The sequence below is a fragment of the Streptomyces sp. Tek67B01 genome (assembly GCF_055231995.1).
In genome coordinates, this window is sequence record NZ_JBUYUY010000001.1 from 5,348,011 (window position 1) to 5,404,774 (window position 56,764).

Annotated in this window: 52 protein-coding genes (2 of these 52 running past the window's edge); 34 read left to right on the forward strand and 18 right to left on the reverse strand. The window is 71.6% G+C overall.

All coding sequences use genetic code 11. The annotated features are described in order from the left end of the window. Positions 1-25, reverse strand: the start of a protein-coding gene (locus tag ACV7NM_RS24025) for a carbohydrate kinase family protein (RefSeq protein ID WP_463412213.1). The gene continues 851 nt to the left of window position 1, outside the view; the window shows 25 of its 876 coding nt (coding positions 1-25); it begins with the start codon at positions 23-25; its stop codon lies off the left edge, out of view. A gap of 82 nt (positions 26-107) precedes the next feature. On the opposite strand from ACV7NM_RS24025, the gene ACV7NM_RS24030 reads away from it, so the two are divergent. Next, entirely contained in the window at positions 108-539 is a 432-nt protein-coding gene (locus tag ACV7NM_RS24030; RefSeq protein WP_463412214.1) for a Rieske (2Fe-2S) protein, read from the forward strand. Between the two features lie 23 nt (positions 540-562). Here ACV7NM_RS24030 and ACV7NM_RS24035 read toward each other — a convergent pair whose 3' ends face one another. Further along, on the reverse strand, positions 563-1,501 hold the full coding sequence (locus ACV7NM_RS24035; protein WP_463412215.1) for a hypothetical protein: 939 nt from the start codon (positions 1,499-1,501) through the stop codon (positions 563-565). A gap of 232 nt (positions 1,502-1,733) precedes the next feature. On the opposite strand from ACV7NM_RS24035, the gene ACV7NM_RS24040 reads away from it, so the two are divergent. From ACV7NM_RS24040 to pgi, 13 genes are all read left to right on the forward strand, one after another. Continuing rightward, on the forward strand, positions 1,734-2,390 hold the full coding sequence (locus ACV7NM_RS24040) for a papain-like cysteine protease family protein (protein WP_463412216.1): 657 nt from the start codon (positions 1,734-1,736) through the stop codon (positions 2,388-2,390). 4 nt (positions 2,391-2,394) lie between these two features. Next, positions 2,395-3,198: a hypothetical protein gene (locus ACV7NM_RS24045; protein ID WP_463412217.1), complete on the forward strand. Its 804-nt coding sequence runs from the start codon at positions 2,395-2,397 to the stop codon at positions 3,196-3,198. Positions 3,199-4,306: 1,108 nt separating this feature from the next. Next, positions 4,307-6,319 carry an excinuclease ABC subunit UvrC gene (gene uvrC / locus ACV7NM_RS24050; protein WP_463412218.1) on the forward strand — a complete coding sequence of 671 codons (2,013 nt, stop codon included), beginning with the start codon at positions 4,307-4,309 and terminating at the stop codon, positions 6,317-6,319. Further along, the gene (rapZ, locus tag ACV7NM_RS24055) at positions 6,316-7,323 is read left to right on the forward strand and encodes an RNase adapter RapZ (RefSeq protein ID WP_463412219.1); all 1,008 of its coding nucleotides are present in this window, start codon (positions 6,316-6,318) and stop codon (positions 7,321-7,323) included. Before uvrC ends, rapZ begins: the two co-directional genes overlap by 4 nt. Continuing rightward, positions 7,320-8,384, forward strand: coding sequence for a gluconeogenesis factor YvcK family protein (locus ACV7NM_RS24060; protein WP_463412220.1), 1,065 nt, complete (start codon positions 7,320-7,322; stop codon positions 8,382-8,384). The genes rapZ and ACV7NM_RS24060 overlap by 4 nt, the downstream gene beginning before the upstream one ends. After that, a complete protein-coding gene (gene whiA, locus ACV7NM_RS24065) occupies positions 8,375-9,370 on the forward strand; it encodes a DNA-binding protein WhiA (RefSeq protein WP_136216875.1) in 996 nt (331 codons plus the stop codon). Before ACV7NM_RS24060 ends, whiA begins: the two co-directional genes overlap by 10 nt. Before the next feature lie 166 nt (positions 9,371-9,536). Next, positions 9,537-12,497 (forward strand): M14 family metallopeptidase, encoded by a 2,961-nt coding sequence (locus ACV7NM_RS24070; protein WP_463412221.1) that lies wholly within the window; start codon positions 9,537-9,539, stop codon positions 12,495-12,497. Between the two features lie 232 nt (positions 12,498-12,729). Further along, a complete protein-coding gene (gene gap, locus ACV7NM_RS24075; protein ID WP_463412222.1) occupies positions 12,730-13,737 on the forward strand; it encodes a type I glyceraldehyde-3-phosphate dehydrogenase in 1,008 nt (335 codons plus the stop codon). Between the two features lie 140 nt (positions 13,738-13,877). Then, complete coding sequence (locus ACV7NM_RS24080; RefSeq protein ID WP_463412223.1) at positions 13,878-15,089, forward strand: phosphoglycerate kinase; 1,212 nt, start codon at positions 13,878-13,880, stop codon at positions 15,087-15,089. A 6-nt stretch (positions 15,090-15,095) separates the two neighbouring features. Continuing rightward, positions 15,096-15,872 (forward strand): triose-phosphate isomerase, encoded by a 777-nt coding sequence (tpiA, locus tag ACV7NM_RS24085; RefSeq protein WP_463412224.1) that lies wholly within the window; start codon positions 15,096-15,098, stop codon positions 15,870-15,872. A gap of 153 nt (positions 15,873-16,025) precedes the next feature. Beyond that, positions 16,026-16,247 carry a preprotein translocase subunit SecG gene (secG, locus tag ACV7NM_RS24090; RefSeq protein WP_190182709.1) on the forward strand — a complete coding sequence of 74 codons (222 nt, stop codon included), beginning with the start codon at positions 16,026-16,028 and terminating at the stop codon, positions 16,245-16,247. Positions 16,248-16,428: 181 nt separating this feature from the next. Then, positions 16,429-16,764, forward strand: coding sequence for an RNA polymerase-binding protein RbpA (locus ACV7NM_RS24095; protein WP_007263454.1), 336 nt, complete (start codon positions 16,429-16,431; stop codon positions 16,762-16,764). 163 nt (positions 16,765-16,927) lie between these two features. Further along, a complete protein-coding gene (gene pgi / locus ACV7NM_RS24100) occupies positions 16,928-18,586 on the forward strand; it encodes a glucose-6-phosphate isomerase (protein WP_463414047.1) in 1,659 nt (552 codons plus the stop codon). A gap of 61 nt (positions 18,587-18,647) precedes the next feature. Here the strand turns inward: pgi and pgl are convergent, their stop codons facing one another. The 5 genes from pgl to tkt form a co-directional block, all read right to left on the reverse strand. Then, positions 18,648-19,430, reverse strand: coding sequence for a 6-phosphogluconolactonase (pgl, locus tag ACV7NM_RS24105; RefSeq protein ID WP_463414048.1), 783 nt, complete (start codon positions 19,428-19,430; stop codon positions 18,648-18,650). 127 nt (positions 19,431-19,557) lie between these two features. Beyond that, positions 19,558-20,595, reverse strand: coding sequence for a glucose-6-phosphate dehydrogenase assembly protein OpcA (gene opcA / locus ACV7NM_RS24110; RefSeq protein ID WP_463412225.1), 1,038 nt, complete (start codon positions 20,593-20,595; stop codon positions 19,558-19,560). Next, complete coding sequence (zwf, locus tag ACV7NM_RS24115) at positions 20,592-22,121, reverse strand: glucose-6-phosphate dehydrogenase (protein WP_463414049.1); 1,530 nt, start codon at positions 22,119-22,121, stop codon at positions 20,592-20,594. Before zwf ends, opcA begins: the two co-directional genes overlap by 4 nt. 2 nt (positions 22,122-22,123) lie before the next feature. Further along, positions 22,124-23,242, reverse strand: a complete 1,119-nt coding sequence (gene tal / locus ACV7NM_RS24120; RefSeq protein WP_463412226.1) for a transaldolase — start codon at positions 23,240-23,242, stop codon at positions 22,124-22,126. 34 nt (positions 23,243-23,276) lie between these two features. Continuing rightward, complete coding sequence (tkt, locus tag ACV7NM_RS24125; protein ID WP_463412227.1) at positions 23,277-25,379, reverse strand: transketolase; 2,103 nt, start codon at positions 25,377-25,379, stop codon at positions 23,277-23,279. A 272-nt stretch (positions 25,380-25,651) separates the two neighbouring features. Here tkt and ACV7NM_RS24130 point away from each other — a divergent pair, with 272 nt between their 5' ends. From ACV7NM_RS24130 to ACV7NM_RS24140, 3 genes are all read left to right on the forward strand, one after another. Continuing rightward, on the forward strand, positions 25,652-26,599 hold the full coding sequence (locus tag ACV7NM_RS24130) for a heme o synthase (protein ID WP_463412228.1): 948 nt from the start codon (positions 25,652-25,654) through the stop codon (positions 26,597-26,599). 39 nt (positions 26,600-26,638) lie between these two features. Continuing rightward, positions 26,639-26,953, forward strand: coding sequence for a hypothetical protein (locus ACV7NM_RS24135; RefSeq protein WP_463412229.1), 315 nt, complete (start codon positions 26,639-26,641; stop codon positions 26,951-26,953). A 127-nt stretch (positions 26,954-27,080) separates the two neighbouring features. After that, on the forward strand, positions 27,081-28,202 hold the full coding sequence (locus tag ACV7NM_RS24140) for an amidohydrolase family protein (protein ID WP_463412230.1): 1,122 nt from the start codon (positions 27,081-27,083) through the stop codon (positions 28,200-28,202). A gap of 32 nt (positions 28,203-28,234) precedes the next feature. Here ACV7NM_RS24140 and ACV7NM_RS24145 read toward each other — a convergent pair whose 3' ends face one another. The 4 genes from ACV7NM_RS24145 to ACV7NM_RS24160 all read right to left on the reverse strand — a co-directional run bounded on the left by ACV7NM_RS24145 (position 28,235) and on the right by ACV7NM_RS24160 (position 32,138). Continuing rightward, a complete protein-coding gene (locus tag ACV7NM_RS24145; RefSeq protein WP_463412231.1) occupies positions 28,235-29,224 on the reverse strand; it encodes a COX15/CtaA family protein in 990 nt (329 codons plus the stop codon). A gap of 4 nt (positions 29,225-29,228) precedes the next feature. Next, entirely contained in the window at positions 29,229-30,365 is a 1,137-nt protein-coding gene (locus ACV7NM_RS24150) for a hypothetical protein (protein WP_463412232.1), read from the reverse strand. A gap of 82 nt (positions 30,366-30,447) precedes the next feature. After that, positions 30,448-31,215, reverse strand: coding sequence for an ABC transporter permease (locus tag ACV7NM_RS24155; RefSeq protein WP_463412233.1), 768 nt, complete (start codon positions 31,213-31,215; stop codon positions 30,448-30,450). Continuing rightward, positions 31,212-32,138 carry an ABC transporter ATP-binding protein gene (locus ACV7NM_RS24160; RefSeq protein WP_463412234.1) on the reverse strand — a complete coding sequence of 309 codons (927 nt, stop codon included), beginning with the start codon at positions 32,136-32,138 and terminating at the stop codon, positions 31,212-31,214. The genes ACV7NM_RS24155 and ACV7NM_RS24160 overlap by 4 nt, the downstream gene beginning before the upstream one ends. A 204-nt stretch (positions 32,139-32,342) precedes the next feature. On the opposite strand from ACV7NM_RS24160, the gene ACV7NM_RS24165 reads away from it, so the two are divergent. The 11 genes from ACV7NM_RS24165 to ACV7NM_RS24215 all read left to right on the forward strand — a co-directional run bounded on the left by ACV7NM_RS24165 (position 32,343) and on the right by ACV7NM_RS24215 (position 41,436). Then, positions 32,343-33,101 (forward strand): helix-turn-helix transcriptional regulator, encoded by a 759-nt coding sequence (locus ACV7NM_RS24165; protein ID WP_463412235.1) that lies wholly within the window; start codon positions 32,343-32,345, stop codon positions 33,099-33,101. Then, positions 33,098-34,513: a Fe-S cluster assembly protein SufB gene (sufB, locus tag ACV7NM_RS24170; RefSeq protein WP_463412236.1), complete on the forward strand. Its 1,416-nt coding sequence runs from the start codon at positions 33,098-33,100 to the stop codon at positions 34,511-34,513. The genes ACV7NM_RS24165 and sufB overlap by 4 nt, the downstream gene beginning before the upstream one ends. A gap of 75 nt (positions 34,514-34,588) precedes the next feature. Continuing rightward, positions 34,589-35,767, forward strand: a complete 1,179-nt coding sequence (gene sufD / locus ACV7NM_RS24175; protein WP_463412237.1) for a Fe-S cluster assembly protein SufD — start codon at positions 34,589-34,591, stop codon at positions 35,765-35,767. Next, positions 35,767-36,084 carry a bifunctional 3-phenylpropionate/cinnamic acid dioxygenase ferredoxin subunit gene (locus tag ACV7NM_RS24180; protein WP_215024077.1) on the forward strand — a complete coding sequence of 106 codons (318 nt, stop codon included), beginning with the start codon at positions 35,767-35,769 and terminating at the stop codon, positions 36,082-36,084. The genes sufD and ACV7NM_RS24180 overlap by 1 nt, the downstream gene beginning before the upstream one ends. 7 nt (positions 36,085-36,091) lie before the next feature. Beyond that, the gene (gene sufC / locus ACV7NM_RS24185) at positions 36,092-36,856 is read left to right on the forward strand and encodes a Fe-S cluster assembly ATPase SufC (RefSeq protein WP_463412238.1); all 765 of its coding nucleotides are present in this window, start codon (positions 36,092-36,094) and stop codon (positions 36,854-36,856) included. Further along, positions 36,853-38,121 carry a cysteine desulfurase gene (locus ACV7NM_RS24190; RefSeq protein WP_463412239.1) on the forward strand — a complete coding sequence of 423 codons (1,269 nt, stop codon included), beginning with the start codon at positions 36,853-36,855 and terminating at the stop codon, positions 38,119-38,121. Before sufC ends, ACV7NM_RS24190 begins: the two co-directional genes overlap by 4 nt. 37 nt (positions 38,122-38,158) lie before the next feature. After that, a complete protein-coding gene (gene sufU, locus ACV7NM_RS24195; RefSeq protein ID WP_030027090.1) occupies positions 38,159-38,620 on the forward strand; it encodes a Fe-S cluster assembly sulfur transfer protein SufU in 462 nt (153 codons plus the stop codon). Next, entirely contained in the window at positions 38,617-38,961 is a 345-nt protein-coding gene (locus tag ACV7NM_RS24200; RefSeq protein WP_463412240.1) for a metal-sulfur cluster assembly factor, read from the forward strand. The genes sufU and ACV7NM_RS24200 overlap by 4 nt, the downstream gene beginning before the upstream one ends. 209 nt (positions 38,962-39,170) lie before the next feature. Continuing rightward, a complete protein-coding gene (locus ACV7NM_RS24205; RefSeq protein WP_463412241.1) occupies positions 39,171-40,535 on the forward strand; it encodes a hypothetical protein in 1,365 nt (454 codons plus the stop codon). Between the two features lie 50 nt (positions 40,536-40,585). After that, entirely contained in the window at positions 40,586-40,909 is a 324-nt protein-coding gene (locus tag ACV7NM_RS24210) for a DMT family transporter (protein WP_463412242.1), read from the forward strand. Then, a complete protein-coding gene (locus ACV7NM_RS24215; RefSeq protein ID WP_463412243.1) occupies positions 40,909-41,436 on the forward strand; it encodes a TetR/AcrR family transcriptional regulator in 528 nt (175 codons plus the stop codon). Before ACV7NM_RS24210 ends, ACV7NM_RS24215 begins: the two co-directional genes overlap by 1 nt. Positions 41,437-41,476: 40 nt before the next feature. Here the strand turns inward: ACV7NM_RS24215 and ACV7NM_RS24220 are convergent, their stop codons facing one another. Next, entirely contained in the window at positions 41,477-42,364 is an 888-nt protein-coding gene (locus tag ACV7NM_RS24220) for a winged helix-turn-helix transcriptional regulator (RefSeq protein WP_463412244.1), read from the reverse strand. Between the two features lie 80 nt (positions 42,365-42,444). Here ACV7NM_RS24220 and ACV7NM_RS24225 point away from each other — a divergent pair, with 80 nt between their 5' ends. Both ACV7NM_RS24225 and dapD read left to right on the forward strand, forming a co-directional pair. Further along, entirely contained in the window at positions 42,445-43,758 is a 1,314-nt protein-coding gene (locus ACV7NM_RS24225; RefSeq protein WP_463412245.1) for an MFS transporter, read from the forward strand. A gap of 9 nt (positions 43,759-43,767) precedes the next feature. Then, a complete protein-coding gene (gene dapD, locus ACV7NM_RS24230) occupies positions 43,768-44,748 on the forward strand; it encodes a 2,3,4,5-tetrahydropyridine-2,6-dicarboxylate N-succinyltransferase (RefSeq protein ID WP_463412246.1) in 981 nt (326 codons plus the stop codon). Between the two features lie 94 nt (positions 44,749-44,842). Here the strand turns inward: dapD and ACV7NM_RS24235 are convergent, their stop codons facing one another. Continuing rightward, the gene (locus ACV7NM_RS24235) at positions 44,843-45,100 is read right to left on the reverse strand and encodes a hypothetical protein (RefSeq protein ID WP_463412247.1); all 258 of its coding nucleotides are present in this window, start codon (positions 45,098-45,100) and stop codon (positions 44,843-44,845) included. A 323-nt stretch (positions 45,101-45,423) separates the two neighbouring features. Then, positions 45,424-47,265: an endonuclease/exonuclease/phosphatase family protein gene (locus ACV7NM_RS24240; RefSeq protein WP_463412248.1), complete on the reverse strand. Its 1,842-nt coding sequence runs from the start codon at positions 47,263-47,265 to the stop codon at positions 45,424-45,426. A 269-nt stretch (positions 47,266-47,534) separates the two neighbouring features. Here ACV7NM_RS24240 and ACV7NM_RS24245 point away from each other — a divergent pair, with 269 nt between their 5' ends. Then, positions 47,535-49,007 carry a hypothetical protein gene (locus ACV7NM_RS24245; RefSeq protein ID WP_463412249.1) on the forward strand — a complete coding sequence of 491 codons (1,473 nt, stop codon included), beginning with the start codon at positions 47,535-47,537 and terminating at the stop codon, positions 49,005-49,007. A 760-nt stretch (positions 49,008-49,767) separates the two neighbouring features. Next, positions 49,768-51,207, forward strand: a complete 1,440-nt coding sequence (locus ACV7NM_RS24250) for an alkaline phosphatase PhoX (protein ID WP_463414050.1) — start codon at positions 49,768-49,770, stop codon at positions 51,205-51,207. 65 nt (positions 51,208-51,272) lie between these two features. Here the strand turns inward: ACV7NM_RS24250 and ACV7NM_RS24255 are convergent, their stop codons facing one another. The 4 genes from ACV7NM_RS24255 to ACV7NM_RS24270 form a co-directional block, all read right to left on the reverse strand. Then, positions 51,273-51,449 (reverse strand): hypothetical protein, encoded by a 177-nt coding sequence (locus ACV7NM_RS24255; protein WP_361313450.1) that lies wholly within the window; start codon positions 51,447-51,449, stop codon positions 51,273-51,275. Positions 51,450-51,552: 103 nt separating this feature from the next. Beyond that, positions 51,553-52,773, reverse strand: a complete 1,221-nt coding sequence (locus ACV7NM_RS24260; protein ID WP_463412250.1) for a TerD family protein — start codon at positions 52,771-52,773, stop codon at positions 51,553-51,555. Between the two features lie 53 nt (positions 52,774-52,826). Beyond that, positions 52,827-53,045: a hypothetical protein gene (locus ACV7NM_RS24265; RefSeq protein WP_463412251.1), complete on the reverse strand. Its 219-nt coding sequence runs from the start codon at positions 53,043-53,045 to the stop codon at positions 52,827-52,829. A gap of 177 nt (positions 53,046-53,222) precedes the next feature. Further along, positions 53,223-54,749 carry an aldehyde dehydrogenase (NADP(+)) gene (locus ACV7NM_RS24270; protein WP_463412252.1) on the reverse strand — a complete coding sequence of 509 codons (1,527 nt, stop codon included), beginning with the start codon at positions 54,747-54,749 and terminating at the stop codon, positions 53,223-53,225. Between the two features lie 154 nt (positions 54,750-54,903). Between ACV7NM_RS24270 and ACV7NM_RS24275 the strand changes: the two genes are divergently transcribed. Then, on the forward strand, positions 54,904-55,716 hold the full coding sequence (locus ACV7NM_RS24275; RefSeq protein ID WP_463412253.1) for an IclR family transcriptional regulator: 813 nt from the start codon (positions 54,904-54,906) through the stop codon (positions 55,714-55,716). Positions 55,717-55,882: 166 nt separating this feature from the next. Beyond that, positions 55,883-56,764 carry the 5' portion of a hypothetical protein gene (locus tag ACV7NM_RS24280; RefSeq protein ID WP_463412254.1) on the forward strand. Its footprint extends 123 nt past the window's final position, so only the first 882 of its 1,005 coding nucleotides appear in the window; the start codon lies at positions 55,883-55,885; its stop codon lies beyond the right edge, outside the window.

The following is a 56,764-nucleotide window of genomic DNA, read 5'->3' on the forward strand; positions in this document are numbered from 1 at the left end:
GGGCTTCTCCGCCGACGACGATCACGCGGGGGAAAGTACCGCATCGCGCGGCGGTATCGTCGGGCGGGCCCGGCCGGCCGCCGGCCCCACGACATCAGGAGCACCGCATGTCCGCGTCACAGTCAGCCGCCCGCCGTACCGTCCTCAAGGGCGCGGCCGCCCTCGCCGGGGTCGCCGGAGCCGGGCTGACCCTCGCGGCCTGCTCCACCAAGGCGGGCGGGGCGGAGGGCTCCCCGGCCGTGCCGGGCGCGCCGGTCGAGCTCGGCGCGGCGACCGACGTCCCGGTCGGGGGCGCGAAACTGTACCGGGAGCAGAAGCTCGTCGTCAGCTGCCCGGCGCAGGGCCAGTACAAGGCGTTCAGCGCCCAGTGCACGCACGCGGGCTGCATCCTGGACAAGATCGTGGAAGGGCAGGGCAACTGCCCCTGCCACGGCAGCCGCTTCGACGTGGCCACCGGCAAGGTGCTGCGGGGCCCGGCCGCCGACCCGCTGGCCCCCGTCCCCGTCAAGGCGGAGGGCGGCAAGCTCATCGCCGGCTGAGCGAGCCGATCGTGAGGGGCGGCTCAGTCCCAGTCCCAGGCGATGCCGAGGATGCCGCGCCGCACCGTCTCCTCCACCAGGTGCACGGCCCGGTGTCGTCCACTGGGGGTCAGATCGCTCAGGCCGGTGCGCGGCGCGCCGGGGCCGCTGCGGGCGAAGCGCCGGCAGCGCACGGGCAGCGCCGCCTCGTCGAAGCGGACCTGGAGCACGTACTGGCCGCCGGAGTAGGTGAACCCGCGTACGTACTCGGTGCAGCGCCCCCCCGTGCCGTCCTCGAAGCCGTAGCCGAAGAGGTAGGTGTCGCCGGCGCGCAGTCGGGCGTCGAAGAGCAGCTCGGCGACCATCACCCCGGCCTCGCGGTGCCACCGTACGCGTCCGGTCCGGCAGTTCTCTCCCGCGCGGACGCGGATGCGCTCCGGGTCGCAGCCCGGGTCGCCGTGGTGGACGGCGAGGTAGCGGTCGACGCCGTCGCGATGGGCCCGTACGACGTGCTGCGAGGCGCGGTCCAGCAGCTCGCCGCCCGCGCCGACGCGCACCCGCTCGTGGTGGCCGACCGTGTGGAGGCCGCCGTCGACGGGCAGTTCCAGGCCGGCCAGCAGCGCGTCGACCGCCGCGCCGGCGTCGACCAGCGCCCGGTACGGACGGGCGGGTGGGCGGTTGGCCTCGGGCCCGGCGGTCCCGGGGGCGGACAGCAGCCGCAGTAACGTTCCTTCGGGCAGCTCAAGGATCTGTTCCAGGGCCCCCACGGCCTTCAGCGACTCCGGGCGCTGTGGGCGGCGGGCCCCCTGCTGCCAGTAGCTGAGGCTGGTCACGCCGACCTTGATGCCCCGGACCGCGAGCCGGTGCTGCACCCGGTGCAGGGGCAGGCCGCGGGCCGTCAGCGCGGCGCGCAGCGCGAGGTGGAAGGGGCCGGCGTGCAACAGTCGCTGCAGGTCCGGGTCGCTGTCGGCGTTCGGCCGCACGGCGCCACTCCTTCCTGTGAACGTTCACGGGTGGCGGGGCGGGGGACCGCGCCGGTGACCTCTGTGGTCCAGGTGACGGGACGGTCGCCGTTCACACCGGCGTCCCGACGTTCACACCGCGATGTCACGTCGCATTCAAGCCTGTTGACCTGCTCGCGACAACGCCCTGATGCTCCTCCTCAGCGTCCGGACGCGCTCCTCCAATCCCCACTCCCCCCACGGGAGGAACGCGATGCGCAACCCCCACCGGCGGCTTTCCCTGGCCGCCGCCTTCCTCACGGCCCTGCTGTTCGCACTGCCCGCCACCGCCACCGCCACCGCCACCGCCACCGCCACCGCCACCGCCACCGCCACCGCCGCCGCCGCCGATGCCACCGCCGCCGCCGATGCCGGCGCGCAGTCCACCCAGTCCTACAACCGTCTGAACATCACGATGCAGGCGCAGCAGAAGACCAACTGGTGCTGGGCCGCCTCCGGCAACACCATCGCCGGCTGGTTCGGCCGCGACTACAGCCAGAACCAGTTCTGCAACGCCGCCTTCAACCGCCAACAGGGCACCGAATGCCCCAACAACCAGGCCAGCTTGGGCAACGTCCAGACGGCCCTGCGCTGGGCGGGCATCAACTCCGGCTCCTACGTGACCGGCTGGCTCCAGTACTCGACCGTCCAGACCGAGATCAACGCCAACCGCCCGGTGGAGACCCGCATCCAGTGGTCCAACGGCGGCGGGCACATGCACGTCCTCTACGGCTACGACACCGCCAACAGCTGGGTGTACTGGGGCGACCCCTGGCCCTCCAACAACCGCTACAACTGGGCCTCCCACGCCTGGTACGTCGACAACGACACCTTCTCCTGGACCCACTCGCTCTACCGGATCGGAGCGTGACCGCGTGAACGCCGACCAGCTGCGCGCCGCCGCCGTCGCGGTCCTCGCCACCGCCGCCTGCCTGGCGCTGTCCCCACAGGCCCAGGCCGCCCCCGTACCCCAGCCGCAGTCCGCGACCGCCGAGGTGAGGGCGGCGGCCGGGCAGGCGGCCGCCGCGCCCGAGTCGCTGGCCACCCTGTCCCGGTTCTTCGCGCGGGAGGGCAAGGTCGCCGTGACCGCCGCGCAGCCGCGGGTGGACGGCGAGGCGATCCCGGTGAACTACCTCTCGCCGGACTTCGTGGCGGGCAAGGCCGGCGCGCCGGTCGCCCGGCTGGAGTTCCTCGCCAGCAAGGCGGTCGCCTCGGACGGCCAACAGGCCTCGCTGTGGACGGCCCGGACGGAGGCCGGGTGGCAGGTGGTGAACATAGCCACCGGCGACGACGAGTTCCGCTACGCGCGGCTCGGCGAGCAGAAGCTGCCGGGCGGGACGGTGTTCCGGGAGCCGCAGATCGACGCGTGGTACGTGGCTCGGGGCGCGAGGGTGCTGCCGCTGGACGAGGACGCGGAGCGGGCCGTGGGCGCCGGGGGCACGAGCCTGGCGGCGTACCGGGCGCGGGTCGCACGGGCGTACGGGGACAAGCTTCCGGGGTCGGCGTACGCGAAGGCCGGCAAGGCCGGGGGGTACGCGGAGGGCTCCGCCACCGGCCCGGCCGGTGGCTCCGGAGGCGGCTCGGCGGGCGGCTCCGCCGGGGTCGTCGGGACCGCCGGGGCGCTGGCGTTGGGCGGGGCGGGGGTGCTGCTGCTCCGCCGCCGCACACACCGGCCGTAACCCGCCCCACCGGGCCCGCCGCCCCACCGGGCCCGCCGTCCCGCCGGGACGGCGGGCCCTTGCGGCCCGGGCTCGGCACGCGGGACGCCCCTCGCCACCCGCGCCGAGGCGGTCACCCCGCCCGCGGGCGCTCGGGCCCCCCGGGGGGTGCCGGTGACGAAGTGCGACGGCCGGCCCTTGTCCCCCTGGGCCCGTTGCCATGCGGGCTGCTTCCCCCGGGGTGACGGGTCCCTGCCCCCTCCCCGGCCGCCCCCGTCTTCCGGGCGCGCCTGACGGGGTCGTCCTCGGGCCCTCACCCTGCCTGGGGGACGGCTCCCTGCGGGGCTCCACCTCGCCCGGCGTGCAGGATGGTTGATCCTCGGGCCCGGGCCCGGGTCGGGGGCGCGGTCGTCATGCGGGCTGCTCCCCCCCGCGCCGGGGTGGCGGGTCGGCGGGTCCTGGGGCGCGGCCCGGGTCTGGCGCGTGCGCGGGACCCCGTCCGGGGGACGGGTCCCGCAGGGCTCCATCCCGGCCCCGGCCGCCCCCGTCTTCCGGGGCGGCGTGCCGCGGGCTGCTCCTCCCGCCCGAGGTCGCGGGGTCGTTGGGTCCTGGGGCGCGGCCCGGGTCTGGCGCGTGCGCGGGACCCCGTCCGGGGGACGGGTCCCGCAGGGCTCCATCCCGGCCCGGCCGCCCCCGTCTTCCGGGGCGGCGTGCCGCGGGCTGCTCCCCCCCGCGCCGGGGTGGCGGGTCGTCGGGTCCTGGGGCCCGGCCCGGGGTTCGGCGCGTGCGCAGGCCCTGGCCTGAGGGTGGGTGCCTGCGGGGCACCGCTCCGACCGCCGGCGCGGCCCTCGGCTTCGGGTCGGCTTGCGGGGGGCCGGCCGCAGCGGGCCCGGGTTTCGGGACGGCACCGTGGGCGGCCCGTACCCGTCGCGTGGCCCGTGGCGCGGTCGGGCCCACTCGGGCCCGTACCCGTCGCGCCCCGCCCCGGGGCCGGGCGCCCTCGACCCCTCGCGCGGCGTGCCGCCTCGGGCCCCGGCGGCCCGGGGCCGGACGCGTCCGCGCCCACGTACCCCCGGCCAGGGGAGAGGCGTGGGGTGGGTTGTCGTTGGGCGACAGTAGGGTGGTTGGCATGGCCGACCCTTCCAGTTACCGCCCCCAGCCGGGGCAGATCCCCGACACCCCGGGCGTCTACAAGTTCCGCGACGAGCACCGCCGGGTGATCTACGTCGGGAAGGCCAAGAGCCTGCGCCAACGCCTGGCCAGCTACTTCCAGGACGTAGCGAACCTGCACCCCCGTACCGCCACGATGGTGACGACCGCCGCGTCCGTCGAATGGACCGTCGTCTCCACCGAGGTCGAGGCGCTCCAGCTCGAATACTCCTGGATCAAGGAGTTCGACCCCCGGTTCAACGTCAAGTACCGGGACGACAAGAGCTACCCCTCCCTCGCCGTCACCATGAACGAGGAGTACCCCCGGGTCCAGGTCATGCGCGGCCCCAAGAAGAAGGGCGTGCGCTACTTCGGCCCCTACGGCCACGCCTGGGCGATCCGCGAGACCGTCGACCTGATGCTCCGGGTGTTCCCGGTACGGACCTGCTCCGCGGGCGTGTTCAAGCGCTCCGCGCAGATCGGCCGCCCCTGCCTGCTCGGCTACATCGGCAAGTGCTCCGCGCCCTGCGTCGGCCGCGTCACCCCGGACGAGCACCGCGAACTCGCCGAGGACTTCTGCGACTTCATGGCCGGACGCACCGGCACCTACCTGTCCCGGCTCGAACGGCAGATGCACGAGGCCGCCGAGGACATGGAGTACGAGAAGGCCGCCCGGCTGCGCGACGACCTGGGGGCGCTGCGCCGGGCCATGGAGAAGAACGCCGTCGTGCTCGCCGACGCCACCGACGCCGACCTCATCGCCGTCGCCGAGGACGAGCTGGAAGCCGCCGTGCAGATCTTCCACGTACGCGGCGGCCGGGTCCGCGGCCAACGCGGTTGGGTCACCGACAAGGTGGAGGCCGTCGACACCGCCGGGCTCGTCGAGCACGCGCTCCAGCAGCTGTACGGCGAGGAGAAGGGCGAGGCCGTCCCCAAGGAGGTGCTGGTCCCCGCCCTGCCCGAGGACACGCCGGTGCTGAGCCAGTGGCTCGCCGAGCGGCGCGGCGCCCAGGTCAGCCTGCGCATCCCGCAGCGCGGCGACAAGAAGGCGCTCATGGAGACCGTCCACCGCAACGCGCAGCAGTCCCTCGCCCTGCACAAGACCAAGCGGGCCGCCGACCTCACCACCCGCTCCCGCGCCCTGGAGGAGATCGCCGAGGCCCTGGAGCTGGACGGCGCGCCGCTGCGCATCGAGTGCTTCGACATCTCCCACCTCCAGGGTGACGACGTGGTGGCCTCCATGGTCGTCTTCGAGGACGGACTGGCCCGCAAGAGCGAGTACCGGCGCTTCCAGATCAAGTCGTTCGAGGGACAGGACGACGTCCGGTCCATGCACGAGGTGGTCTCCCGGCGCTTCCGGCGCTACCTCCAGGAGAAGCTCAAGACCGGGGAGTGGTCCCCCGAGGACGGCGGGTCGGACGGGCCCGAAGAGGACGACGGGCGCCCCAAGCGCTTCGCGTACCCCCCGCAGCTCGTCGTGGTCGACGGCGGCCGGCCGCAGGTCACGGCCGCCAAGCGGGCCCTGGAGGAGCTGGGGATCGACGACGTGGCGGTGTGCGGACTCGCGAAGCGGCTGGAGGAGGTGTGGCTGCCGGGCGAGGACGACCCGGTGGTGCTTCCCCGCACCAGCGAGGGCCTCTACCTGCTCCAGCGGGTGCGTGACGAAGCCCACCGCTTCGCCATCCAGTACCAGCGCAACAAGCGCGGCAAGCGGTTCAAGGCCGGCCCGCTGGACGAGGTGCCGGGCCTCGGCGAGAGCCGCAAGCAGGCCCTGATCAAGCACTTCGGTTCGGTGAAGAAGCTGAGACAGGCGACAATCGACCAGATCTGCGAGGTTCCGGGCATAGGTCGCAAGACGGCCGAGACCGTGGCCGCCGCGCTCGCCCAGGCCGTCCCCGCCCGTCCTGCCGTCAACATGGCGACAGGAGAGATCATTGAGGATGAGACTCCCGCGTCTGCGGGAACGTCGTCCGAACGGGGGATCACGCCATGACCGAGCGCCCAGCGAACGAACACACCGCCGACGAGAATGCCGCGGAGCGGCACGCAGTGGATCAGAGCGAGACCGAGCACGACCGAGACGGAGCACAGGTGAGTACGGGCACGACAGTGGAGCCCGGCGATACCGCCGAGGCGGCCATCCCCGAGCTGGTGATCATCTCCGGGATGTCCGGGGCCGGCCGCAGTACCGCGGCCAAGTGCCTGGAGGACCTCGGCTGGTTCGTCGTGGACAACCTCCCGCCGGCGCTGATCCCCACCATGGTGGAACTCGGCGCCCGCTCACAGGGCAACGTGGCGCGCATCGCGGTCGTCGTCGACGTCCGCGGTCGCCAGTTCTTCGACGCCCTGCGCGAGTCCCTCGCCGACCTGGAGGCCCGCGGCGTCACCCGCCGCATCGTCTTCCTGGAGTCCTCCGACGACGCGTTGGTCCGCCGGTTCGAGTCGGTCCGCCGCCCCCACCCCCTCCAGGGTGACGGGCGCATCGTCGACGGCATCGCCGCCGAGCGCGACCTGCTGCGCGAGCTGCGCGGTGACGCCGACCTCGTCATCGACACCTCCAGCCTGAACGTGCACGAGCTGCGCGCCAAGATGGACGCCCAGTTCGCGGGCGACGAGGAGCCCGAGCTGCGGGCCACCGTCATGTCCTTCGGCTACAAGTACGGCCTGCCCGTCGACGCCGACCTCGTCGTCGACTGCCGTTTCATCCCCAACCCGCACTGGGTGCCGGAGCTGCGCCCCTTCACCGGGCTCAACGCGGAGGTGTCGGGGTACGTATTCAGCCAGCCCGGCGCCAAGGAGTTCCTCGACCGGTACACCGAGCTGCTCCAGCTGATCGCCAACGGCTACCGCCGCGAGGGCAAGCGGTACGTGACCATCGCGGTCGGCTGTACGGGCGGCAAGCACCGCAGCGTGGCCATGTCCGAGAAGCTCGCGGCCCGCCTCGCCTCCGAGGGAGTAGAGACCGTCGTCGTCCACCGGGACATGGGGCGCGAGTGACCGGACGCTCCCTGCGCCTGCGCCGCCTGCGCCGGCTCGCCCCCGGCCGGGGCGAGGACGGCGCGGGCCGCGCAGGACGGCGCGCCGCCGCCAAGGTGGTCGCCCCCAAGGTCGTCGCGCTCGGCGGGGGCATGGGCCTGTCGGCCTCCCTCGCCGCGTTGCGCCGGATCACCGACGAGCTGACGGCCGTGGTCACCGTCGCCGACGACGGCGGCTCCAGCGGCCGGCTCCGGGAGGAGCTCGGCGTGCTGCCCCCCGGTGACCTGCGCAAGGCGCTCGCCGCGCTGTGCGGGGACGACGAGTGGGGCCAGACCTGGGCCCGCGTCATCCAGCACCGGTTCCAGTCCGCCGGTGACCTCCACGAGCACGCGGTCGGCAATCTGCTGATCGTCGCCCTGTGGGAGCAGCTCGGAGACCCCGTGCAGGCGCTCGACCTGGTCGGCAAGCTGCTCGGCGCGCAGGGCCGGGTGCTGCCGATGTCCGCGGTCCCCCTGGAGCTCCAGGCGCTGGTCAAGGGCCACGACCCGGCGCGTCCGGAGGACGTGGACACCGTACGGGGGCAGGCCACGGTGGCCCTGACCCCCGGCGAGGTGTTGTCCGTGCAGGTCGTCCCCGGCGATCCGCCGGCCGTGCCGGAGGCGGTCGCCGCCGTGCTCGACGCCGACTGGGTGGTGCTCGGCCCGGGGTCCTGGTTCTCGTCGGTGATCCCGCACCTGCTGGTGCCGGAATTGCTCGACGCGCTCATCGCGACGAAGGCCCGCAGGGTGCTCTCGCTGAACCTCGCGCCGCAGCCCGGCGAAACAGAGGGCTTCTCTCCGCAGCGTCATTTGGAGGTTTTGGCCCGACACGCCCCTAAACTCGCCCTGGACGTGGTGCTGGCCGACGAGGCCGCCGTGCCCGATCGCGAATCCCTGGCCGATGCCGCCAAACGGTTCGGTGCCGCGGTCGAGCTGGCGCCCGTGGCCAGGCAGGACGGTACTCCGAAGCACGATCCGGAGCTGCTGGCCGCCGCGTACGACCGTATTTTTCGGATGCATGGAAGGATCGGCCCATGGCGATGACGCCCGCGGTGAAGGATGAGATCTCCCGCCTCCCCGTCACCCGGACCTGCTGCAGGAAGGCGGAGGTCTCGGCGATCCTTCGGTTCGCGGGCGGGCTGCACCTGGTGAGCGGCCGCATCGTCATCGAGGCGGAGCTGGACACGGGTATCGCCGCCAGACGTCTGCGCAAGGACATCCTGGAGATCTTCGGGCACTCCTCGGACCTGGTGGTGATGGCCCCGGGCGGGCTGCGCCGCGGCAGCCGGTTCGTCGTCCGCGTCGTGGCCGGAGGGGACCAGCTGGCCCGCCAGACCGGTCTCGTGGACGGCCGTGGTCGCCCCATCCGGGGTCTGCCGCCGCAGGTCGTCTCCGGGGCCACCTGTGACGCCGAGGCGGCCTGGCGCGGCGCCTTCCTGGCCCACGGCTCGCTCACCGAGCCGGGCCGGTCCTCCTCGCTGGAGGTCACCTGCCCCGGCCCGGAGGCCGCCCTGGCCCTGGTGGGCGCCGCCCGCAGGCTCTCGATCGCCGCCAAGGCGCGCGAGGTGCGCGGGGTGGACCGGGTCGTGGTCCGAGACGGCGACGCGATCGGCGCGCTGCTGACCCGGCTGGGAGCCCACGAGTCGGTGCTGGCGTGGGAGGAGCGGCGGATGCGGCGCGAGGTGCGCGCCACCGCCAACCGCCTCGCCAACTTCGACGACGCCAACCTGCGCCGCTCGGCGCGGGCCGCGGTGGCCGCAGGTGCCCGCGTGCAGCGCGCCCTGGAGATCCTGGGCGAGGAGGTCCCCGAGCACCTCGCCGCGGCCGGCCGGCTGCGCATGGAGCACAAGCAGGCCTCCCTGGAGGAGCTGGGCGCGCTCGCCGACCCGCCGCTGACCAAGGACGCGGTCGCGGGCCGCATCCGCCGGTTGCTGGCGATGGCCGACAAGCGGGCGCAGGACCTCGGCATCCCGGGCACCGAGTCGAACCTCGACCTCAGCGAGGAGCTCGCCGACAACATGGTGGGCTGACCCCGCCCCGGGCGCGGGTGCGCCGACCTCGGCACGGAGCACGGCGAACAGGGGCCCGCACGGGTGATCGTGCGGGCCCCTCTCCGTACGCCCCATTGACATGGGCATGGGCGATCGTGAGCCTGGCTGCCAACGCTTTCGTGGCAGACGACGCCCAGGGGGGCACATGAGGCACCGCGCGAGATCGATCCTCGCCGCAAGCGCACTCGTCATCGGAACCACACTGGCCGCCTTACCCGCAGCGGCACAGGCCCGACCCACGGCGGACAGCGGAGCCGCGGCGGCCTCCGACGAGGTCCGGGTCTACGACGCCGCCATCACCAAGGAACAGATCCCGCTCGTCCTCGCCGCCGGCCAGGACGCCCACGAACTGGCCGAGCGCCCGCCCGAGACCGGGACGGCGAAGGTCGAACTGTTCCTCACCGCGGGACAGGCCAGGGGCCTCGCCGCACAGGGCGTCAAGATCACCGAGCGCAAGATCGCCCCGTCCGCCCGCGCGCAGGCCCCCGGGGACGGGGTGTTCCGCCCGTACAGCGGCAAGGGCGGCCTCCAGGAGGAGATCCTCGCCACCGCGCGGGCCAACCCGTCCCTCACCAAGGTCGTCTCCATCGGCAAGACCGTCCTGGGCAAGGACATCCTCGCCCTGAAGGTCACCAAGGACGCCAAGAAGACCAAGGACGGCGCCAAGCCCTCGGTGCTCTACATGTCCAACCAGCACGCCCGCGAGTGGATCACCCCGGAGATGACCCGGCGGCTGATGCACCAGACGCTCGACGGCTACGGCAAGGACCAGCGCGTCACCAAGCTGGTGGACTCGACCGAGATGTGGTTCCTGCTCTCCGCCAACCCCGACGGCTACGACTACACGCACGCCCCCGACGGGCAGCGGCTGTGGCGCAAGAACCTGCGCGACAACGACGGCGATGGCAAGATCACCGCCGTCGACGGGGTCGACCCGAACCGGAACTTCGCCTACCGGTGGGGGTACGACAACGAGGGCTCCTCCGAGAGCCCGTCGAGCGAGACCTACCGCGGCCCGAAGGCGAACTCCGAGCCCGAGACCGTCGCCCTCGACGCGTTCGAGAAGCGCGTCGGCTTCCGGTACGCGATCAACTACCACTCGGCCGCCGAGCTGCTGCTCTACGGAGTGGGCTGGCAGGTCGCCACCCCCACCCCCGACGACGTGGCCTACAAGGCGCTCGCCGGCACTCCCGAGCACTCGGCCGTCCCGGGCTACTACCCGCAGGTGTCCTCCGAGCTCTACACCACCAACGGCGAGGCCGACGGCCACGCGGCCAACGTCAACGGCGTCATGATGTTCACGCCGGAGATGAGCACCTGCCAGACGGCCTCCGCCGTCGATCCGAACGACCGGTGGAAGCCCGAGGACTGCCCGTCCGTCTTCAACTTCCCGGACGACGAGAAGCTCATCCAGGCCGAGTTCGCCAAGAACGTCCCCTTCGCGCTGTCCGTCGCCGAGAGCGCCGCGCACCCGGACCGACCGGTGTCCTCCGTCGGTCTGAGCGCCGCCGACTTCACCGTGGACCCCTTCACCACCTCCTACGTGCAGCGCGGCGAGGACCAGACCGTCTCCGTCACCGCCCGCAAGGCGCTGGGGGACAAGCAGCTCAAGTTCCGGGTCAACGGCGGCCGTACGCACGACGACGGGCTGAAGGCCTGGAAGGGCGGCGACGTCTACGGCGGCGACGACGACAACTGGTTCGACGAGTACCGGGCCAAGGTGGACGGCACCAAGCCGGGCGACAAGGTCGAGGTCTGGTTCACCGGCCGCGACCGGGGCAGGGAAGTCTCCAGTGAGCACTTCACCTACACGGTGGCCGAGCGGCCCCGCGACGCCGATGTCCTCGTGATCGCCGAGGAGGGCGCCAAGGCCACCCACGCCCGGGAATACGTCGACGCCCTGCGTGCCAACGGCAAGAAGGCCGCCGTCTGGGACGTCGCCACCCAGGGAGTGCCGCACCACCTCGGGGTGCTCTCCCACTTCCGCACCGTCGTCCACTACACCGGGGCCAAGGCCCCCGGCGGCGAAACCCAACTCGCGGTGCGCGACTTCCTCAACGAGGGCGGCAAGCTGATCGAGGCCGGTGAGCTCGCGGGCGGCAACGCCCGGGTCGGCCGCGCCGTCACCGACGACTTCAGCCAGTACTACCTCGGCGCCTACGGCCGGGCCGGCGTCAGCAGGCCCACCGCCTTCACCGGCGCGGGTGCCCTCGCCGGCGCCAAGGGCGGCCTCGGGGACGCGGCGGACAACCCGCTCGACGCCCCCGGCGCCTTCTCGGTGACATCCGAGACCCTGCCACCGGCGCGGTTCCCGCAGTTCAAGAGCGCGCAGGCGGGCCAGTACGCCGGGGTCGTGAACCCGTACGCCCCCTACGCGGGCACCGGGATGGCCTCGGCCACCCACGAGGACAACGAATGGAAGCGGCTGACCCGCACCATCGACCTCACCAAGGTGTCCGCGGCCGACGCGCCGAAGCTCAAGATGGCGCTCAACTGGAACACCGAGCAGGGCTACGACCACGCCGTCCTGGAGGCGCACACCACCGGGGCGGAGGACTGGACCACGCTGCCCGAGGCCGGCGGGCTCAGCAGCACCGCCGTCCCCGCCGAGTGCGAGGCCGGGTTCTTCGTCAACGGACACCCCTTCCTGCGCCACTACCTCGACCTGACCGCCGGCGGCTGCGCGCCGCACGGCAGCAGCGGGGCGTGGAACAGCTTCACCGGCTCCTCGGGGGGCTGGAAGCAGGTCTCCTTCGACCTGAGCGCCTACGCGGGCAAGTCCGTCGAGGTCTCGTTGTCGTACATCACCGACGGCGGGGCGGGCGGCCGGGGCGTCTTCGCGGACGAGGCACGGCTCGCCGTCGGCGGGACGGACCAGACCGTCGAGGGCTTCGAGGCCTCGCTGGGAGCCTGGACGGCACAGGGCGCACCGCCCGGAAGTCCCGTCGTCCCGGGGGATTGGTACAGGTCCGGGGAGCTCTTCAAGTCCTATGCCGCTGTCACTACGCGTGACACCGTCCTCCTGGGTTTCGGCCTGGAACACGTCCCGACGGCGGCGGACCGAGCCGTACTCGTCGGTAAGGCACTCCGTTCGCTGAACCACTGATCCGAGGCTTAGCCGGCCCTCACTCCGGGTAACGGGGACAAGGTCCCAGAGGTCCCGTACCGGCACGTCCGGTACGGGACCTCGCGGTGTCATTCCTGGGAAGCAGGGGAGTGTCAGCCGTCGGCCGATGTCACTCAGAAGCTCACGGAGAGGTAGGGTCGTAAGCGGTCGGGGACATCCCATACAGCTCGCCGGGGGACTTTTACCGGCGCACCAACGAGGAGATCGGTTCGTGACGATCCGCGTAGGCATCAATGGTTTTGGTCGTATTGGCCGCAACTACTTCCGGGCGCTCCTTGAGCAGGGAGCGGACATCGAGATCGTCGGTGTCAACGACCTGACTGACAACGCCACTCTGGTGCACCTGCTCAAGTACGACACGATCCTCGGCCGCCTCAAGGCCGAGGTCTCGCACACCGACGACACCATCACCGTCGACGGCAACACCTTCAAGACGTTCGCCGAGCGCGACCCCGCCAACCTGCCCTGGGGCGAGCTGGGCGCCGACATCGTCATCGAGTCGACCGGCATCTTCACGAAGAAGGCCGACGCCGCCAAGCACATCGCGGCCGGCGCGAAGAAGGTCCTCATCTCGGCTCCGGCCAAGGACGAGGACATCACGATCGTGATGGGCGTCAACCAGGACAAGTACGACGCGGCCAACCACCACGTCATCTCCAACGCCTCCTGCACCACCAACTGCGTTGCGCCGATGGCCAAGGTCCTCGACGAGAACTTCGGCATCGTCAAGGGCATGATGACGACGGTCCACGCCTACACCAACGACCAGCGCATCCTCGACTTCCCGCACTCGGACCTGCGTCGCGCCCGCGCCGCCGCCGAGAACATCATCCCGACCTCGACCGGTGCCGCCAAGGCCACCGCGTTGGTCCTCCCGCAGCTCAAGGGCAAGCTGGACGGCATGGCCATGCGCGTCCCTGTCCCGACCGGATCGGTCACCGACCTCGTCCTGGAGCTCTCCCGCGAGACCACCAAGGAAGAGATCAACGCGGCGTTCCAGAAGGCCGCCGAGGGCCAGCTCAAGGGCATCCTCGACTACACCGAGGACGCGATCGTCTCCTCCGACATCGTCAACTGGCCCGCCTCCTGCACCTTCGACGCGTCCCTGACGATGGTTCAGGACGGTACGCAGGTCAAGGTCATCGGCTGGTACGACAACGAGTGGGGCTACTCCAACCGCCTCGTCGACCTGACCGTGTTCGTCGGCGGTCAGCTCTGATCGTCACGGCAGGCAGCACGATGTGAGGCACAGGGTCCGGGTGGCGCGACGATGCGCCGCACGGGCCCTGTGGCTTGTCTCGTACCCTCTCACCCAGGTCGGGACGGAAACCCCGCGTGGGGATAAGGAGTAAGAAACACATGAAGACGATCGACGAACTTCTCGCCGAGGGCGTCTCCGGCAAGCGGGTGTTCGTCCGCGCGGACCTCAACGTGCCGCTCGCCGGCACCGAGATCACCGACGACGGACGCATCCGTGCCGTCCAGCCGACCATCGCGAAGCTCGCCGAAGCCGGCGCCCGCGTGATCGTCGCCTCGCACCTGGGCCGCCCCAAGGGCGCCCCGGACCCGGCCTTCTCGCTGGCCCCGGCCGCCAAGCGGCTCGGGGAGCTGCTCGCCGCCGAGGTCGCGTTCGCCACCGACACCGTCGGCTCCTCCGCCAAGGAGACCGTCGCGGCCCTCACCGACGGCCGGGTGGCCGTCATCGAGAACCTGCGCTTCAACGCGGGCGAGACCTCGAAGGACGACGCCGAGCGCGGCGCCTTCGCGGACGAGCTCGCAGAGCTCGCCGACCTCTACGTGGGCGACGGCTTCGGCGCCGTCCACCGCAAGCACGCCTCGGTCTTCGACCTCCCGGCGCGCCTGCCCCACGCGGCGGGCTACCTCATCGCCACCGAGGTCGGCGTCCTGAAGAAGCTGACCGCCGAGGTGAAGCGCCCGTACGTGGTCGTGCTCGGCGGCGCCAAGGTCTCCGACAAGCTCGCCGTCATCGACCAGCTGCTCGGCAAGGCCGACCGCATCCTCATCGGCGGCGGCATGGCGTACACCTTCCTGTACGCCAAGGGCTACGAGGTCGGCATCTCCCTGCTCCAGAAGGACCAGGTGGACGTCGTCACGGAGTACATGGCCCGGGCCGAGGAGAACGGTGTCGAGCTGGTCCTGCCGGTCGACATCCTCGCCTCGACGGACTTCCCCGACCTCAAGGGCAAGACCCCGGCCGACTTCATCACCGTCGACGCGGACAAGATCCCCGCCGACAAGGAGGGTCTGGACATCGGTCCCAAGACCCGTGAGCTGTACGCGTCGAAGATCGCCGACGCGGAGACCGTCTTCTGGAACGGTCCCGTGGGCGTCTTCGAGCACCCCGACTACGCCGGAGGCACCCGCGCGATCGCGCAGGCCCTCGTAGACAGCGACGCGTTCACCGTCGTCGGCGGCGGGGACTCCGCCGCCGCCGTGCGCACGCTCGGCTTCGACGAGAACGCTTTCGGCCACATCTCGACCGGTGGCGGCGCCTCCCTCGAATACCTCGAGGGCAAGACGCTCCCCGGCCTCGCCGCACTGGAGGTCTGACCCTCAATGACCACGCGCACCCCGCTGATGGCGGGCAACTGGAAGATGAACCTCAACCACATCGAGGCCATCGCCCACGTCCAGAAGCTCGCCTTCTCGCTCGCCGACAAGGACTTCGACGCCGTCGAGGTCGCGGTCCTGCCGCCCTTCGTCGACCTGCGCTCCGTCCAGACCCTGGTCGACGCCGACAAGCTGAAGATCAAGTACGGCGCCCAGGACATCTCGGCGCACGACTCCGGCGCCTACACCGGTGAGGTCTCCGGCCCGATGCTGGCCAAGTTGACCTGCACGTTCGTGGCCGTGGGCCACAGCGAGCGCCGCCAGTACCACGGCGAGAGCGACGAACTCTGCAACGCCAAGGTCAAGGCCGCCTACCGCCACGGGATCACCCCGATCCTGTGCGTCGGGGAGGGCCTCGACGTCCGCAAGGCCGGCCGACAGGTCGAGCACACGCTCGCCCAGGTCGACGGCGGCCTCAAGGACCTCCCGGCCGAGCAGGCCGAGTCCATCGTGATCGCCTACGAGCCCGTCTGGGCCATCGGGACCGGCGAGGTCGCCACCCCCGAGGACGCCCAGGAGGTCTGCGGGGCGATCCGCGGCCGCCTGGCCGAGCTGTACTCGCAGGAGCTGGCCGACAAGGTCCGCATCCAGTACGGCGGCTCCGTCAAGGCCGGGAACATCGCCGCGATCATGGCCCAGCCCGATGTCGACGGCGCCTTGATCGGTGGCGCGGCGCTGGACGTGGACGAGTTCGTCAAGATCGTCCGCTTCCGGGACCAGTAGGCCCCGGCCGTCCCCGCAGCGAGTATGCGGCAGGACGGATCCGTCGTACCCTTGCGGGGGCCAGGAGGCTGCACCACCAGCCACTGGCCCCCGCGCACCTCCCAGCAGAGCCGGAAAGCCAGAAAAGCCAGAAAGTAGGAATCAGCCGTGATTTTGGGGTTCTCGATCGCCCTGATCGTCTTCAGCGCCCTGCTGATGCTGCTCGTGCTGATGCACAAGGGCAAGGGCGGTGGCCTTTCCGACATGTTCGGCGGCGGCATGCAGTCGTCGGTCGGCGGCTCCTCGGTCGCCGAGCGCAACCTGGACCGCATCACCGTCGTGATCGGTCTGCTGTGGTTCGCCTGCATCGTGGCTCTGGGCCTGCTGAGGAAGTAACCCGGAACTCGACCGTTCCGGCCATTGTGCCGGTCCGGTACGCCCCCTCCCGCCTATCATGGGCTTCTGCGGGGGCGCCCCCTCCAGTTGCTGGACGGCCGCCCGGCCTTACGTAGACTTGGGCGCCCGCAGCGGAATACCCCTCACGCTCCGCGGCACCATCAGGCAGGGAGTTACGACCGTGGCAAGTGGCAACGCGATCCGTGGAAGTCGGGTCGGAGCGGGGCCGATGGGCGAGGCCGAGCGCGGCGAATCCGCGCCCCGCCTGCGCATCTCCTTCTGGTGCTCGAACGGGCACGAGACGCAGCCGAGCTTCGCCAGTGACGCGCAGGTCCCGGACACTTGGGACTGCCCGCGCTGTGGGTTCCCCGCCGGCCAGGACCGGGACAACCCGCCGGCGCCGCCGCGCACCGAACCGTACAAGACCCACCTGGCGTACGTGCGGGAGCGGCGTACCGACGCGGACGGCGAGGCGATCCTCGCCGAGGCGCTGGCCAAACTCCGGGGCGAGATCTGAGAGTCGGCCCTCGCCGTCGCACTTGAGAGTGGATCGGGGTCCGGCCCGCGGGAGAGACAATCCCGCGGGCCGGGCCCCTTTGTGCGCGTTGTCCCCCTTCACATCCCTTAAGTTGGGGCGTGGCGGGGCACAACAGGACGGAAGAAGTGGGTTGATGTCCGAGATGAACGCAGACAGCCGCAGGACGAGGCTCAACCGGACGCCCGAGTGGTCGGCACTCGGCAAGCACCGGGAAGCGCTGGGTCAGACGCATCTGCGGGAGCTGTTCGAGACGAATCCGGACCGGGGCACCGGTTACACCCTGCGGGTCGGGGACCTGCACATCGACTACTCGAAGCACCTCGTCACCGACGAGACACTGGCGCTCCTGCGCGAACTGGCGTCCGCCACGGGCGTGACCGAGCTGCGCGACGCGATGTTCCGCGGCGAGAAGATCAACACGACGGAGGACCGGGCGGTCCTGCACACCGCCCTGCGGGCGCCCCGGGACGCGGTGGTCGAGGTGGACGGCGAGAACGTCGTGCCCGCCGTCCACGCCGTCCTCGACAAGATGGCCGCCTTCTCCGAGCAGGTCAGCTCGGGGGAGTGGACCGGCTTCACCGGCAAGCGCATCAAGAACGTCGTCAACATCGGCATCGGCGGCTCCGACCTCGGTCCGGCGATGGCCTACGAGGCGCTGCGCGCCTTCACCGACCGCGGGCTGACCCTGCGGTTCGTTTCCAACGTGGACGGCGCGGACCTGCACGAGGCGGTCCGGGAACTGGACCCCGCCGAGACGCTGTTCATCATCGCCTCGAAGACGTTCACGACGATCGAGACCATCACGAACGCCACCTCGGCGCGCACCTGGCTGCTGGCCGGACTGGGCGGCGAAGACGCGGCCGTGGCACGGCACTTCGTGGCGCTGTCGACCAACGCCGAGAAGGTCGAGGAGTTCGGCATCGACCCGGCCAACATGTTCGGGTTCTGGGACTGGGTCGGCGGTCGTTATTCCTTCGACTCCGCCATCGGCCTCTCGCTGATGATCGCGATCGGCCCGGACGCCTTCCGGGAGATGCTGGGCGGCTTCCACACCGTGGACGAGCACTTCCGTACGGCGCCGCCGGAGCGCAACGCGCCGCTGCTGATGGGCATGCTCGGCATCTGGTACGGGGGTTTCTTCGACGCGCAGTCGCACGCGGTGCTCCCCTACAGCCACTACCTCTCACGCTTCACGGCGTACCTGCAACAGCTGGACATGGAGTCCAACGGCAAGTCCGTGGACCGGGACGGACAGCCGGTGGACTGGGACACCGGCCCGGTGGTCTGGGGCACGCCCGGCACCAACGGGCAGCACGCGTACTACCAGTTGATCCACCAGGGCACCCGGATGATCCCCGCGGACTTCATCGGCTTCGCCCGTCCGGTGGCGGAACTGGAGCCGGAACTGAAGGCCCAGCACGACCTGTTGATGGCGAACTTCTTCGCGCAGACCCAGGCGCTGGCCTTCGGCAAGACGGAAGAGGAAGTGCGGGCCGAGGGCGTCCCCGAGGCGCTGGTCCCGCACAAGACGTTCCGGGGCAACCACCCGACGACGACGATCCTGGCGGACGAGCTGACGCCGGCGGTACTGGGTCAGCTGATCGCCCTCTACGAGCACAAGGTGTTCGTCCAGGGCGCGGTGTGGAACATCGACTCCTTCGACCAGTGGGGCGTGGAACTGGGGAAGGTGCTGGCCAAGCGGATCGAGCCGGCCCTGGTCGACGGCTCCCACACGGAGGACCTCGACCCGTCCACCCGGGCGCTGGTGATCACCTACCGGGAGCTGCGCGGCCGGGCCTGATCCGCCGGAGGGAGCGGGGGCGGGGGCCGCAGTGGCCCCGGCCCCCGCCGCGGGTCGTCGGTCAAGCCGAAGCCGGCGGGTAGAGGCCCGGGGGCAGCTTGGCCGCCGCCGCGCGGTCCAGCAACCACAGGGTGCGGCTGCGCCCGTAGGCCGCCGCTGCCGGGGCCTGGACCTCGCCCGCGCCGCCGAGCGCGATGGCCACCGCCCCCGCCTTGTCCTCGCCCGCCGCCAGGAGCCAGACCTCGCGGGCGGCCCGGATCGCCGGCAGGGTCAGCGAGACCCGGGTCGGCGGCGGCTTGGGGGCGCCGTGGACCCCGACCACCGTGCGGTCGCTCTCGCGCGCCGCCGGGTGTTCCGGGAACAGGGACGCCACGTGCGTGTCCGGGCCCACGCCCAGCATCAGCACGTCGAAGCGGGGGACGGGACCGTGGTCCTCGGGCCCCGCGGCCTTGCGGAGCTCCTCGGCGTAGGCCGCCGCCGCCGCGTCCACGTCCGCCCCGTACGGGCCGTCCGAGGCCGGCATGGCGTGGACGCGCGCCGGATCGACCGGGACGGCGTCCAAGAGCGCCTCCCGGGCCTGTACGTGATTGCGCTCGGGGTCGTCGGCGGGGACGTAGCGCTCGTCGCCCCACCACAGGTCCAGCCGGGACCAGTCGATCGCGTCCCGGGCCGGGGCCGCGGCGAGCGCGGCGAGCAGCCCGTTTCCGTTGCGGCCGCCGGTCAGCACCACCGAGGCGCTGCCGCGGGCCGCCTGCGCGTCCACGACCTTGGTGATGAGCCGGGCCGCGGCGGCCTGTGCCATCAGTTCCTTGTCCCGGTGGACGACGACCTGGGGAGTCGTCATACCCATGTGAGTGCCGCCTTCTCGCTCGTGCCGGACGTACCCGGCGCCGTGTCGACGGCGCCGGACGGAAATGGATCGGCCGCCGGCCGGACCCCCGCGAGGGGGTCCGGCCGGCGGCCGTGGAACGTCACTGCTTGGCCGTGGCCTTCTTCGCCGCGGCCTTGCCGGCGGGCTTGGCCGCCGGGGCATCCGCCGGGGCGGCGTCCGCCGCGGCCGGGGCCTCGGCGGACGCGGCCGGGGCCGCCTCCAGCCGCCCCACGCCGAACTTCAGCGAGGCCTCGTAGGTGTTGTCCGGGTCCAGCCGGCGCAACTCCTCCGCCAGCAGCTCGGCCGTCTCGCGACGCTTGAGCGCCACCGCACGGTCGGGCTGGCCCGGCATGCACAGCGTCGCCAGGGCGCCGTCCGCGCGGTCCAGGACGACTTGGCCGTCCTTGGTCTCCATGCGCACGGCGGTCAGGCCCGGACCCTGGGACAGCGCGCGGGTCACCGGCACGCCCAGGCGGTCCGCCATCCACATGGCCAGCAGTTCGCAGCTCGGGTTCTCGTCCTCGCCCTCGACGGTGGCGGACACCACCGACACCGCCTGCTGGTCCAGGGCCGCGGCCAGCATCGAGCGCCAGGGCGTGATCCGGGTCCAGGACAGGTCCGTGTCGCCCGGCGCGTACGCCTGCGCCCGGGCGCCGAGGGCGCCTATGGGGTTCTCGGAGGAGTAGGTGTCCGCGATCCGACGCTGGCCGAGCGCACCCAACGGGTCGCCCGCGAGGTCCGTCGGAGCCCCCTCCGGCCACCAGACCACCACGGGGGCGTCGGGCAGGAGGAGCGGGAGAACCACCGACTGGGCGTGGTGGACCAGTTCACCGTGCAGGCGCAGCACCACCGTCTCGCCGGTGCCCGCGTCCGTCCCGACGCGGATCTCCGCGTCGAGGCGGGCGTCACGACGGCTGCGGGGGGAGCGGCTGACCCGCCTGACCACGACGATGATCCGCGAAGGGTGTTCGTGGGACGCGTCGTTCGCCGATTTGAGCGCGTCGTACGCGTTCTCCTCGTCGGTCACGATCACCAGCGTGAGGACCATGCCGATGGCAGGCGTGCCGATGTCCCGGCGCGCCTGCACCAACGCGGCGTTGATCTTGCTGGAGGTGGTCTCCGTGAGGTCGATCTTCATGGCCGGCGCCAGCTCCGTCCGTCTCGTGCGAGCATCTCGTCCGCCTCGACCGGCCCCCAGGTACCCGCCGGGTACTGCGCGGGCTTCCCGTGCTTGTCCCAGTACTCCTCGATCGGGTCGAGGATGTTCCAGGACAGTTCGACCTCCTGGTGGCGCGGGAAGAGGTTCGCGTCACCCAGCAGGACGTCGAGGATCAGCCGCTCGTACGCCTCGGGGCTGGACTCCGTGAAGGACTCGCCGTAGGCGAAGTCCATCGTCACGTCGCGGACCTCCATGGAGGTGCCCGGAACCTTCGAACCGAAACGCACCGTCACGCCCTCGTCCGGCTGGACCCGGATGACCAGGGCGTTCTGCCCCAGCTCCTCGGTCGCGCCCGACTCGAACGGCAGGTACGGGGCCCGCTTGAAGACGACCGCGATCTCGGTCACCCGACGGCCCAGGCGCTTGCCGGTCCGCAGGTAGAACGGGACGCCCGCCCAGCGGCGGTTGTTGATCTCCAGCCGGATGGCCGCGTAGGTGTCGGTCTTCGACTTGGGGTCGATGCCGTCCTCTTCGAGGTACCCGACGACCTTCTCGCCGCCCTGCCACGCCGCCGAGTACTGGCCGCGCACGGTGTGCTTGCCCAGGTCCTCCGGCAGCTCCACGGCGGTCAGCACCTTGAGCTTCTCGGCCACCAGTGCCTTGGGGTGGAAGGAGCCGGGCTCCTCCATCGCCGTCAGCGCCAGCAGCTGGAGCAGGTGGTTCTGGATGACGTCACGGGCCGCGCCGATGCCGTCGTAGTACCCGGCCCGGCCGCCGATGCCGATGTCCTCGGCCATCGTGATCTGCACGTGGTCGACGTACGACCGGTTCCAGATCGGCTCGAACATGGTGTTGGCGAAGCGGAGCGCCAGGATGTTCTGGACGGTCTCCTTGCCGAGGTAGTGGTCGATCCGGAAGACCTCGTCACGGGGGAAGACCTCGTGGACGACCTTGTTGAGTTCCTCGGCGCTCTTGAGGTCGTGGCCGAAGGGCTTCTCGATGACGGCACGCCGCCAGGAGCCCTCCTTCTGCGCCAGACCGTGGTCCTTGAGCTGCTGGACCACCTTGGGGAAGAACTTGGGCGGGACCGACAGGTAGAAGGCGAAGTTGCCGCCCGTGCCCTGCGCCTTGTCGAGTTCCTCGATCGTGGCCTTGAGGGTCTCGAAGGCCGCGTCGTCGTCGAACTCGCCCTGGACGAACCGGCAGCCCTGGACCAGTTGCTGCCAGACCTCCTCGCGGAAGGGGGTGCGCGAGTGCTGTTTGACGGCCTCGTACACCTCCTGGGCGAAGTCCTCGTCCTGCCACTCGCGCCGGGCGAACCCGATCAGCGAGAAGCCCGGCGGCAGCAGGCCGCGGTTGGCGAGGTCGTAGACGGCGGGCATCAGCTTCTTGCGCGACAGGTCACCCGTAACGCCGAAAATGACCAGGCCGGACGGCCCCGCGATGCGCGGGAGCCGCCGGTCCTGTGCGTCACGAAGCGGGTTCGCTCCGTTCACCGTCAAAATACTCAGTCCTCCGCGGGGGCGAGGCGCTCAAGCTCCGCCTGGGTCGACTTCAGCAGGTCGTTCCACGACGCCTCGAACTTCTCGACGCCTTCGTCCTCAAGCAGCTGGACCACATCGTCGTACGAGATGCCCAGCTTCGCGATCGCGTCGAGCTCGCCGCGCGCCTGCTCGTAGGTGCCGCGAATGGTGTCGCCGCTGACCTCGCCGTGGTCGGCGGTGGCCTCCAAAGTGGCTTCCGGCATGGTGTTGACCGTGCCGGGCGCGACCAGGTCCACCACGTACAGGGTGTCCTTGTACGCCGGGTCCTTCACGCCGGTCGAGGCCCACAGCGGACGCTGCTTGTTCGCGTGCGCCTTGTCCAGGGCGGCCCAGCGCTCGGAGGAGAAGACCTCCTCGTACGCCTCGTAGGCCAGACGGGCGTTGGCCAGCGCCGCCTTGCCCTTGAGGGCCTTCGCCTCGTCGGTGCCGATGCCGTCCAGGCGCTTGTCGATCTCGGTGTCCACGCGGGACACGAAGAAGGAGGCCACCGAGTGGATCTGGGAGAGGTCCAGGCCCGCGGCCTTGGCCTTCTCCAGGCCCGCCAGGTACGCGTCCATGACCTGGCGGTAGCGCTCCAGCGAGAAGATCAACGTCACGTTGACGCTGATGCCCCGGCCGATGACCTCGGTGATCGCCGGCAGACCGCCCATGGTCGCCGGGATCTTGATCAGGGTGTTCGGGCGGTCCACCAGCCAGGCGAGCTGCTTGGCCTCGGCGACGGTCGCCTTCGTGTTGTGGGCGAGGCGCGGGTCGACCTCGATCGAGACCCGGCCGTCCTGGCCCTCGGTCGCGTCGAAGACCGGCCGCAGGATGTCGGCGGCGTCGCGGACGTCCGCCGTGGTGATCATGCGGATGGCTTCCTCGACGGTCACCTTGCGGGCGGCGAGGTCCGAGAGCTGCTGGTCGTAACCGTCGCCCTGGCTGATGGCCTTCTGGAAGATCGACGGGTTGGTGGTGACACCGACCACGTGCTGCTGGTCGATCAGCTCGGCCAGGTTGCCGGACGTGATGCGCTTGCGGGACAGGTCGTCCAGCCAGATCGCCACGCCCTCGTCGGAGAGGCGCTTGAGTGCGTCTGTCATTGGAATTGCATCTCCTACTGGTCGGGTACGGGCGTCAGCGCGCGGCGGCGGCGATCGATTCGCGGGCGGCGGCGGCGACGACCTCGGGAGTGAAGCCGAACTCACGGAACAGCACCTTCGCGTCGGCCGAGGCACCGAAGTGCTCCAGCGACACGATGCGGCCCGCGTCACCGACGTAGCGGTGCCAGGTCAGGCCGATGCCCGCCTCGACCGCGACGCGGGCACGGACGGAGGGCGGCAGCACGCTGTCCTTGTACGCCTGGTCCTGCTCCTCGAACCACTCGACGGACGGCATGGAGACCACGCGCGTCGGGATGCCCTCGGCCTGCAGGGCCTCGCGGGCGCCGACGGCGAGCTGGACTTCGGAGCCCGTGCCGATGAGGACGACCTCGGGCGCGGTGTCCCCACCCTCGGGCCCGGTCGCCTCGAAGAGCACGTACCCGCCCTTGGCGGCGTCGTCGTTCAGCTCGTACGTCGGCACGCCCTGACGGGTCAGCGCCAGGCCGTGCGGGGCGCCCTTGCCGAAGACCTTGGTGTGGCGGCGCAGGATCTCGCGCCAGGCGACGACGGTCTCGTTCGCGTCGGCCGGACGGACCAGGTTCAGGCCCGGGATGGCGCGCAGCGAGGCGAGGTGCTCGACCGGCTGGTGGGTCGGGCCGTCCTCGCCGAGGCCGATCGAGTCGTGCGTCCACACGTAGGTGACCGGCACGTGCATCAGCGCCGACAGGCGCACGGCGTTGCGCATGTAGTCGGAGAACACCAGGAAGGTGCCGCCGTAGACGCGCGTGTGACCGTGCAGCGCGATGCCGTTCATGGACGCGGCCATGGCGTGCTCGCGGATGCCGAAGTGGATGGTCCGGCCGTACGGGTCGGCCTCCGGCAGCGGGTTGCCCTCCGGCAGGAACGAGGAGTTCTTGTCGATGGTGGTGTTGTTGGAGCCGGCCAGGTCGGCCGAGCCGCCCCACAGCTCCGGGATGACCGGGCCGAGCGCCTGGAGCACCTTGCCGGAGGCCGCGCGGGTGGCGACGCCCTTGCCGGGCTCGAAGACGGGGAGCTTGTCCTCCCAGCCCGCGGGCAGCTCGTTGGCCTCGATGCGGTCGAACTCGGCGGCGCGCTCGGGGTTGGCGGTGCGCCAGGCGGAGAAGTCCTTCTCCCAGGCGGCCTTGGCCTCGCGGCCGCGGTCCAGCGCCTGGCGGGTGTGCGCGATGACCTCGTCGGAGACGTCGAAGGTCTTCTCCGGGTCGAAGCCGAGGACGCGCTTGGTGGCGGCGACCTCGTCGTCACCGAGGGCCGAGCCGTGCGCGGCCTCGGTGCCCTGGGCGTCCGGGGCCGGCCAGGCGATGATCGAGCGCATGGCGATGAAGGACGGACGCCGGGTCTCGGCCTTCGCCGCCTTGAGGGCCTCGAAGAGCGCCTTCGGGTCGAGGTCGCCGTTCTCCTTCGGGGCGACGCGCTGGACGTGCCAGCCGTACGCCTCGTAGCGCTTGAGGGTGTCCTCGGAGACTGCCGTCTCCGTGTCGCCCTCGATGGAGATGTGGTTGTCGTCCCACAGCAGCACCAGGTTGCCGAGCTTCTGGTGGCCGGCCAGGGCGGACGCCTCGTGGGAGATGCCCTCCTGGAGGCAACCGTCACCGGCGATCGCGTAGACCATGTGGTCGAACGGGGAGGTGCCCGGGGCGGCGTCCGGGTCGAACAGACCGCGCTCGTAGCGGGCGGCCATGGCCATGCCCACCGCGTTGGCGACGCCCTGGCCGAGCGGGCCGGTCGTCGTCTCGACGCCGGCCGTGTGGCCGTACTCGGGGTGACCGGGCGTCTTGGAGCCCCACGTGCGGAAGGCCTTGAGGTCGTCCAGCTCCAGGCCGAAGCCGCCGAAGTAGAGCTGGGTGTAAAGGGTGAGGGACGTGTGCCCCGCGGAGAGCACGAAACGGTCGCGGCCGACCCACTGGGGGTCCGCCGGATCGTGGCGCATGACCTTCTGGAACAGGGTGTACGCCGCGGGGGCCAGGCTCATCGCCGTTCCGGGGTGGCCGTTCCCGACCTTCTGGACCGCGTCCGCGGCCAGGATGCGGGCGGTGTCGACGGCCCGCTGGTCCAGTTCGGTCCACTCGAGCTCTGTGGTGGTCGGCTTGGTGCTCACCGTGAGTCAGGGCTCCTCTCCACATGTTGTTTCCCGGTGACGAACGGTGCACCGGCGCGATTCCGAGCCTACCCCCGAGACGGCCTGCCACTATTCGAGTGCCGATAGTGCGTCGCCTGGTCGGCGACTGCTGTTCACCTGGGCTCGGGCCGATCGGCTCAACACGAGGCGACCCCGGGGCCGGGCGGGGTGAGGGCAACGTCTAGAGTGGCGTGGTACGTGCGAGCCTTGCCGGGCCCCTTGCCCGCGGCTCGCTGAATTCTCTGTCAGGGGTGTGCGTGACGGCCGTCGAATCCCGTCCAGCGGGGGTGCTTGGGAGCCCTCCCGGTCACCGGCCGTTCGGGGCCAGGGTCATGGCTTTCGTGGCTTTGACCAAGCCGCGGATCATCGAACTTCTGCTGATCACCACAGTGCCGGTGATGTTCCTGGCCGAACAGGGCGTGCCGCCCTTGTGGCTGGTCCTCGCGACCTGCTTCGGCGGTTACCTCTCGGCCGGCGGCGCCAACGCGCTCAACATGTACATCGACCGCGACATCGACGCGTTGATGGACCGGACGTCGCAGCGCCCGCTGGTCACCGGCATGGTGAGTCCGCGCGAGTGCCTGGTCTTCGGCATCACCCTCGGCGTCCTGTCGACCCTGTTCTTCGGGCTGCTGATCAACTGGCTGTCCGCCGCGCTCTCGCTCGGCGCCCTCCTCTTCTACGTCGTCGTCTACACGATGCTGTTGAAGCGGCGCACCGCCCAGAACATCGTCTGGGGCGGCATCGCGGGCTGCATGCCGGTGCTCATCGGCTGGTCGGCGGTGAAGAACGAGGTCTCCTGGGCCGCGGTCATCCTCTTCCTCGTCATCTTCTTCTGGACGCCGCCGCACTACTGGCCGCTGTCGATGAAGGTCAAGGACGACTACGCGCGGGTCGGCGTGCCGATGCTGCCGGTCGTCGCGGGCAACAAGGTCGTGGCCCGTCAGATCGTCCTCTACAGCTGGGTGATGGTGGCCGTCTCCCTGCTGCTGACGCCGCTGGGCTACACCGGCTGGTTCTACACGTCGGTCGCGCTGCTGGCGGGCGGCTGGTGGCTGTGGGAGGCGCACGGGCTGAACGCGCGGGCCAAGGCCGGCGTGACGGGCGCCAAGCTCAAGGAGATGCGGCTGTTCCACTGGTCGATCACCTATGTGTCGCTCCTCTTCGTCGCCGTGGCCGTCGATCCCTTCCTCCGCTGACGCTTCCTCCGCCCATTACCCGCCGGTAGCATGCCGTCCATGGCAGACACCACCGCAGACAGCAAGAAGCAGGATCGCAAGGCCGCGAAGCTGGCGAAGCAGATCGGCGCGTTCGCCGCGCGGCACGGCGGCGCCGAGGGGCAGCTCGCGCACATCGGCCAGGCCGGCACCCGGATCGTGCTCGTCGGCACGGACGGCGGCTGGGGCGACCTGGTGGCCCCGACCTACGCGGTGGCCGAGCAGGCCGCCGAGAAGGCCGGGCTGACCCTCCACGAGGAGTTCGACGGCGAGTTCGCCGCCCGGGTCAAGACCGGCCCCTACGAGTGGTCGCGCATGGCCGGCATCCAGCTCTGATCGGAGGGTTCCCCCCGCGGACGGCGAGGGGGGCGGCTCGGTCAAGAGCGCGAGCAACACCTGGCGCGCCGCTCACCCGTTAGGACGTGTGGAAGCCGCTTCCTCACGTCCGCAACGGGATGCCCGGATGATCGAAACGCCGCCCCTGGTGGACCAGTACTGCCAGGGAGTGCTCCGCACGGAGTTGGGCCTCGGTACCTTCGAGGCTCAACTGGTCCGCTCGGCCGGACCGGCCGCCGCGGGCACCACCTTCTTCGACACTCAGACCGGCTTCGCCGTGCGCCGCTGGTGCCCGCCGCTGCTCGGGCTCGAACCCCACTGCGCGCCCGCCCGCTACCTCGCCCGTCGGCGCGAGCTCGGCGTCGTCGAGGTGGGGCGTTTGCTGCTGCGGGGCGCCGGAATCGGGGCCCACCTCGTCGACACCGGGGTGCCCGGCGACCTCACCACCCCCAAGGAGCTGGCCCGCGCCGGTGACGCGGAGGCCTTCGAGCTCGTCCGGCTGGAGCCGTTGGCCGAGCAGGTCGCCGACACCTCCGGGACCGTCGCCGCCTTCCTCGCCAACCTCGCCGGGGCCGTCCACCACGCCGCCGCCGGGGCCGTCGCCTTCACCTGCGGGGCCGACGCCCGCTACCCCGCCGCCCTGGCCCACGCGCCCGAGCCGCCCGACCCGGGTGAGGTGCGCGGGGCCGCCGGACGGTGGCTGGCCGGCCGCGCCAAGGGCGGGGCCGTACGGGACCCCGTCCTCCTGCGGCACCTGCTGTGGAGCGCCGTGGCGACCGGACTGCCGATCCAGCTGCACACCGGCGCGGGGGAGCCGGGTCAGCGGCCCGAGCACGCCGACCCCGCGTTGTTGACCGGCTTCGTACGGGCCACCGCGGGCCTGGGCGCGCCGCTGGTGCTGCTCGGCGGCTATCCGCACCACCGCGCCGCCGCCCGGCTGGCCGAGGCGTTCCCGCACGTGCACGCCGACCTGGGGCCGCTCCTCGCGCGGACCGGCGCGGGGGCGGCCGCGGTCCTCGCCGAGCTGCTGGAGCTCGCGCCGTTCGGCAAGCTGCTGTTCTCCAGCGGGGGCCGGCAGTTGCCCGAGCTGCACGCGGTGGGCGCCCTGGTGTTCCGCGAGGCGCTGGGCCGGGTGTTGAGCGGCTGGGTCGGCGACGGGGCCTGGTCCTGGCGGGACGCGGACCGCGTCGCGGCGATGATCGCGGCCGGCAACGCCCGCCGGGTCTACCGGCTGGACGAGCGGCCCTGAGCCGCTCGCGGCCCCGCCGGGCCTCGGCGCTCTCAGACGGCGGAGAGCTGGCTGTCGCCCTGGGCGGGGATGTCCGCCCGCTCCACCGATCGCTCGCGCAGGCTGAGCGCCACGCGCAGCACCGAGATCCACACCAGGCACGAGCCGAGCATGTGCACGGCGACAAGTACCTCGGGCACGTGGGTGAAGTACTGGACGTAGCCCACGGCGCCCTGCGCCAGCAGCACGACCAGCAGGTCGCGGGCACGGGCCCGGGTGTCGACCGGGGCGTCCGCCACGCGCAGCACCAGCCACATGGCCAGCGCGAGGGCGCACACCACCCAGGCGGAGACGGCGTGGACGTGCGCTGTGGCCGCCCAGTCGAACGGCATCCGCCTGATCTCGCTGCTGTCACCCGCGTGCGGGCCGGAACCGGTGACCACCGTGCCCGCCGCGATCAGGACCAGGGTCGCCGCGACCAGTGCCCAGGAGAGCCTGCGCAGCGGGGCGGGAACGCGGGGCCGGGGGGCGGCGTCGCCTTCGGCGGTGCGCTGCCAGGTGACCGTCGTGACCGTGAGCAGGGAGGTGGCGAGCAGGAAGTGCCCGGCCACGCTGTACGGGTTCAGTCCGGTCAGGACGGTGATGCCGCCGAGGACCGCGTTGCCCATCACGAGGGCGAACTGGAGCCAGCCGAGCCTGGTGAGCGAACGGCGCCACGGCTCGGCGCAGCGGGCGGCGAGGATGCACCAGCCGACGGCAGCGCAGAGCACATAGGTCAGCATGCGGTTGCCGAACTCGACCGCACCGTGGAATCCCTGTTCCTGGGTGACGATCAGGCTGTCGCCGGTGCACTTGGGCCAGGTGTCGCAGCCGAGACCGGACCCGGTCAGCCGCACCGCGCCACCGGTGACGACGATGACCACGCTCATGAGGAGCGCGGCGGACGCGGCCCGCCGGACGATCCGGGGTGACGGAGTCCAGCGGCCGGCGAGGAAGGCGAAGGGGTTCAACACGGCCCCTATCGTAGGCCGCGCCTTGTGCAAAGTTTCACGAGGGGGTGCCCATGGGTGCGTCGGGGCCGATGACCAGGCGGAACTTCGCGGCCGCCGGATCGCCCTCCTCCTGCCACCACACGCGGACGCGCCAATAGCCGGCGTCGCCCGGGTAGTGCGCCGACGCCCGGAACCCGCGGACCAACCCGGCCGCGACCTCCTCGGCCGTGCGGCCGCGCACCTCGGACGCGCCGTGCCAGGGGTGGTCCTGTACGGACCACAGCCCGTCGGCGCCGCGCACCTCGACCCGCCACACCGCCAGCCAGGGCGTGACCTCCAGCATCGTGGCGACCTGCTCGACCTCCAGGCCCAGCCGGGCCGCGATCTCCGGCTCCCGGGCACCCTGGATCCGGGCCGCCACCACGGCCCGGGGCAACAGTCGCTCGGGCAGCAGGCCCCCGGCGCGCAGCCGGGCGAGGGAGTCGAAGGACAGGTGGCGCAGCCGCAGCTCCAACTGGCGGCCGATGTGGTCCAGGGCCGCCTCCGCCTCCTCCGCCTCCTCCGGGCCCGGCGAGGAGAGCAGGATGCGGCGGAAGCCCGCCTCCGCGTCCACCGCCCAGGCCACCGCGTCCTCGGCGAAGCCCAGCTCGACGAGCCGGTCCCCGAGGAACACCTTGGACTGCGCCAGCCCGCGCCGATTGACGGGATCGTGCCCGTCGAGGCCGGCCCAGACCTCGACGGCGGCCCGGGTCACGTCACGGGCGCGCTCACCGGCCGCCCGCTCCATGGGGCTCGGGCCGTTCTCCGCGGCCGCGCCCAGCGGGTACCGGGGCAGCCGATCCCCGTCGCTCAGCGGCCAGGCCAGCCAGACACCCTGGTTGACGAGCGCCCGGGCGTACCAGCGGGCGTACTCGGGGTCGTGCCCGGCCGCGTCCCCGGCGTGCCGGAGCGCCTCCTCGACGGCGGACAGCGCCCCCGCCCGGTCGCCGGCGGCGAACCGGCGGGCCGCGAGGTCACCCAGGCGCAGGCCCAGCCGCGCGGCGCACTCGGCATCGGTACGGGCGGGCTCGCGCAGCGCGCCGATCAGCTCGGCGAGCAGTCGGTCCGCCTCGCCGGGCTCGGCGTACGCGGCCCCCGAGCGGATGTTCGCCCACTGTTGGTCCAGTCGCAGAACGGCTTCCCGCTGTCCCATGCCCCGCCCCCCGTCCTGGTGTGCGTCGCTGCCGTGTGGCGGCGCCCATCCTGTCGCCCGGACAACGCGCGGGGGAAGGGATTCACTCCCAGCGGAAGAAGCGGGCGGCGGCGCCGAGGCCCAGCACCGCCCAGCAGGCCAGTACGACCGCGTCGCCCCAGGGCATCGCGGCCCCGTTCCGGAGCACCTCGCGCAGGCCGTCCGACAGCGCCGAGATCGGCAGCAGTTCCAGCACGGAGCGCACCGCGTCCGGGAACTTGTCCAGCGGCACGATGACCCCGCCGCCGACCAGCAGTAGCAGGAACACCAGGTTCGCGGCGGCCAGGGTGGCCTCGGCCTTCAGGGTGCCCGCCATCAACAGCCCGAGCCCGGAGAAGGCGGCGGTGCCCAGCAGGAGCAGCGCGGCGACCGCGAGCGGGTTCCCGTGCGGCGACCAGCCCAGCGCCAGGGCGATCACCGTGAGCAGGGCGACCTGGAGCACCTCGGTGACGAGCACCGAAAGGGTCTTGGCGGCCATCAGCGCCCGGCGCGGCAGTGGCGAGGCCCCGAGTCGCTTGAGCACCCCGTAGCGCCGGTCGAAACCGGTGGCGATGGCCTGGCCGGTGAAGGCGGTGGACAGCACGGCGAGCGCGAGGACCCCGGGCGCGAGGAAGTCGACGGACCTGCCGGCGCCCGTGTCGACGATGTCGACGGCCGAGAACAGCACCAGCAGCAGAGCCGGGATGATCACGGTCAGCAGCAGTTGCTCGCCGTTGCGCAGGAGCATCCGCGTTTCCAGCAGGGTTTGCGCCCGGATCATCCGGGAGAGGGGCGCGGCCGCGGGCCGGGGGGTGAACGTACCGGCGCTCATGCGCGCAGCTCCTTGCCCGTGAGTTCCAGGAAGACGTCTTCGAGGGTGTGCCGCTCCACCGTGAGGCTGTCCGGCATCACCCCGTGCTGCGCGCACCAGGACGCGACGGTCGCCAGCAACTGCGGGTCGACCTCTCCGGTGACCCGGTAGACGCCCGCGCCGAGCTCGGCGGCCTGCGTGCCGTCGGGCAGCGCCTTCAGCAGCGAGCCCAGGTCCAGGGAAGGGCGGCCGGTGAAGCGCAGGGTGTTCTCGGCGCCGCCCCGGCAGAGCACTTCGGGACTGCCGTGGGCGATGACCTTGCCCGCGTCCACGATGGCGACCTCGTCGGCGAGCTGTTCGGCCTCGTCCATGTGGTGGGTGGTGAGTACGACGCTGACGCCGTCGGCGCGCAGCTCCCGTACGAGGTCCCAGGTCGCGCGGCGGGCCTGCGGGTCGAGGCCGGCGGTCGGCTCGTCAAGGAAGACCAGCTCGGGGCGGCCGACGACCGCCATGGCCAGGGCCAGGCGCTGCTGCTGGCCGCCGGACAGCCGACGGTAGGGGGTGCGTCCGCAGCCGCCGAGGCCGAGGCGCTCCACCAGGCCGGCGACGTCGAGCGGGTCGGCGTAGAGGCTCGCCATGTGGCTCAGCATCTCCAAGGCGCGGGCGCCGGAGTAGACGCCGCCGGACTGGAGCATCACGCCGATCCGGGGGCGCAGGGCCGGGGCATCGGCGATCGGGTCCAGGCCGAGGACGCGCACGGCGCCGGCGTCGGGGCGCAGATAGCCCTCGCAGGTCTCCACGGTGGTGGTCTTGCCCGCGCCGTTGGGGCCGAGGACGGCGGTGACCGAGGCCCTGCGGACGGTGAGATCGAGGCCGTCCACCGCGGTTTTCGGACCGTACCGCTTCACCAGTCCGCGGATCTCCACTGCGGGGTCGTTACTCATGCGGGTGAGTCTACGGAGGGCCGGACGGCGGTCCGGGCCGAGGGGCGAAGGGGGCCGGAACTCGCTCTCACGTGCGGCTTTCGGTGATTTTTTAAGTAAATAAGGTAACCCTTAGTGATGGAGGACACCAGGAGTGGCGTCCGTCACGGCTTGTCTGGCCTCAGCTAATTACGCAACAATGGCGTTGTGAAATACGGCGAACGGATGATCGAGACCCCTCAGGGGGAGCTCGCAACCGGGGAGCGGTCAACCCGCGACCGGGTCGCGCGCTCCATCCTGGACCACGGTCCGTCCACCGTCGCCGACCTCGCGCAGCGCCTCGGCCTCACCCAGGCCGCCGTGCGCCGTCACCTCGACGCACTCGTCGCGGACGACGTGGTCGCACCCCGCGCGCAGCGCGTCTACGGGGCGCGCACCCGAGGTCGGCCCGCCAAGGTCTTCGCGCTCACCGACTGCGGTCGCGACGCCTTCGACCAGTCCTACGACTCGCTCGCCGTGGACGCCATGCGCTGGATCGCGCAGGCCGCCGGCGGGGGCGAGACGGGCGAGGCGGCCGTCGCCGCCTTCGCCAGGGCGCGCATGGCCGCACAGGCGGAGACCTACCGGGAATCCGTCGAGGCGGCCGGTCCCGAGGACCGCGCCGAGGCCCTGGCCAAGGCGTTGACCGCGGACGGGTACGCTGCTACGGCGAAGAGCGCTCCGGGTCCGCACAGCGGTGAACAGCTCTGCCAGCACCACTGCCCGGTGGCCCACGTAGCCGAGCAGTTCCCGCAGCTCTGCGAGGCGGAGACCGAGGTCTTCTCCCGCCTGCTCGGGACACATGTGCAGCGACTCGCCACGATCGCCCACGGCGACGGGGTGTGCACGACGTTCATTCCGCGAAGCGGAAGCGCCGGCGCCGCGGGCGCCGCACAGACCGACACACCAGTATCTGCAAGCACGGCCGGGAGGAACCCCGCATGACCACGGAGACTGCTCACCCTGAGCTCGATGGCCTGGGCACCTACGAATACGGCTGGGCCGACTCCGACGCGGCCGGTGCCGCCGCCAAGCGGGGTCTGTCCGAAGAGGTCGTCCGCGACATCTCCGGCAAGAAGTCCGAGCCGGAGTGGATGCTGAACCTCCGCCTCAAGGGCCTCAAGCTGTTCGACAAGAAGCCCATGCCGAACTGGGGCTCCGACCTCTCCGGCATCGACTTCGACAACATCAAGTATTTCGTGCGCTCCACCGAGAAGCAGGCCGCTTCCTGGGAGGACCTGCCGCAGGACATCAAGAACACGTACGACAAGCTCGGCATCCCCGAGGCGGAGAAGCAGCGCCTCGTCGCCGGTGTCGCGGCCCAGTACGAGTCCGAGGTCGTCTACCACCAGATCCGCGAGGACCTGGAGGAGCAGGGCGTCATCTTCCTCGACACGGACACCGCGCTCAAGGAGCACCCGGAGCTCTTCCAGGAGTACTTCGGCACGGTCATCCCGGTCGGCGACAACAAGTTCGCGTCGCTGAACACCGCCGTGTGGTCGGGCGGCTCGTTCATCTACGTGCCCAAGGGCGTCAAGGTCGACATCCCGCTCCAGGCCTACTTCCGCATCAACACGGAGAACATGGGCCAGTTCGAGCGGACGCTGATCATCGTCGACGAGGACGCGTACGTCCACTACGTCGAGGGCTGCACCGCCCCGATCTACTCCTCGGACTCGCTGCACAGCGCCGTGGTCGAGATCATCGTGAAGAAGGGCGGCCGCTGCCGCTACACGACGATCCAGAACTGGTCGAACAACGTCTACAACCTGGTCACCAAGCGCGCCGTGGCGTACGAGGGCGCGACCATGGAGTGGATCGACGGCAACATCGGTTCCAAGGTCACCATGAAGTACCCGGCCGTCTACCTGATGGGCGAGCACGCCAAGGGCGAGACCCTGTCCATCGCCTTCGCGGGCGAGGGCCAGCACCAGGACGCCGGCTCCAAGATGGTCCACATGGCGCCGCACACCTCCTCCAACATCGTCTCCAAGTCGGTGGCGCGTGGCGGCGGCCGGACCTCCTACCGCGGCCTGGTCGAGATCGGCGAGGGCGCGTACGGCTCCAAGTCCAACGTGCTGTGCGACGCGCTGCTGGTCGACACGATCTCCCGCTCGGACACGTACCCCTACGTGGACGTCCGAGAGGACGACGTCTCCATGGGCCACGAGGCCACCGTCTCCAAGGTCTCCGACGACCAGCTCTTCTACCTGATGAGCCGCGGTCTGACGGAGTTCGAGGCCATGGCCATGATCGTGCGGGGCTTCGTCGAGCCCATCGCGCGTGAGCTGCCCATGGAGTACGCGCTGGAGCTGAACCGGCTGATCGAACTGCAGATGGAGGGTTCGGTCGGTTAATTCCGCCCGCCCCCCATCCGCGGCAATCCTTCGACGCAGGCAGCGCTTTACAAGAGAGTGAGCAACACGACAGCCATGGCTGAGGCTCAGAACATCCCGGCGGGCTCGACCACCGCCGGCGCGATCGCGGTGGCCGCAGAGTCCACCGTCGCCACCCGGATGAGTGCACCCCCGTCCTTCGACGTGGCGGACTTCCCCGTCCCCCACGGCCGCGAGGAGGAGTGGCGCTTCACCCCCCTGGCGCGCCTGCGTGGTCTCCACGACGGCACCGCGGTCGCCAACGGCACCATGAAGGCCCAGATCGACGCCCCCGACGTCGTCACGATCGAGTCGGTCGAGCGCGGTGACGCCCGCATCGGCAGGGCCGGAGCCCCCGTCGACCGCGTCGCCGCCCAGGCGTTCTCCTCCTTCGCGAAGGCCACGGTCGTCACCGTGCCCAAGGAGACCGTCCTGGACGAGCCCGTGCGCGTCTCGCTGCACGGCGAGGGCGGCACCACCTTCGGTCACACCGTCTTCGAGGTGCAGGCCTTCGCCGAGGCCGTCATCGTCATCGACCACACCGGTGACGGCGTGCGCGCCGCGAACGTCGAGTTCATCGTCGGCGACGGCGCCAAGCTCACCGTCGTGTCGGTGCAGGACTGGGACGACACCGCCGTGCACTGCTCCCAGCACAACACGCTGGTCGGGCGGGACGCGAGCTACAAGTCGATCGTCGTCACCTTCGGCGGCGACGTCGTACGCCTGCACCCGCGGATCAGCTACGCGGGCCCCGGCGGCGAGGCCGAGCTGCTCGGCCTGTACTTCACGGACGCCGGCCAGCACCAGGAGCACCGCCTCCTGGTCGCCCACGACGCCCCGCACTGCAAGTCGCACGTGGTGTACAAGGGTGCGCTCCAGGGTCAGGACGCCCACGCCGTCTGGATCGGTGACGTGCTGATCCAGAAGAGCGCCGAGGGCACCGACACCTACGAGATGAACCGCAACCTCGTCCTCACCGACGGCGCCCGGGTCGACTCGGTGCCGAACCTGGAGATCGAGACCGGCGAGATCGTCGGCGCCGGCCACGCCTCCGCGACCGGCCGGTTCGACGACGAGCAGCTCTTCTACCTCCAGGCCCGGGGCATCCCGGCCGACGAGGCACGGCGCCTGGTCGTGCGCGGCTTCTTCGCCGAGCTCGTCCAGCAGATCGGTGTCCCCGACATCGAGGAGCGCCTGCTCGCCAAGATCGAGGCCGAGCTCCAGGGTTCCGTGTGATGAATTACGTCAAGGCCTGCGCGCTGAGCGAGCTGGAGGAGAACACCCCGAAGCGGGTGGAGCTCGACGGCACGCCGGTGTCCATCGTCCGCGCCGAAGGGGAGGTGTTCGCGATCAACGACATCTGCTCGCACGCGAACGTGTCCCTCTCGGAGGGCGAGGTCGAGGACTGCATGATCGAGTGCTGGCTGCACGGCTCGTCCTTCGACCTGCGCACCGGCAAGCCGTCCGGCCTCCCCGCGACGCGCCCCGTACCCGTATACCCCGTAAAGATCGAAGGGGACGACGTGCTCGTCTCCCTCACCCAGGAGTCCTGAGGTATCCATGGCAACGCTTGAAATCCACGACCTGCACGTCTCCGTCGAGGCCGAGAATGGCGCCCGCGAGATCCTCAAGGGCGTCGACCTCACCGTCAAGCAGGGTGAGACGCACGCCATCATGGGTCCCAACGGCTCCGGCAAGTCCACGCTGGCGTACTCGCTGGCCGGTCACCCGAAGTACACCATCACCGGTGGCACCGTGACCCTCGACGGCGAAGACGTCCTGGAGATGTCCGTCGACGAGCGCGCCCGCGCCGGCGTCTTCCTCGCCATGCAGTACCCGGTCGAGGTCCCCGGCGTCTCGGTCTCCAACTTCCTGCGCACCTCGGCCACCGCCATCCGCGGCGAGGCGCCGAAGCTGCGCACCTGGGTGAAGGAGGTCAAGTCCGCCATGGAGCAGCTCCAGATGGACCCGGCCTTCGCCGAGCGCAACGTCAACGAGGGCTTCTCCGGCGGTGAGAAGAAGCGCCACGAGATCCTCCAGCTGGAGCTCCTCAAGCCGAAGATCGCGATCCTCGACGAGACCGACTCGGGCCTCGACGTCGACGCCCTTCGCGTCGTCTCCGAGGGCGTCAACCGCGTCCGCGAGAGCGGCGAGGTCGGCACCCTGCTGATCACCCACTACACGCGCATCCTGCGCTACATCAAGCCCGACTTCGTGCACGTGTTCGCGAACGGCCGCATCGCCGAGTCCGGTGGCGCCGAGCTGGCGGACCAGCTGGAGGCCGAGGGCTACGACAAGTACGTGAAGGGTGGCGCGACCGCGTGACACAGCTGCCTGGCCTCCTCACCGGCTCTCTGCTTGACGAGGCGATCCGCAAGGACTTCCCCCTGCTGGATCGTGTGGTCCACGACGGGAAGAAGATCGTCTACCTGGACAACGCGGCTACCTCGCAGAAGCCGCGCCAGGTGCTCGACGCGCTGAACGAGTACTACGAGCAGCACAACGCCAACGTCCACCGCGGCGTGCACGTGCTCGCCGAGGAGGCCACGGCGCTGTACGAGGGCGCCCGCGACAAGGTCGCCGCCTTCATCAACGCACCGAGCCGCGACGAGGTGATCTTCACCAAGAACGCCTCGGAGTCGCTCAACCTGGTCGCCAACATGCTCGGCTGGGCCGACGAGCCCTACCGGGTCGACCGCGAGACCGAGATCGCCATCACGGAGATGGAGCACCACTCCAACATCGTGCCGTGGCAGCTGCTCTCGCAGCGCACCGGCGCGAAGCTGAAGTGGTTCGGCCTGACCGACGACGGCCGGCTCGACCTGTCCAACATCGAAGAGGTCATCACGGAGAAGACGAAGATCGTCTCCTTCACGCTGGTCTCCAACATCATGGGCACGGTCAACCCGGTCGACGCGATCGTCCGGCGCGCGCAGGAAGTCGGCGCGCTCGTGCTGATCGACGCCTCGCAGGCCGCTCCGCACATGCCGCTGGACGTGCAGGCGCTCGGCGCCGACTTCGTGGCCTTCACCGGCCACAAGATGTGCGGTCCGACCGGCATCGGCGTCCTGTGGGGTCGCCAGGAGCTCCTGGAGGACCTGCCCCCGTTCCTCGGCGGCGGCGAGATGATCGAGACCGTGTCGATGCACGCCTCGACGTACGCTCCCGCGCCGCACAAGTTCGAGGCGGGTACGCCCCCGATCGCCCAGGCCGTCGGCCTCGGCGCGGCCGTGGACTACCTGACCGCGATCGGCATGGACAAGATCGCCGCTCACGAGCACGCGCTCACCGAGTACGCGGTCAAGCGCCTCGCCGAGGTGCCCGACCTGCGGATCATCGGCCCCACCACGGCCGAGGACCGCGGCGCCGCGATTTCCTTCGTCCTCGGGGACATCCACCCGCACGATGTCGGGCAGGTGCTGGACGAGCAGGGCATCGCCGTCCGCGTGGGACACCACTGCGCCCGCCCGGTCTGCCTGCGCTACGGAATTCCCGCGACGACGCGAGCGTCTTTCTACCTGTACTCCACTCCCGCCGACGTCGACGCGCTGATCGACGGGCTGGAGCACGTACGGAACTTCTTCGGATGACGACGAGTCGGACGACGATGAGGCGGACGAGGACGCTGTGAAGCTGGATTCGATGTACCAGGAACTGATCCTGGACCACTACAAGCACCCGCACGGGCGAGGCCTGCGCGACGGCGACGCCGAGGTGCACCATGTCAACCCCACCTGTGGCGACGAGATCACGCTGCGTGTGAAGTACGACGGCGAGACGCTCACCGACGTCTCGTACGAGGGTCAGGGCTGCTCGATCAGCCAGGCCAGCGCGTCCGTGCTCAACGAGCTGCTCGTCGGCAAGGAGCTGGCCGAGGCGCAGAAGATCCAGGCCGTGTTCCTGGAGATGATGCAGTCCAAGGGCAAGATCGAGCCCGACGAGGCCATGGAGGAGGTGCTGGAGGACGCGGTCGCGTTCGTCGGCGTCTCCAAGTATCCGGCGCGGGTGAAGTGTGCTCTGCTGAGCTGGATGGCGTGGAAGGACGCGACCGCCCAGGCACTGGGCGACGCCGAGAGGAAGACGGCATGACCGACAACGCGACGCCCGAGGCGACGATCAAGCCCGCCACCGAGGAAGAGGTACGCGAGGCCCTCTACGACGTGGTCGACCCCGAGCTGGGCATCGATGTCGTCAACCTGGGCCTGATCTACGGCATCCACATCGACGACGCGAACATCGCGACCCTCGACATGACGCTGACGTCGGCGGCCTGCCCGCTGACGGACGTCATCGAGGACCAGGCGAAGTCGGCGACGGACGGCATCGTCAACGAGCTCCGCATCAACTGGGTCTGGATGCCGCCGTGGGGCCCGGACAAGATCACGGACGACGGCCGCGAGCAGCTGCGCGCGCTCGGTTTCAACGTCTGACCTTCGTCTGAGTTCGGTCTGAGTTCGGTCTGAGTTCCGCATTCGCGTCAGGGCCCCCGGCACGGTCGTGCCGGGGGCCCTCCGTGTTTCTCCGGGCGGTCCGTGTTCTTCCCCTGGTCGGCCCGCGTGCACCGGGAGTTGGCCACGCCGGCCGAATCTTCTCGACGGACGTCACGAGGTGGCGGACGCACACGAGAGGACCCCTTCGGATGAAGAAGCAGCTGGGCACCGCCGCGATCGCGGCGCTGGTGGTCGCCGGCGCGGCCCTGCCCGCGCACGCGGTGACGTACGGCACGCCGACCATCGCCCTTTCCTCGTCCTACCTGTCCGGTGCCGTCGGCGGCGTCGGCGACCAGACGGTCTCCGTGACCGTCGGGCAGAGCGGCGCCGACGTGTCCGCACTGACCGTCAGCGCCTCCGCGTCAAGCAGGGCCTCCGTCGCCGCGACCGGCGACGTCACGGTCACCGGGGCCGGCGCGGTACGGCAGCTCGCCGTCACCGCACGGAGCCGCGGCTACACCGACCTGACCGTCAAGGTGACCGGGCTCGGCGGCAAGACCGCCACCAGGACCCTGTCCTACGCGGCCTCCGCCGCGGTCCGGGACCCGGCCGACGCCCGCTACTTCAGCGGCGCCTCGGACTCCTCGGCCGCCGTGGACGTCGGCGGCGGGTACACCGTCGTCGCCGACGACGAGAACAACGTGCTGCGCCTGTACGACCGCTCCCGCTCCGCCGCGCCTGTGCGGACCTGGGACTTCAGCTCCCAGCTCGGTGTCACCAAGGAGGTGGACATCGAGGGGGCGACCCGGATCGGCGACACCGTCTACTGGACCGGCTCGCTCGGCAACAACAAGGACGGCGAGTACAAGGCGCCCCGGAACACGGTCTTCACCACCACCGTCAGCGGCTCGGGCGCGGGCACCCAACTGGCGTACGGGCGCTCGTACAAGAAGCTCCGCGACGACCTGGTGGCCTGGGACGAGGCGAACGGCGACCGGTACGGCTTCGCCGCCGGGACCGCGGCCGGCGAGGCGCCCAAGCAGATCGACGGGTTCAACATCGAGGGGCTGGAGTTCGCGCCCGGCTCCACGACCACCGCCTACCTGGGGTTCCGTGCCCCGCTGGCGCCCGCCGTCCCGGGCGGCAAGGCCCTGCTCGTGCCGGTGACCAACTTCGACAAGGTGCTGTCGAGCGGCACCCAGGCCGTCTTCGGGCCGGGCATCGAACTGGACCTGGGCGGCCTCGCCGTCCGCGACATCCGCAAGAACGCGGCGAACCAGTACCTGATCCTGGCCGGCTCCTGGGCCGCCGACGACAACTCCGACCCGTATGCCCTCTACCAGTGGGACGGCATCCCCGGCCACGCCCCGGTCAAGCGGGCCGACCTGCCGACGACCGACCCCGGCGGCTGGGAGGCCATCGTGGAGGTGCCGGACCTGACTGCGGCGGGCGCGCGGGTGCAGCTGATCACCGACAGCGGGTCGGCGGACCTGTACGGGGACGGCGTGGAGGCCAAGGACCTCACGCACCCCGAGTGGAAGAAGTCCCGCGCGGCCTGGTTCACGCTGAACTGACCGGTCCCTTCGTGTACGGCCGTACGTAAGGCATGTGTACTGTCGTACACATGCCTTACGTGTTGCTCGCGGCGGCCATCGCCTCCGAGGTGGCCGGGACCACCGCCATGAAGTACAGCCACGGCTTCACCCGGCTGTGGCCCTCGCTGGGCACGCTGCTGGGCTACCTCGTCGCCTTCACCCTGCTCGCGCAGACGCTGAAATCGATGTCGGTGGGGACGGCCTACGCGATATGGGCCGGGGTCGGCACGGCCGCCATCGCCGCCATCGGGATGATGTTCATGGGGGAGACTGCCACCGCGGCGAAGATCGCCGGGATCGCGCTGATCATCGCCGGGGTGGTCCTGCTGAACCTGGGCGGGGCGGCGCACTGATGGGCCGCCGGTACGACCCCGACCGCAGGCAGCGCATCATCGACGCGGCGACCCGTGTGGTGGCGGCCGAGGGCATCGCGGGGCTGAGCCACCGCAGCGTGGCGGCGGAGGCCGACGTACCGCTGGGCTCGACGACCTACCACTTCGCCACGCTGGACGAGCTGCTGGTGGCGGCCCTGCGGCAGGCGAACGAGGGCTTCGCGGCGGCGCTGTCCGAACTGGGGGAAGGCGACCTGGCGGCGGCTCTGGCCCGCCGCCTGGGGGAATTCCTGACGGCGAACCGGGCGGGCGCGGAGCTGGAGTACGAGCTGTACCTGGCCGCCCTGCGCAAGCCGGCGCTGCGGCCGGTGGCGGCCGAGTGGTGCGAGGCGGTGGTGACGGCACTGGCCGAGCGGGTGGACGCGACGACGGCCCGGGCGGTGTCGGCGGTGATGGACGGCATCAGCCTCCAAGTGCTGCTGACGGAGGTCGAGTACGACGAGCGGTACGCGCGAGAGCTGCTGACGCGGGTGCTGGGGCGGGCGTAGGGGGGCGCTCGCCGCGCTCGGTCAGGCGGTACGGGGACGGTCAGCGGGGCTCGGGGTGGTCCCCGCGGACCGCGGCCAGGGCGGCCCGGACGCTCGCCTCGATGTCCCGGATCGGGTAGAACACCTCGCGCACCGTCCGCTCCCGGTCCACGACCAGGGTCAGCCGCTTGATCCGGCTCACCCCCGCCGCCCGGAAGGTCGGCAGTCGAAGGGCCGTCACCAGTTCCAGGTCCGCGTCCGAGAGCAGCGGGAAGCGCAGCCGTTCCGCCTCCGCGAACTCCTGCTGTTCGTCCGGCCGTTGTGTCGACACCCCGTGCACCGTCACGCCCGCCGCGGTGAACTCGGCCAGCTGGTCCCGGTACGTGCACGACTCCAGCGTGCAGCCCTTCGCCCCCGGGATGCCCGCCCAGCCGGGCGGGTAGGACTCCGCGCGGGAGTAGGCGCCGGGGAAGCAGTACAGGACGGTGAAGGGTGTTTCGGCCACCGGGTCGCGCGGTTCACCGAAGCGATCCGGCAGCAGCAGCTCCGGCAGTCGGGTGCCGCGCAGCGCGTGCACCCGTACCGCCTCGCGTGAGGCTTCGTCGGTCGTCGCCGTCATCTCTCCCTCTCCGAGGATCCATGTGTCGCCCCAGTCCTGGAGGGCGACCAGTACCGGCAACAGGCCCCGCCCGCGCGCGGTCAGCCGGTATTCGTGCCGCAACGGGCGTTCCAGGTACGGGACGCGCGCCAGCACCCCGGCTTCGACGAGCATTTTCAGCCGCTCGGCGAGCACCTTGCGCGACATGCCCAGTTCGCGCTGGAAGTCGTCGAAGCGGTGCACGCCGCGCGCGGCGTCGCGCACGATCAGCAGCGTCCACCAGTCCCCGACGAGGTCGAGGGCTTGGGCGATCGAGCAGTCCGCGTCGCCGAGGGTGGTGCGCTGGACCATGGAACTCCTTTGTCCGTTGACCCGGGATCGCCATGCTGGCATAGTCCGTTCCCAAAAGGAACTTACTCGGGGGTGGGGTTGTGCCGCAGCGGTTCGGGGCGCGGGCGTTCGGGGATGTGCCGAGGGTCGTGTGGCTGCTGGCCGCGGGGGTGTTCGTCAACGCGGTCGTCAGCTTCACCTTCGTCTTCGTCTTCCTCTACCTGTCCGGCCCGCGCGGTATGGGCCCGGCCCAGGCGGGTATCGCCGTCGGCATCGGCGGCGTCGGCATGGTCGCCGGGAACTTCACCGGCGGCTGGTACGGCGACCGCTTCGGCCACCGCCGGGTCCTCCTCGCCGCCGCCTGCCTCGGCGGGCTCACCCTCATGAGCCTGCCGCTGCTGCCCACCGCGCTGCTGTACGCCGCCCTGCCGGTGGCCCAGTACGCCTCGGGCGTGATCCGCGCCGCAAACTCCGCGCTGGTCGCCGTCACCGTGCCCGAAGGGTCCCGCCGGCAGGCCTTCGCCGTGGTGCGCTGCGTCTCCAACGGCGGCTTCACACTCGGGGCGCCCCTCGGTGCCTTGGTCGCGGGCGCCCTGTCCTACGACTGGCTCTTCCTGGCGGACGGCATCGGCACCCTCGTCTTCGCCGTCTGGACCGCCCGCGTCGTCCCGGCCCGAGGCGCCTCCCGAAAGCACGTGGCGGCGGACGGGGGCCGGGGGCCCGGCGTATGGGGCGAACTGCGGGCGAGGCCGACCGTACTCGTCCTCCTCGGGGCGATCCTCGTCACCGACCTCGTCTACCGCCAGCAGTACGCCACCTTCCCGGTCTTCCTCGCCGACCACGGCCACGACGTCGGCGCCTTCGGGCTGGTCATCGCCCTCAACGGGGGCGTCATCCTGCTGCTGGAGCTTCCCGCCGCCGTGGCACTGCGCGACCGGCCCCCGCTGCCCGTGATCGCCACCGGGCTCGTGCTCGTCGGCGCCGGGTACGCGGCGCTCTTGGGCGGGGCGGGCGCGGTGAGCGCCGTCGCCATGATGGTGCTGCTGAGCCTGGGGGAGATCTTCTACAAGACCACCGCCACCGCCTACGTCGCCGACCAGGCGCCGGAGCACGCGGTCGGGCGGTTCCAGAGCCTGTACGCCGGGGTCTCGGTCAGCGGGGTGGTGCTCGGCGCGCCGTTGGGCGGGGCCTTGTACTCGGCCGCGCCGACGCTGCTCTGGCCGTTGTGCGCGGCGCTCGCGGTGGCCGCGGGCGGGGCGGTGCTCTGGGCGTCGGCACGGCAGGGGCGCCGGGAGGGCGGCGGCGGGGAGGGTGCCCGCCGGGAGGACGACCGGGAGGGCGCCCTCCGGGCCGGGGAACCGGCACCACGCCCGGCACATGAGACCGGTTCGCAACCGCGGGCCCTGGCCGGTTAGGTTTCGGACATGACTGCTACGCGTACCACCGGCGCCGTCGCCGCCGGACTTGCCACCCTCGCCGCCGACGGCACCGTCCTCGACACCTGGTTCCCCGCCCCCGAGCTGGTCGCCGAGCCCGGCCCGGCCGGCACCGAGCGCCTCACCGCCGAGCAGGCCGTGGAGCTCCTGGGCGAGGCCGCGCCCAAGGCCCTCGGGTCGGACGCGCGCCGAGGCGTCGAGGTCGTAGCCGTCCGCACGGTGATCGCCTCGCTCGACGACAAGCCGCTGGACGCGCACGACGCGTACCTGCGCCTGCACCTGCTCAGCCACCGCCTGGTCAAGCCGCACGGCCAGAGCCTGGACGGCCTCTTCGGCCTGCTGGCCAACGTCGCGTGGACCTCGCTCGGCCCGGTCGCCGTCGACCAGGTGGAGACCGTCCGACTGAACGCCCGCGCCGAAGGCCTGCACCTCCAGGTCACCTCGATCGACAAGTTCCCGCGGATGACGGACTACGTCGCCCCCAAGGGCGTCCGCATCGCCGACGCCGACCGCGTCCGCCTCGGCGCGCACCTCGCCGAGGGCACCACCGTCATGCACGAGGGCTTCGTCAACTTCAACGCCGGCACCCTGGGCACCTCCATGATCGAGGGCCGCATCTCGGCCGGTGTCGTCGTCGGCGACGGCTCCGACATCGGCGGCGGCGCCTCCACCATGGGCACCCTCTCGGGCGGCGGCAAGCAGATCATCTCGATCGGCGAGCGCTGCCTGATCGGCGCCGAGGCGGGCGTCGGCATCGCGTTGGGCGACGAGTGCATCGTCGAGGCCGGCCTCTACGTCACCGCGGGCACCCGCGTCACCCTGCCGGACGGCCAGATCGTCAAGGCCTTGGAGCTCTCGGGCGCGAGCAACATCCTCTTCCGCCGCAACTCGGTCACCGGCGCCGTCGAGGCCCGCCCGAACAACGCGGTCTGGGGCGGCCTGAACGAGGTCCTCCACAGTCACAACTGACCCGCCCCGCCCGGGCCGGTACGCGCGAACGCCCTCCCACACCCCCGAGCGGGGTGGGAGGGCGTTCGCGTGGACGGGTTCCGTCGCGGCGGGCTCAGTGGAGGGCGATGGTGCGGATCAGGCCCGCGAAGGCGCGCTCCTCCTCCTCGGTCAGTTCGACCGTCTCCATCGGATGGCCGGACGGCCCGCGCTGGGCCGGGATGGCCGCGAGGCCCTCGTTGGCGTCGTCCTGCTCCGGGTGGTGGAACCGGGTGTCCCACACCATGTGGCCGAGGCCGATGACCCAGACCAGCGCGGTCACGAGCAGGACGGCCAGGCCGATTTCGCGGGCGAGGGGGATGGAGGGGAGCACGCGGTCCTCCAGGAGTGCGGGGGGACGGGATCGGGCGTGGGCCCGGAGTGCGCCTGGCGCGGGTCGGGCGGGTCGGGCGGGTCGAGCGTGGGGATACTCAACACCACAACCCGGGTGGAACGGGTACGGATGTGGCCGACGTCACTTCAGGGGTGAAACGTCTCATCTCGCCGCCTCCCGCGCCCGCTCGATCGTCAACCCCGCGCCTCGCCCGTCACCCCGCCGATCCGGGCGTACCCGTACCGCGGGGTGCGCGAGGGCACGCCCGGCGAAACGGCGGACGGCCCGGGCGGGAGAGCGCCCGGGCCGCCCGCGGTCCGCGGTTACGGGCGGAAGCGCAGCACCTGCGGGTCGTGGTCGCTGTTCTGGGCCGAGAACTCCGCGTTGATGTGCACGCTGTCGTAGGAGAAGTTCTTGACCGCCGGGCTCGTCAGGATCTGGTCCAGCACCTGGGCATTGCCCTGGTAGACGTAGGAGTATCGTTCCGCCTTCGGCAGAGACTTGATCGCCGAGTACAGCGCGCCGCCGTCCTCCAGCGCCTTCGTCGTCCCCGAGAACTCGAAGTCGTTGATGTCACCGACCGCGAGGACGTCCGCGTTCTTCTCCGTCGCCAGGATCTCCTTGACGAAGCCGTTCACGGCCTGCGCCTGGAGCAGCCGCTTGGCCTCCGAGGAACGCACCGGCGGCTGGTGCGCCGAGGTCAGGCCCTCGTCGCCGCCCTTCGAGGCGAAGTGGTTGGCGATCACGAAGACGGTCCTGCCGCGGAAGACGAACTCGCCCGCCAGCGGCTTGCGGCTGTCGGTCCACGCCGGGTTCGCCGGGTCGATCCGGCCGGGGGAGTGGGTCAGGGCCGCGTGGCCCTTCTCCGTCATCACGCCGGTCGCGGTCGTGGAGTCGCCCGCCGCACGGTCGGTGAAGGAGACGCGGGCCGGGTTGAACAGGAACACCTGGCGGATGTTGCCGCCGGGCTCGCCGCCGTCCTTGTCGTTCTCCGGGTTGATGTACCGCCACTGGTAGGCCGGACCGCCCGCCGCCGCGACGGCGGCGGTGAACTTGGTCAGCGTCTGCTCGGCCGAGACGGTGCCGTCGTTCTTGGCGCCGTTGTCGTCCTGGATCTCCTCCAGGGCGACGATGTCGGGGGAGGCGAGGTTCTCGACGACGGCCTTCGCCAGGTTGTCGAACTTCGTCTGCGGGTCGGACGGGTCGAGGTTCTCGACGTTGTACGTGGCCACCGCCAGCTCGCCCGGGGCCTGCGCCTTGGTCTTCTCGGGGGCGAGCGTGCCCGCCTGGACCTGGCCGAGGGCGCGCGCGACCAGGGTGTAGCCGCCGAACTGGTTGTAGTCGAGCGGGCCTTCGGTGGTGCCGGTCAGCTTGTCGCCGACGTTCGCCACGGGGAAGGGCTGCTGCGCGAGCGGCGCCAGCTGCTGGATCTGGAGGCGGCCGGTGTTCTGGGACTCGTAGGAGCCGTAGAGCGTGCCGCCGCGCTTGACGGTGTTCTCCCAGCCCTTCACCGTGACCCACAGCTCCGAGTACGGGTCGGTGGCGCCGACGACGCGCGAGGTGCCGATGCGGACGTTCATGCCCTCCAAGGACTCGTAGTAGTCCAGGGCGTACCGCGAGGGCTCCAGCGTCAGGCCGTTGACGCTGCCGCCGGCGGCCGTGTCACCGGCCGGGGCGTACTCGGCGGGGACGCTGTACTCGTTGATCGTGACGGCCTCGGGCAGGGCGTTGCCGGAGGAGACCACGGTGACGGCCGGCTTGGAGATCTGGGTGACCGACTGGTTGCCGGAGGAGACCCCGCCCGGGATGTACTCGCCGACCGTCCCGTTCACCTTGACGGCGTCGCCGACCGCGACGGTCGGGACCGAGCTCGTGAAGACGAAGATGCCTTCGCTCGTGGCGGCGTCGTCGTCGGCGTCGGGGTCCTGCATCCAGAAGCCGCGCGAGCCGTACGTGCGCACGCCGGTGACGATGCCCTCGACGCCGGTGACCTGCTTGCCGTTGAGCGGGGATATCCGGGTCGTGCCCTGGATGTCGTGGATGCGGACCGGATCGGCGGACGCGGCGCCCTCGGCCGCGTCGGCGGAGCCCGCGAGCAGACCGGTGGCCAGGGCCGTGGCGACGAGGGCCGCGATGGCGGCGGAACGGGGGTGTGAGGAGCGCATGGTCAGGAACTCCGGTGTGTGGAGGGGGGACCCAGGGGATCGTGGGTACCCGGAATCGTGTGGAGGAAGCGGGACGGGGCCTTCGCTATGTCTACGCGCGTCAATTTCCTGTGTGGGGCGTTGAGTTGTCAAGGTCTCCAGGGGAGACGGCAGCTGACTGTGGGATGAACCAAAGGCATTGGCCCCCTGGCCGTGCCCGAAATGCGTCTACGCTGGGCGTCGCCGTCCGGCCCGACGGCCACCACCGCGTCCCCGAGGAGAACCGCCCCATGTCCGCAGAGCCGCACCCCACGCTGCCGCCGGTACGGCTGCACTCCGATGCGGAACTGGCCCGCGACGCCCTCGTCGCACCCCTGTTCGCCCGGGCCGTGCGCCTCGCCCGCTGGGCCGGACCCGACACGCGCGTCGAGATCGGCGGCGAACTCGCCGCCGAACAGCTGCCGCAGGCCGCGACCGTGCTCGGATTCGACGCGGCCGACCCGGACGGCCCGATGTACGCGAGCCAGGCCTGGAGGGTGGCCGTCGACACCGGCCTGGTCGATGTGACCGAACCCGAAGAGGACGACGCCGGCGAACCGGAACACGGGACCGCGGAGCCGGGCGAGGACCTCGCGCTGATCGCGGGCGGCGCCCCCGGTGACGTACTGGACCTGTGGCTGGCGGCCCTGGACACCGTCCTCGCGGACGCGGCCGTACCCGATCTGGACGACCTCATCGAGGGTCTGGAGGACGGCGCGGGAATCGACTTCGACCGCCTGGACTGGAACCCGGCGCACGAGGCGGACTTCCTCGACGGGGTCCTCGCCAACCTCTACCTGCTCAGCGTCGCGGAGGGTGGAGTGGGACAGGGGCCGGTGCCGTTGCCCGTCCTCGCCGCGTCCATGGTCGTCCCCGACGACATGGGGGAGCCGACGGACGCGGTGCTGGAACAGGTCTCCGACGCGATGATGCGCCTCGACGACCAGTTCCGGCAGCTGGAACCCATCGGGTTGGTCGAGTTCCGTCCCGTCGACGAGGAGTTGATGGCGGAGGCGGACGACGAGGAACTGCTCCCGGACCCGGCCGACGCGGACGAGGACGACATCGCCCGGTACGGGATGGTGCGGCTGACCCCTCTCGGCCTGTACGGAGTCCGCGCCCGCATGCTCGAAGCCGGGGTCGACGCGCCCGCCATCGGTGAACTCGCCGACAAGGGAGCCGACGCGCTGTTGGACGGGGTCTCCCGCTATCCGGAGCATGCGGCGCAGGCGGAGATCGAACAGTGGCTGACCGGGCGCGAGCCGGCGACGGCGGTGGCCGAACTGCTGGACGCGGCCCGGGGCGACGACGAGGGGGCCCCGCTGCGGCGGCTGCGCTGCCAGCAGGCCCTCGCCCCCGCGGGGCCGGAGGCGGAACCCGCGGTCCGGGCGGTGTTGGACGATCAGCGCCTCGGCGGGCTCGCACGGGTGTGGTTGGCCGAGCGCGGGGCGAAGGACGTACCGGCGCCGGACGGGGCGATGGTGTTCTGGCTGACGGTCGACACGATCGCGGCGCAGCTCGCCGCGGACGGTGAGGCGGAGGAACTGCCGCTGCTGATGCAGAGCCTGACGGGGCACCACGCGGGTTTCTTCGACGAGGTCTGGCGGGTGGAACACCCTGCGACGGCGGACGTCCTGGAGGCGATGGGCCGGATGCACCCCGACAAGAAGGCGGCGAAGGAAGCCCGAAAGGCCGCTTTCAAGGCCCGCTCCCGCCGCCGCTGACGGGGCGGGGGCATTGCCCCCGGCTTCCGGGCCCCCACCGCAGCTGATGGGGCCGGGGGGCGGGGGCGGCGGCGGGCTCCGGGTTACCGGCCCGCACGGCCCGGGCGGTGGGTTCCGCCACGGCCCGGCCGGCCGGGGGGGCCGGGCTGTGGATTCGGGGCCATCCCGGTTGGGCGTCTTGGGGCGGGTGCGGCCAAGCCCGCCCGCGGCGGTGCGGGTCACGGGGCGGATATCGAGGCTCGGGTTCGGGCGGGGCGTCACCCGCCCGCGTTCCGAGTTGTCCGCGAGTTCCGGTTGTCGGCTGGGCGGCCAGGGTGGTGGTGGCTTTTGGGCCGGCAGGGTCGGGCGTCTCGGCGGGCGGGCAAGCCGGTCCGCCGTGCGGCGCCCGGGCAACTCGGGGGTGGCCTAACGGCCCGCGTTCCGAGCCGGCCTTGCGACTCTGACGCGGCCCAGAGTGCGGGTTCCGGCTGATACCGGCCCGTGCGTCGTGCGCGCCGGGATGCCCAGGGCCACAAGTCGGGTGGCCCTGGCGACGCAGCTTCGGGCCGGGCGCCTCCGCCCCCCGCAGCCGCGGCAGAGCGGGGTCGGGCGGCGGCGCAAGAGCGCACAATGCGCCGATCGGGGGACGGAGTTCGCCATTCCGGGTGGCGGGCAAGGGACAGTCGGTCGTCGGGGGTAGTTCAGCCGCCGTTCAGGTGCGGGCGGGAGCGTGTGCGCCGACCGTACGACAGGCGCACCACCGCCCATCTCTGGAGCCATGATGCCCCTCAGCCGTAGAGACTTCACCGCCCGCTCCGTCATCGCCGGAGCGGGAGTCGCGCTCACCGGGACCGTCGGCGCGCTCGCCACTGCCCCCGGCGCGCTGGCCGCCGACGACACCACCCGGCACGACGAGAACGGCCGCCCGTACGAGCCCGGCTACGGCCCCCTCGTCCCCGACCCGGCCGGAATCCTGGCCCTCCCGGCCGGCTTCACCTACCGCGTCATCACCCACAGCGGCGTGACGAAGCTCGACTCCGGCGAGACCACCCCCTCCAACCACGACGGCACGGCCGCCTTCGAGGGGCACCGCGGGGTCACCCTCCTCGTCAACAACCACGAGTTGAAGGGCCCCCGTTCGGGCTGGGCGCACCCGGTCCCCCTCACCGAGGGCCTCGTCTACGACCCGGCGGCCTCCGGCGGCTGCACGGTCGTCGAGGTCCGCCGCGGGGGCGAGGTCGCCGAATGGGTCGGCATCGCCGGTACGTCCACCAACTGCGCCGGTGGAGCCACCCCTTGGGACACCTGGCTGACCTGCGAGGAGACCGAGGACCTGGCCGGCAAGAACGGGATGACCAAGGACCACGGCTACGTCTTCGAGGTCGACCCGCACGACCGCCGCGCCAACCGCGACCCGCAGCCCGTCAAGGCGTTCGGGCGGTACGCGCACGAGGCCGTCGTCATCGACCCGCGCCAAGGCCACGCCTACCTGACGGAGGACGCCTCCGGCCCCAACGGCCTGCTCTACCGCTGGACCCCGCCGCAGGGCTTCCACCACGGGCGCGGCAAGCTCCGTACGCTCGCCCCCGACGCGGGCGTGCTCGCGGCGGCCAAGTGCTTCGACAGCACCGGGCGGTTCGTCGACGACCTCTCGCGCGCGACGCGGAGCGGCACCGAGTACGGGGTCGACTGGGTGGAGGTCCCGGACCGGGACGCGCGTACGACGTCGATGCGCAAGCAGTTCGCGGCGGACGCCGTGACCCGGGCGCGCAAGCTGGAGGGCATGTGGTGGGCCGACGGGGGCGCGTACTTCGTCTCCTCCTACGCCCGCTCCGAGAGCCCCGGCGCCGCGCACGACGGCCAGGTGTGGTTCTACGACCCCAAGCGGCGCACGATCCGGCTGTTGGTCCTGCTCGGGGTGAACGCCGACCCGTCCAAGGACGGCGCTTTCGACGGGCCCGACAACATCACGGTGTCCCCGTACGGCGGTCTGGTCATCGCGGAGGACGGCGAGGGCGTCCAGCACCTGCTCGGCGCCACGGAGTCGGGCCGCACCTACCCGCTCGCCCGCAACGAGATGAACATGGGGACGGCCGAGAACCCGGAGTACTCGGAGTTCACGGGCGTCTGCTTCTCCCCGGACGGGCGCACTCTGTACGCCAACATCCAGGAACCGGGAATCATGCTGGCCATCACCGGGCCTTGGCGGCGCACCGGCTGACGACCGCGAACCGGGTAGGCCGGGGACGACGGCCGGGCCGACGCGGCCCGGCCGGCCACCGGACCCTACTGGGCCGGGGCGGCCTCCGCGCGGGAGGCCGCGGCCCATTCCTCAAGCAGGAATTCGTACGCCTCGGAGGGCCACTCGTCGTCCACTCGGGTCTCGACGAGGTGCCGGATCGCCGCGTTCGCCTCTGCGGCGGACGGGCGGGCCGGACCCGCGGGCTGGAGTGTCTTCTGCATGGTTACAAGGCTACGGGCGGCCACTGACAGTCACCCCCGATTTGAGAGGTGTCATCGCTCACCCGGTGTCGGCACCGGTAGCGCCATGTGGCCGCCCACCTGCTCAGAGTGCTTCCGAAGCGGGTTTGACCATGCCCCGCACTGTGCGGGACTTCACAAAGTCGCCCAGGGCCGTCATCTCCCACTCGCCGCTGAACTGTCTGATCAGCTTCGCCATCATGACGCCGGTCTGCGGCTCGGCGCCGGTGAGGTCGAAGCGGACCAGTTCCTCGCCGCTCGCCGCGTCGATCAGACGGCAGTACGCCTTCGCCACCTCGGTGAACTTCTGGCCGGAGAAGGAGTTGACCGTGAAGACCAGGCCCGTGGCCTCGGCGGGCAGCCGGCCGAGGTCCACGACGATGACCTCGTCGTCCCCGGACCCCTCGCCGGTCAGATTGTCCCCCGAGTGCTTGACGGCCCCGCCGAGGATCGACAGCTTGCCGAAGTAGCAGCTGTCGATGTGGTTGCGCTGCGGGCCGTAGGCGATGACGGACGCGTCGAGGTCGATGGCCCGGCCGCCGAACGCGGGCTCCCAGCCCAGACCCATCTTGACCTGGGAGAGCAGCGGACGGCCGCCCTTGACGAGGGAGACGGTCTGGTTCTTCCGGAGGTTGACGCGGCCCTTGTCGAGGTTGATCTTCCCGGTGCCGCCGGGGGCCGGGGCGGCGGCAGGGACCGGTGCGGGCGCCGCGGGGACGGCCGCGGGCATCGGTGGGGCGGCCGGGGCCGCCGCGGGCACCGGCGGAGTGGCCGGGGCCGCCGCGGGCATCGGTGGGGCGGCCGGCTCCTCGACCGAGACCCCGAAGTCCGTGGCGATGCCGGCGAGACCGTCGGCGTACCCCTGGCCCACGGCGCGCACCTTCCACACGCCGCCGCGCTGGTACACCTCCACCACCACGAGGGCGGTCTCCGTGCCGAGCCGCGGCGGTGTGAAGGTGGCGATCACCGCGCCGCTCACGGCGTCCCGCACGGTGGCGGTGGGCTCGATGCCCTGGAAGGTCTGTCCGGCGGCGTCCGGACTCGCCGTGACCACGATCCGCTCGATGCCCGGCGGGAGGGTGGAGGTGTCGACGGTGATCGAGTCGGGAGCCGAACCGCCGCCGGACCGGTAGCTCACACCGGGTCCGGACGGCTGGTTGTAGAAGATGAAATCGGCGTCCGAACGCACCTTGCCGTCCGCCGCGAGGAGGAGTCCCGACACGTCGAGCCGCACCGGGGCAGCCACATCGACCGTCACGCGGACGCTGTCGAGCGGCAGATTGGAACCAGGGGTCATAGCGGTCATGCCGGGACAACGACCGGCACCGCTTTGCCGTTCCCTTACCCTCGCACCACTTCTCACCTGCGGTTGCGCGGATGGTTCCGGGCCGTGCGCTCGTTGCCGAACTTGTACGCGCCGGTCCAGCGGGCCATGACCAGTTGGGGGTCACCGGATTCCACCTCGACGAGGAACTTCCCGGCCCGGGCCCCCCGCAGGGTGCCCGCGGCGCGGCCCCCGTGAGTGATGACGACGGAGTCGCCCTGTTTTTCGTACGTGAACCCGTGCGGCTTCGGCATGGGCGGCAGCCTGCCTTGCCCGGAGCGGAGGCGGCAACGGATTTGGCCCGTCTCCGGGAGCGGGCCGGACCTCCCCGCGGCTGCCCGCCCCGGCCCGCCGCCCGGTGGCCTCCGCCCGGACCCGCCACCCGCCGTCAGCCGTGGCGCCCCGGTCCGCCGCCCGGACGCCACTCGCCGTCAGGCCCCCGTGACCCGCCGCGGCAGTCCCAGCGGGTTGCCCTCGCGCAGCTCCGCCGGGAGCAGCGCGTCCGGCACCGATTGGTACGCCACCGGCCGCAGCCAGCGCTCGATGGCGGTGGCGCCGACCGACGTGGAGTGCGAGGTCGCCGCCGGGTAGGGGCCCCCGTGGTGCTGGGCCGGCGCGACCGCGACCCCGGTCGGCCAGCCGTTCACGACGATCCGGCCCGCCAACCCGGTGACCTGCGCGATCAGTTCGGCGGCCGGTCCCGGTGCGCCCCGCGTCTCGGCCGTCGAGAGCTGGAGGGTGGCACTCAGGTTCCCGCCGAGCCGGCCGAGCAGCTCGGCCGGCTCGCCCCCGTCCGCGTACCGGACGACCACGCCCACCGGGCCGAAGCACTCCTCCAGGAGTACCTCGTAGGAGGGCCCGCCGTCGAGGAGGGTCCGGGCCGGCACCGTCAGGTACCCGGCGGCGACGGCGTGTTCACCGGCCGGACCCGGTGTGACAGGCGCGTCGACGCCGGGCAGTGCCGACCGCTCGCGCACCCCGGCGACGAACGCGTCCCGCATCCGGTGGTCCAGCAGTACCCCCGGCGGTGTCTCGCCGAGCGCCTTGGCGAGCGCGGCGGTGAGGCGGTCGCCGTCCGGGCCCTCCGGGACCAGGACGAGGCCCGGCTTGACGCAGAACTGGCCGACGCCGAGCGTGAGCGAGCCCGCGAGCCCCGCGCCGATCTCCTCGGCGCGCTCGGCCACCGCCGCCGGGGTGACCACGACGGGGTTCAGGGAGCCCAGCTCGCCGTGGAAGGGGATCGGAACGGGCCGCGCGGCGGCGGCGTCGAACAGGGCCCGGCCGCCCCGGATGGAACCGGTGAACCCGGCCGCGGCCACGAGCGGGTGGCGGATCAGCTCCAGCCCGGCCCCGAAGCCGTGGACGACGGACACGACATCGGCCGGCAGCCCGGCCCGCAGCGCCGCCCGGCGCAGCAGCGCGGCGCACGTCTCGGAGGTGGCCGGGTGGTCGGGGTGCGCCTTGACCACCACGGGGCACCCGGCGGCCAGCGCGCTCGCGGTGTCCCCGCCGGGCACGGAGAAGGCGAGCGGGAAGTTGGAGGCGGCGTAGACGGCGCTCACGCCCAGCGGCACCTTGTATCGGCGCAGTTCGGGGCGCGGCGGACTCAGCGAGGGGTCGGCGCGGTCGATGCGGATGTCGAGGTAGGAGCCCTCCTCGACGGCGTCCGCGAAGGCCCGCAGCTGAGCGGTGGTACGGGCCAGTTCACCGGTGAGGCGGCCGGGCCCGAGGGCGGTCTCGGCGTCGGCGCTCTCGACGACCTGGTCCGCCGCCTCGTCCAGCAGGTCGGAGGCCGCGCGCAGGAAGGCGGTGCGGGCGGCGCGGTCGGCGAGCGCTCCCCGGGCGGCGTGCGCCGCGCGTACGGCCGCGTCCACCTCCGGGGGTGTGGCCTCCACCGCAACCTGCCCCCGCTGCTTCCCGCTGCGGGGGTCCACACTCCAGACTGGTGTTGCTGCCATGGCGCACTGCCTCCTGGACCTACGCTGACCCGCACGGCGTCGTTCAGTATTGTGAACGCCGTTCCGAAGGGTGAATGATCACATCCAGCGTGGACTCTATTTCCGCGGCTTCCCGGTTGACAAGGGAAACGAGACAAGAGGGGCACCAAGGCCGATGACCACAGGTGATGGCGGGGCGCCGGGAGACCAAGGTGGCGAAGCGGGCGGTCCGGGGGCGCCGGCGGCCGTCAAGTCGGCCGTGCGCACGGTCATGCTGCTGGAGCACTTCGCCGCCCGGCCGGGACCGCACAGCCTCGCCGACATCCAGCACGACCTCTCGCTCCCCAAGTCCAGCCTCTACATGCTGTTGCGCACGCTGGTGAACCTGGGCTGGGTGGAGACCGACGCCACCGGCACGCGGTACGGCATCGGCGTGCGCGCGCTGCTCGTCGGCAGCTCCTACATCGACGGCGACGAGGTGGTCGCGGCGGCCCGGCCGACCCTGGACCGGCTCTCCGACGACACGACGGAGACGATCCACCTCGCCCGGATGGACGGGACCAGCGTGGTCTACCTCGCGACCCGGCAGTCCCAGCACTACCTGCGACCCTTCACCCGGGTCGGACGCCGGCTGCCCGTGCACTCGACCGCGCTCGGCAAGGCGCTGTTGGCCACGCACACGGACGACGAGGTGCGCGGCCTGCTGCCGCGACGGCTGGAGGCGGTCACCGAGCACACCATCACCGACCGGGATCGGCTCGTGGACGAGCTGGCGTTGGTGCGGGAGCAGGGGTACGCGGTCGACCGGGAGGAGAACACCCTCGGACTGCGCTGCTTCGGGGTGGCGGTTCCCTACCGCACCCCGGCGCGTGACGCGGTCAGCTGCTCGGTGCCGGTCGCCCGGCTGACGCCGCACCACGAACAGACGATCAAGGCCGCCCTGTTCGAGGCGCGCGACCGGCTGTCGGTGGTGACGCGTCGGATGTGACGCGCCGGATGTGACGCATGGGACGTGACGCGTCGGATGCGATGTGTGGGGTGTGATGCGTCGGGTGTGACGCGCCGGCGGAGGTGGGGATTCCTCCCCCGGGCGGGGGAGGCGGTTCACCTTCGAGGGGGAGGCGGCGGGGCGCCGCGCACGCGACCGTTGGGGCATGACCACACGAACCACCCGCACCGGCGGGACGACGTACGCGGCACGGCCGTCGGCCTCCGGCCCGGGGTCCGCCCGGCCCGGGGCCATCGGACTGATCCTGCGGGTGGCGGCCCTGGCCGCCACCGTGCCCTACCTGTGCCTCAAAGGCGCCTGGCTGGCGGGGAGCCGCATCGGGATACCGGACGGCAGCGTGCTGCTGGAGCCCGGCGTGTTCTTCAAGGTGGCGAACGCTGTCACGCTGGTCATGGACTCGGCCGTCATCGTCCTCGTGCTGGTGCTCACCCGGCCCTGGGGCGTACGGGTGCCGTCCTGGCTGCTGACCGTCCCGGTGTTCATCGCCACCGGACTGCTCGTGCCGATCGTCGTGGCCTTCCCCGCCCAACGCCTCATGGACGTCCTGGGCTTGGGGCCGGACGCCGCGGCGCGGGCGGCCAAGGAGCCCTTCCTCCACCCGTGGGTGTTCGACGTCGTCTACAGCGGCTTCATCGTGCAGGCCATTGCCCTGACCGGGTTGTTCGTCCCCTATGCGCGGCGGCGCTGGGGCCGGCGGTGGCAGGGCGTCCTGGGGGAGCGGCTCCCGTCACCCACGGGGGTGGTGGCGGGAGCCGCGGCGGCGACGGCCGTGGCCGTGGCGGCCGTGGAGCTCTCCTGGGCCTTCGGCGGCACGGTCGGGCTCAGCGCGTCACAAATCGCCCGGTACGATCCGCAGATGGGCGCGGTGTTCGCCACCCACGCGATATGCGCGCTGGTCGCGGGGGCGGGCGCGGTGAACCTGGCCCGGGGCGGAGCCCGACGGGCCCGGGGGGCACTGGCCGTGGCATGGACCGGTGCGGCGGCCGCGGCGTGCTGGGGTCTGTGGCTGCTGATCGGCTCGTGGGGC

Excerpts from the sequence above, each read along its gene's own strand:
- ACV7NM_RS24030 (WP_463412214.1), top strand. The coding sequence starts at position 108 with ATGTCCGCGTCACAGTCAGCCGCCCGCCGTACCGTCCTCAAGGGCGCG.
- ACV7NM_RS24040 (WP_463412216.1), top strand. The coding sequence starts at position 1,734 with ATGCGCAACCCCCACCGGCGGCTTTCCCTGGCCGCCGCCTTCCTCACG.
- uvrC (WP_463412218.1), top strand. The coding sequence starts at position 4,307 with ATGGCCGACCCTTCCAGTTACCGCCCCCAGCCGGGGCAGATCCCCGAC.
- rapZ (WP_463412219.1), top strand. The coding sequence starts at position 6,316 with ATGACCGAGCGCCCAGCGAACGAACACACCGCCGACGAGAATGCCGCG.
- whiA (WP_136216875.1), top strand. The coding sequence starts at position 8,375 with ATGGCGATGACGCCCGCGGTGAAGGATGAGATCTCCCGCCTCCCCGTC.
- ACV7NM_RS24070 (WP_463412221.1), top strand. The coding sequence starts at position 9,537 with ATGAGGCACCGCGCGAGATCGATCCTCGCCGCAAGCGCACTCGTCATC.
- ACV7NM_RS24080 (WP_463412223.1), top strand. The coding sequence starts at position 13,878 with ATGAAGACGATCGACGAACTTCTCGCCGAGGGCGTCTCCGGCAAGCGG.
- tpiA (WP_463412224.1), top strand. The coding sequence starts at position 15,096 with ATGACCACGCGCACCCCGCTGATGGCGGGCAACTGGAAGATGAACCTC.
- pgi (WP_463414047.1), top strand. The coding sequence starts at position 16,928 with ATGAACGCAGACAGCCGCAGGACGAGGCTCAACCGGACGCCCGAGTGG.
- pgl (WP_463414048.1), bottom strand. The coding sequence starts at position 19,430 with ATGACGACTCCCCAGGTCGTCGTCCACCGGGACAAGGAACTGATGGCA.
- opcA (WP_463412225.1), bottom strand. The coding sequence starts at position 20,595 with ATGAAGATCGACCTCACGGAGACCACCTCCAGCAAGATCAACGCCGCG.
- tal (WP_463412226.1), bottom strand. The coding sequence starts at position 23,242 with ATGACAGACGCACTCAAGCGCCTCTCCGACGAGGGCGTGGCGATCTGG.
- ACV7NM_RS24135 (WP_463412229.1), top strand. The coding sequence starts at position 26,639 with ATGGCAGACACCACCGCAGACAGCAAGAAGCAGGATCGCAAGGCCGCG.
- ACV7NM_RS24140 (WP_463412230.1), top strand. The coding sequence starts at position 27,081 with ATGATCGAAACGCCGCCCCTGGTGGACCAGTACTGCCAGGGAGTGCTC.
- ACV7NM_RS24150 (WP_463412232.1), bottom strand. The coding sequence starts at position 30,365 with ATGGGACAGCGGGAAGCCGTTCTGCGACTGGACCAACAGTGGGCGAAC.
- ACV7NM_RS24155 (WP_463412233.1), bottom strand. The coding sequence starts at position 31,215 with ATGAGCGCCGGTACGTTCACCCCCCGGCCCGCGGCCGCGCCCCTCTCC.
- ACV7NM_RS24160 (WP_463412234.1), bottom strand. The coding sequence starts at position 32,138 with ATGAGTAACGACCCCGCAGTGGAGATCCGCGGACTGGTGAAGCGGTAC.
- ACV7NM_RS24165 (WP_463412235.1), top strand. The coding sequence starts at position 32,343 with ATGATCGAGACCCCTCAGGGGGAGCTCGCAACCGGGGAGCGGTCAACC.
- sufB (WP_463412236.1), top strand. The coding sequence starts at position 33,098 with ATGACCACGGAGACTGCTCACCCTGAGCTCGATGGCCTGGGCACCTAC.
- sufD (WP_463412237.1), top strand. The coding sequence starts at position 34,589 with ATGGCTGAGGCTCAGAACATCCCGGCGGGCTCGACCACCGCCGGCGCG.
- ACV7NM_RS24180 (WP_215024077.1), top strand. The coding sequence starts at position 35,767 with ATGAATTACGTCAAGGCCTGCGCGCTGAGCGAGCTGGAGGAGAACACC.
- sufC (WP_463412238.1), top strand. The coding sequence starts at position 36,092 with ATGGCAACGCTTGAAATCCACGACCTGCACGTCTCCGTCGAGGCCGAG.
- ACV7NM_RS24200 (WP_463412240.1), top strand. The coding sequence starts at position 38,617 with ATGACCGACAACGCGACGCCCGAGGCGACGATCAAGCCCGCCACCGAG.
- ACV7NM_RS24205 (WP_463412241.1), top strand. The coding sequence starts at position 39,171 with ATGAAGAAGCAGCTGGGCACCGCCGCGATCGCGGCGCTGGTGGTCGCC.
- ACV7NM_RS24210 (WP_463412242.1), top strand. The coding sequence starts at position 40,586 with ATGCCTTACGTGTTGCTCGCGGCGGCCATCGCCTCCGAGGTGGCCGGG.
- ACV7NM_RS24215 (WP_463412243.1), top strand. The coding sequence starts at position 40,909 with ATGGGCCGCCGGTACGACCCCGACCGCAGGCAGCGCATCATCGACGCG.
- ACV7NM_RS24220 (WP_463412244.1), bottom strand. The coding sequence starts at position 42,364 with ATGGTCCAGCGCACCACCCTCGGCGACGCGGACTGCTCGATCGCCCAA.
- dapD (WP_463412246.1), top strand. The coding sequence starts at position 43,768 with ATGACTGCTACGCGTACCACCGGCGCCGTCGCCGCCGGACTTGCCACC.
- ACV7NM_RS24240 (WP_463412248.1), bottom strand. The coding sequence starts at position 47,265 with ATGCGCTCCTCACACCCCCGTTCCGCCGCCATCGCGGCCCTCGTCGCC.
- ACV7NM_RS24245 (WP_463412249.1), top strand. The coding sequence starts at position 47,535 with ATGTCCGCAGAGCCGCACCCCACGCTGCCGCCGGTACGGCTGCACTCC.
- ACV7NM_RS24250 (WP_463414050.1), top strand. The coding sequence starts at position 49,768 with ATGCCCCTCAGCCGTAGAGACTTCACCGCCCGCTCCGTCATCGCCGGA.
- ACV7NM_RS24255 (WP_361313450.1), bottom strand. The coding sequence starts at position 51,449 with ATGCAGAAGACACTCCAGCCCGCGGGTCCGGCCCGCCCGTCCGCCGCA.
- ACV7NM_RS24260 (WP_463412250.1), bottom strand. The coding sequence starts at position 52,773 with ATGACCGCTATGACCCCTGGTTCCAATCTGCCGCTCGACAGCGTCCGC.
- ACV7NM_RS24265 (WP_463412251.1), bottom strand. The coding sequence starts at position 53,045 with ATGCCGAAGCCGCACGGGTTCACGTACGAAAAACAGGGCGACTCCGTC.
- ACV7NM_RS24270 (WP_463412252.1), bottom strand. The coding sequence starts at position 54,749 with ATGGCAGCAACACCAGTCTGGAGTGTGGACCCCCGCAGCGGGAAGCAG.
- ACV7NM_RS24275 (WP_463412253.1), top strand. The coding sequence starts at position 54,904 with ATGACCACAGGTGATGGCGGGGCGCCGGGAGACCAAGGTGGCGAAGCG.